Genomic DNA, 55,125 nt, shown 5'->3' on the forward strand with positions numbered 1-55,125 from the left:
CAGCCTTAACATAACCCACTGGGGTAGAGTAATAAACACGAAGATCCTCAACCCTAAGCATACTCATCCTCACTCCCTCCTCAAACGAGGATTAAACACCTCATCCAACCCCGTATTGATGAGGTAAAGCCCAGTGATCAAGATAGCTATGACCAATCCTGGAGGTATCGCCCACCACCAGTAACCGAGGTTTATTGCATTCCAAAGCACGGCCTGTTGTAGCATAATTCCCAAAGACATTCCCCTAGTTGGCCCCAGACCTATGAAGTCAAGGCCAACTGCAGCTAGAATAGCCCCACCGAATTGGAGGATAAAAACCATAAAGATGTATGAGATCATGTTTGGCATTATTTCCTCAAAGATTATCTTAAAGTCAGATAAGCCTGCCAATTTAGCTAGATCAACGAATTCTCTTCTTTTGAGGGAGAGTGTTTGAGCTCTTACAGCTCTCGCGGTCCAGGGCCATGCTGTTAGGCCTATGATTACGCTCTCAATCCCAACTCCTCTGTACGGAAGGTAAGCGGCTATAATTATTAAGAGGGCCATTGTGGGAATTACAAGCATTATGTTGGTTATCATCATCAAGAGCTCATCTATCCATCCTCCCTTGTAACCCGCAATGAAACCCATTAACAGTCCAATTATGGTAGCTAAACCACCCGCGAATAACCCTATAAAAAGGGAGGATCTCAAACCGTAGACCAACTGGGCGAATATATCTCTTCCAAAACTGTCAGTTCCCAGGTAATGTTTAACCTTAACAACGCCGTCCGGTGTGTATATCTCCCCAATCTCCCCAGGCTTTAGGGCAGGCAGTGAGGGCTTTGGAGCTATTTTATTCCCAAACTTCACGGGATAATAGCCAAGGTTATCGAATGGTGTCAAGTAGGGACCAACAATAGCGAAAACTACAAAGAACAAAACTATGAAAATGCCAACCTTAAATTTCCTATTCCTCCACGCGATTCTCAAGGTTTCACCCGTGAACTTCATTCAAGCTCCCTCCATGTAAGCAGATCTTACTCTGGGATCCACAACCGCGTACAGGAGATCAATTAGGAAGTTGGCAACTAGGACGTTCAATATTATCACCAAAAAGCACCCCTGAATCAGGAAGTAGTCTTGGTTAAGTATGCCCTGCATCAGTACGTAACCAATCCCAGGATAAGAGAAGACAACCTGAACTGTAACGTTCCCAGCCACTATAAGGCCCAACTGCAGTGCCAGACCGGTAATTTGGGGCAACATTGCGTTCTTGAATGCGTGCTTCATTATCAGCCTTTCCGAGGCTCCCAAGCTCTCCAAGTATCTAGCGTAGTCAGCCTCTATTTCATATATTATCATGTTTCTCATTCCAATAGCCCAACCTCCAAGCTGAACAAGGAATAGGCTGAGAAACGGGAGGAACCAGTGGTGTAGGTAGTCTTTAATGAAAGTCCAACTAAGGGAGGGAATTATTCCATAGCTGTAAGCACCGGCTATGGGGAACCAACCTAACTTGACGGAGAATAGATATGCCAATAGGATAGCAAACCAGAAGTAGGGAGATGCTTGAAGGAAGTAAAATATGGGCATCAGATAAGAGTCAAGCTTTCTATTTTTACCTGCCAAAGCTCCAAGCCAATTACCAACTATCCAACTCGCTACGATGGATGGAACTAAGAGGGCCAAGTCATAGGGTAACGCTTCCTTAATTATTTGAGCCACAGGCTTTGGATAATAGTAAATGCTTATTCCCAAATCACCATGAAGAACGGCCTTCCAGAAGGTTATGTACTGAACCCATAAGGGCTTATCCAGTCCAAAAGCCTGCATAAAATAGCTGTGTAAGTATTTAGTTACATCAGGTAACGTGGCAAACCTGGAGAGAAGAACTGCTATCGGATCACCGGGCATTAGACGGGGGATTATGAAATCTATCGTTACCGCGAATATGAAAGTTAATATGTATATTATGATTTTCCTTACTAAATATCTCCTGATCCCACTCATCCTTAAGTCCTCCTTGAAGTTAGTAGAATTAAAAGAAAAGAAAATTATTTCCGCCTTCTCAGGAAGAGTGGAATAGCAGCAAGCCCTATTATAGCTGCTGGACCACAGATGCCTCCTTCAGTTGCTGTCGTAGTTGGTGACGATTGTGATTGTGTGGTTGTTGGGGTTTCAGTTATCTTCTCTGTCTCAGTCTTGACCACGGTTTCCGTAACAACTACCGTCTGGGTCTTCTCCTTAACGGTCTCAGTAGACTTCTGCGCTGGCTTGATTCCGAGCAAGGTCTTTAATCCACCCATCTGCCAGTAGCCCTGCCAGGTTATTGGGAATGCATATGGATTGTGCTCGGTTGGCCAGTTGGTCCAGTATTGAGTGCTAGCCTCGAACCATGCACCGTTGTAGACGAGCGGGATATAGGGTAGATCCTTGAGGAATATCTCCTGGAGTTCATGATAGTATTGGAGCTTCTTGTTCTCGTCTTTCTCTATGTTAATCAGGTGTAGTAACTCAGCGACTTTCTCATTCTTGTACCTACCCCAGTTTCCTGAATAAGTTGGCTTTCCAATTGGGGTAACTCCTGGATACAGGAGCCAGTTGAACCATTGCCATGGTGTTGCATAGACTTGGCTTCCGAAGTTGTTTATTGCCATCTCAAACGTTCCCTTAGTTAGATCCTCATAGTACTTGCTAAAGTCCGGGAACTTGGGCTCAACCCTAATTCCAACTAATCCTAGTTGCTCACTTATTATCCTCGCCATCTCCATCCAGTCAGTCCATCCATACGGCACGATGATAGTCAACTTAAGGGGCTTTCCGTCTGGGAACTCCCTGTATCCATCTCCATTCACATCCTTGAATCTCAACTTATCAAGAATCTCATTGGCCTTCTTGGGATCATAAGTGAAACCGTATTTCTCAACTGCTTCCTTGTAGTAGATCTTCTTGAATGCAGGATATTGGATTAACAACCCTGTAGGGTCTGCAGGCGTCACCTGATTTTGGGAAGCTCTGGCCGCTATCTCCTTTGGGTTAATTGCATAAGCTATAGCTCTTCTAAACTCTGGGTTGTTAAGTGGGGGTTTTTGATTATTAAGGAATAGAAACGCTGTATTAGCAGGCAAGTGGTAGGGGGCTTTGTCAAACCATGTCACAATTCCATACTTACTCTTAACATCAGGAACTCCCGGAATGAAGAAGTTGCTCCAGTCCAAATCTCCTTTCACAAGCATTGATAGTGCTAGGTTATTACTGTAAACTATTACATAGACTATATACTTGGGAGCAGGTTTTCCAAAGTACTTTATACCCCACCACTTGTCATTCCTAATGAAAATTGCCCTCATCTGATCTCTCTTGTAAAGCTTATACATTCCCGATCCAACTGGATTATCGGTATTCGCATAGTTTACCGGGTCTTTTATATTCTTCCAGATGTGTTCCGGCACTATAGGAATGTTATATAACCAGTACTTCCACTCTTCATAGTGGGGTTCCTTGAATATAAATTGCACAGTTCTATTGTCAATTACCTTCACTTCGCCAAGCCAGCTCCATATTGGAGAAAAGCTAATTCCTGGATATTTTTTAGCGAGTTCAAAGGTAAATTTAACGTCCTCAGCTGTTAGGGGCTTTCCATCTTGCCAAGTTAGGCCTTCTCTAAGCTTTATCTCGTAAACTGTATCATTTACCCACTTTCCACTCTCAGCTAGCCAAGGTTCAAGTTTGTCCCTTAATGGATCATATATGAACAGCGTTTCATAAATCAATCCTATTGTACCTGTAACTGCGGCCCAACTTACAAGTGGATTGAAGTTATTTGGCTGGCTCCAAAGTCCTCCTCCCACATATAGAGTCTCCGTTCTAGGAAGTTCCTCTTGGGCCATAACAGGCCCCAATAGGCTAATCAAGACGACTAAACCCAGGACTATAGACAGGGTTCTCTTCATGCATTGCCACCTCCACATTCCACACACCCAATAATATAAACAGAGTCACCAATTATAAAATAGCCCCTCCTACTTATAAGCTTTGTCCTAGATTATAAAGTTGGGAAATTAATTATAAATTTCCGGAAGTTTTATAAAATATGGATACGAATTATAAAGTAGAGAAAAACCAAGGAGGGATTTAGAGTTGCTTCCAGAGAACTTTCTCTGGGGAGTTTCACAGTCCGGATTCCAGTTTGAAATGGGGGACAGACTGAGGAGGCACATTGATCCAAACACAGATTGGTGGTACTGGGTAAGAGATGAATATAATATCAAAAAAGGACTAGTAAGTGGGGATCTTCCCGAAGACGGTATAAATTCATATGAATTATATGAGAGAGACCAAGAAATTGCAAAGGATTTAGGGCTCAACACATATAGGATCGGAATTGAATGGAGCAGAGTATTTCCATGGCCAACGACTTTTGTCGACGTGGAGTATGAAATTGATGAGTCTTACGGGTTGGTAAAGGATGTGAAGATTTCTAAAGACGCATTAGAAAAACTTGATGAAATCGCTAACCAAAGGGAAATAATATATTATAGGAACCTAATAAATTCCCTAAGAAAGAGGGGTTTTAAGGTAATACTAAACCTAAATCATTTTACCCTCCCAATATGGCTTCATGATCCTATCGAATCTAGAGAAAAAGCCCTGACCAATAAGAGAAACGGATGGGTAAGCGAAAGGAGTGTTATAGAGTTTGCAAAATTTGCCGCGTATTTAGCATATAAATTCGGAGACATAGTAGACATGTGGAGCACATTTAATGAACCTATGGTGGTCGTCGAGTTGGGGTATTTAGCCCCATACTCAGGATTCCCCCCGGGAGTCATGAATCCAGAAGCAGCAAAGTTAGTTATGCTACATATGATAAACGCCCATGCTTTAGCATATAGGATGATAAAGAAATTTGACAGAAAAAAAGCTGATCCAGAATCAAAAGAACCAGCTGAAATAGGAATTATATACAATAACATCGGCGTCACATATCCGTTTAATCCGAAAGACTCAAAGGATCTACAAGCATCCGATAATGCCAATTTCTTCCACAGTGGGCTATTCTTAACGGCTATCCACAGGGGAAAATTAAATATCGAATTTGACGGAGAGACATTTGTTTACCTTCCATATTTAAAGGGCAATGATTGGCTGGGAGTGAATTATTATACAAGAGAAGTCGTTAAATACCAAGATCCCATGTTTCCAAGTATCCCTCTCATAAGCTTCAAGGGCGTTCCAGATTATGGATACGGATGTAGACCAGGAACGACGTCAAAGGACGGTAATCCTGTTAGTGACATTGGATGGGAGGTATATCCCAAAGGCATGTACGACTCTATAGTAGCTGCCAATGAATATGGAGTTCCTGTATACGTAACAGAAAACGGAATAGCAGATTCAAAAGATGTATTAAGGCCCTATTACATCGCATCTCACATTGAAGCCATGGAAGAGGCTTACGAAAATGGTTATGACGTGAGAGGATACTTACACTGGGCATTAACCGATAATTACGAATGGGCCTTAGGGTTCAGAATGAGGTTTGGCTTGTACGAAGTAAACTTGATAACCAAAGAGAGAAAACCCAGGAAAAAGAGTGTAAGAGTATTCAGAGAGATAGTTATTAATAATGGGCTAACAAGCAACATCAGGAAAGAGATCTTAGAGGAGGGGTAGGGAGGTGTAAATAAGTGAAAACAATTGCCGTTGATGAAGAAACATGGGAAGCAATAAAAAAACTAAAAGCAAAACTCGACGCAAAATCATACAGTGAAGTTTTAAAGAAGCTAATTGAAGTATGGCATTTGGTAGAATTGGATATGAAAGCAGAAAAAGTAGCATTAGACGAAGATGAAGCAGACTTAGTTCTTTCTATCCTCAAAGACAGAGAGAAGTACTATTCGCTCAAAACAAAAGGAGGAACATATAATGAAAAGACTACCTCAAAGAATAGCATTTGACCCTCCTTCCTTTATCCAAATAACAAAAAAGCAAAATAAAGAATTGTTAGAATTCATCTTAGCAGAATTTGATGTTTATATTCCAATCCCCACTCTCCACGCATACTTACTGGCCAAGGCCTTTAAAGAAACGGAACTAAAAAGGGAGATAGAGGAATTAAGGGAAGTCTTTCACATTATAGATATAGATGACAAAATAATTGAACAACTTGCTGAACTTGATGCCGCATTAATTAAAGAAGGCATTTTCATGAAATTTGATGACCTTTTGGTTGGTGTTTCTGCCATAGTCACTAATTCACTCCTAGTTGTAAGTATGGAGCCAGCAAAATTTTATCCATTACGAAAATATGGACTAGATATAATAGGATTTGAAAAATTCCTAGAAGAAGTTAGTACCTTAGCAAGAGAAGAAGCAAAGAAAGAGAAAATTTTGATCTCCTGATTAATCGTGCTAATGACAATGCCAGATTCGAAAACATTTTAAGGCCATTGACATACCCCCGAAGGGGTTTCGCCATGAGGAGGGATCGACTTTGCTAAACTTCCAAGATCTGCTATTCTAGTGTTGCAAGCATTAGAGAAACCTATGTCTTCTAAGGAATTAGCAAAAGCAACTAATCTTTCTGAAAGGACGGTTCGATATGCTCTAAAGGTTTTGAAGGATTCAGGCATTATCAGAGAAATATACCTTCTTGAAGACGCCAGAAAGAGGTTGTACACAGTTAACCCAGGGTTCAAGCTAGAGCAGGGACAAGACGGTATCGAAATTAGTGCACTCTAGCTCTTCCTCAAATTTTATGCCCAGTTTAAGAATCTCTTCAGGAGTTATTATTCCATCCCCATCCTCAACATTTATTCCTGGGCAATTCTCGTCGTAATAGAGCCAGTACTTAACACCGTTGAACTCTATTGGTTTTTCACCTTCAACACCAAGGGGCCTCCTAGACACCATAAATGGATAGATCCTGCAGATGAGAGGTCTGTGTGGGTGAACTTTGCACTTACCCGTCTCGGGATCGTGGAAGATACAGCCAAGATCCCACTCCCTAACCGAAAGGACAAACTTCACCTTCCCGTTCTCTATTGAGAATGTTAAGAATTCCTGGGGATCGTAGCCGGCTTTAACTAGCCTTTCGATGTCTTTGTACGTTAGGTAGACATGCCTACCCCTGCAACATTCAAGGCAGAAAAGACACTTGAACTTAACAGGCTTAAGGAATGGCTTAGGCTTGAACCTCAAGCTCTGTCCTCCTTAGCCTTTTCTTGAGCAACTATTATCAATCCCTGCCCCAGGAGAAACATCGCATAGCCGAACTCATTTCTCTCCTTGTACTTCGAATCTATCATCTCCATTATCCTGCTAACGCTGTCAAGCTTTCCCTCCAAGAGAAGGAGAATCTGCTTTGTTACGAACATCTTTATTTCTTTAGCCTTCCATTCTGGGATTCCAATGGCTTCATTAACCGTTTCACTATCATGCTTGAACTCCATACCGAGCACCACTTGAGGTTCGTTCCTGGGTTTATCACCTTTTCTAGTCAAGTGTTAAGGTGGGCATCAAACTTATCGCTCTTTCCGTAGTCTGCGTAAGCCCTGTCGAGCCTCTTGCTTACGTAAGGCCCATCCTTCCTGTAGCCGAATCTACGGTAGTACTCCCTAACCCCAACTCCGCTTATCACGAGAATCTTCTTCGCATCGAACTCCTCCCTCGCTATCCTTTCAGCCTCAGCCAACAGCTCCCTGCCGTAGCCCCTGTGCTGCCACTCGTACTTAGGCTTCTCCCCGATTGGGACCAAAGGACCATAAACATGGAGCTCCCTTACTATAGCTGAAGGACAGCAGTTTATCTCCTTCCTGTGAGCTTTTTCGCTTGGAATCCTCAAACGGAGGAAGCCAATGAGGATGTCGTTCTTTACGTCCTCAAAGCTGAGGAATATCTCCGTTCCGCCTGCAGCCTCGTAATCTTCCCTCAGCAGCTTGATATGTTCGACTTCAGGAATCTTACCGAACTTCTGCATCTGATGCCCAACCTCCCTGAACCTTATCTCCCTCGGCCTTATTCCCCTCCTGATTAGTTCCTCAAAGACGAGTTGCCCAAGGTTGGAGTGCTTAACCCCCGCAACTATCAGGTGAGCGGGAATGTCCCTCTGGATCCTCATAACCCTGACCCACTTCGGGAAGATCTTATAGGCCTCAACCAATAGCTCAAGGGCTTCCTGGGTTGTGTATGGCCTGTAGAGGCCAGCTTTGTACCAAGCGTATAAGGGGGCATCCCTAGTCACTAGGGTGGGATATATTTTGAGCATATCAGGCCTGAACCTTGGATCCTCAAAGATAGTTTTGAAGGTATACAGATCCCTCTCGAAGTTGCTCCCAGGAAGGCCGGGCATTATGTGGTAGTTAATCTTCAGCCCGGCATCCCTCAACAGCTGCGTGGCCTTAACTATCTCATCGACCCCATGACCCCTCCTCGTCCTCTCGTGAATGAAGTTGAATATAGTCTGCACTCCAAGCTCAACCCTCGTCGTTCCAAAGGACAGCATTCTGTCTATCTGCCTCTCGAAGGCCCAATCCGGCCTAGTTTCAATAGTCAAGCCAACCATCCTAACCTTAGCCTTCTCATTCTTTCTCTGTTCATCTTCAAGATAGTAGTAAGGCTTCCTGTGAGTCCTCTCCCAGGCCTTCTTAAACTTTGGATCCTCCTCAAATACGGACTTATCGTTTTGAAGGATGAGCCTTACAAGCTTCTCCTCAAGGTTCTCTATGTCCTTAAAGTAGGTAAAGTCGTTCATCGCCTTAAAGGCGCACTTAATGAACCATTCCTGATAATCCAAATCAACGGCAGGGAAAGTGCCTCCCTGGATTATCACCTCAACCTTATCAATTGGATGACCAATATCGTGGAGCTGCTTTAGCCTCGCCATCATTATTATGTATGGATGATACCCGTACTGAGCGGCCCTCAAGGCAGAAGGCTCCTTTCCAGTGTAGCTCTGGGGAGAACCAATGGAAGGACCCCCAGGGCAGTAGATACACCGACCATGAGGACATGGGAAAGGCTTCGTCATCATGGCAACTACGGCAACCCCGCTGATAGTTCTAGTGGGCTTCTTCTTTAAAAGATCTCTAAACTCCTCCCTTCTATCTTTAGGAAGCGCTCTCCAGATTTCAGAGTTCCTGGGTAAGCGTGGAAGATGATACTTCCTAGAGACCTCTATCTTGAGCTTGTTCAACTCCTCCCTATCCTTAATCTCGCCATTAAGGAGAGCCCTCACGATCTCCTCTACAGCCTTCTCAAACTCACCCATTGGAACACCTCTCAGCCCAAGTTAAGCATTAGCTTTAAAGTGTTTGTCTTACAACAAAAAGTTTAAAGTAGAATAACTTATCAGACTCTGAGGGATATCAATGAAGATGAAGATACTCGTTATATTATTTATGTTAGTTGTAGGGGTTGGTGGGTGCATCTCAACCGGAACTTTAACTGTAACACATCATTCACCTGAAAACACTACTACACAGCAGCCAACGACTACCAAGCTCGAGAAAGTCTGGGTGTATGTGAATAAATCCGAATATAATGCAACTATTCTGGTTCCGGTAAATATTGCAAAAGAAGTTGAAGAACTACTAGACAATATAACGATTGAACAGATAGACATCTCCGCAAAGGAGGAAGGTAGTGGAGCTGGATTCAGAGTGTATATATTGAAATTCCCCGAGGTTCCCGAGTCTATAAAGTTACGAGTAGATTTCAGCCCAGTACTCAATGGTACAATTGTAACATCAAACACTATCTCTTCGATTAGCATTGTTTACAGCGGAAAAGTTTACTCCGGAAATATTACGATAAAAAAGCCATTAAGGATAACTAAAGCAGATTATCAAATTAAATTTAGCGAAATAAAGAACAGGACAAGGCTAGGGACTATTTTCACGTTAGGGATTACAATTGAAGTCTTCGTTGAGAAAACAGGGGAGAATGAGTGGAAGATATTCGCAGTGTGGAACAACGAAACCGTCGGGGGAATATACTATTCACGTGGATAGGAACCCACCGTCAACTGGAATTATTGCCCCATTGACGTAGCTAGCTAAATCGCTCGCGAGGAACAGGATAACCCTAGCTACCTCATCGGGATCACCAAACCTCCCCATTGGAAGTCTCGCATTGAAGTTGAAGGAGATCGCGATCTTCTCCATGTCAAACTTCATTATCGCCTCTTTCTTCAGTCTTTTTACTCCCTCGGTTTCGATTCCTCCCGGGACAACGACGTTCGCCCTTATCTTCTTTCCATATTCTCGAGCTATTGCCCTTGTTAGTGCCACAACGCCGAGCTTTGAGGCATCGTAGTGAACCAAACCCTTGGCAAACGGGAGGAACGCCTCTATGGAGCTGACGTTTATTATCACTCCTCCGCGCTCCTTCCTCCTTTTCACGAAGTGCTGACACATCCAGAAGACTGAGTCAAGGTTTATTGCCATTACTTTCCTGTAAAAAGCTTCATCAACCTCGAGGAAGTCCTTGAACCAGTAAACTCCCGCGTTATTCACGAGGACATCTGGCTCCCTGCCTTTAAGCTGCTCCCAGAGTAAGTCTATCTCAGGTTTCTTTGAGAGGTCGACCCTGAATGTTTCAACATTGACGTTAAATTTCTCCCGAATTCTCTCCCTGACGAGGTTAAGGCCCTCTTCGTTTATATCAACAAGGTATAGGTCAGCCCCAGCCTCGGCAAACCTGAAGGCAGCTGCTTTACCTATTCCCGAGGCTGCACCTGTTATTAGGGCCGTCTTTCCGGAGAGTGAGATGAGCTCATGCAGTGGCTTCATAGGATCACCTAACCTCAATATATAATAGGGCGTGAATCATCTAAATATTATCGGTTGAGCTAAAGGGTTAGGCATAGGGCCAATTTCACCAAGTTCTCCAAGAACTATATCCTTATGAAGCGTAGCTATTTTGGTGAGGCGAACAAATGATGGAACTTTTAAGCCAGTTAAACTAAATTCAGGGTGAGATCTTGAAATTAAAACATCAGTTTTAGGATTGTACTTTTCTATTCGGGAGGAGATAAACGCAACCATCACATCTCATTTGCATCTTCAAATAACACAAGTGCTGGGCGAAGTTTGGTTCCCTTTAAACTCGTAAACGGGAATCTAACGAGAACTATTTTTCCCTTCATAGTATCTAACCTTCAAATCTTTTTCAGAGTATATGTCCGGCTCATCACTAAAAAACTCTTCTAAGGAGTCCTCCGATAGCTTCATTAGTGAGTAAATTTCCTCTTGCTCTAGTAGCTCTTCAAGCATTTTCTCAACAACTTCTAATCTTCGCTCAATTCTCGCTAAACTTTCTCTAATAACCTTAATCTCTTCGCTTATTCTAATTCCCACTCTGTGTTACTTAAAGTTCAGAAATATAAAAACCTTAGGCTCCAAAGATAAGTAAATAAGTCTTACTATGGATGAGCTAAGAACCGGGAGCTATCGCTACCTAAGTTTTCCTCAGGTAGTATTCTATTACTTCCCTCTGAATCACTGGAATAAAGGATATCTTCACCATGAGGCCTTTCAAGCCTCCCTCCTCATAAACAAGAATCGACTCTTGGGAATCCCTAATAAACAGACCCTTTACTATGTACCTCTCCTTTGTGGAGAACAAAGCCCTTGCAACGGCTTCCATAAAGTCCCTGGGTTCACCTTCGAGGATCTTCGATAGAGGGATGAAGTACACCTTCCCCAGCTCATTTAGATGACTTTCATAACACCTAGTCTTAGTGATGAACAGAATAATCGGGGTTATCCCTCTGCTTTTTGCATTTTCAAAGGCCTTCCTAAACTTCAAAGCCAGCTTTAGATCCATAAACGCCGCCACGAACTCCCTCTCAGCCCTACTTGCAAGCTCCTCAACACGATTTTTAACGCTCCATTCTCCCTGAAGGTACCATACCGGCAACCATTCCTCTTGTCTCTCCCTCTGGTAACTCTTGAGCATTATTATGACCTCTTCCGCCGATCGAATGTATTCATCCCTTAGTGTTGCTATAACTTTCTCGGGATCAACTGCCCTAAAATACGTTGGACTTCCCTCGCTAATTTCAACGAATCCCTTTCTGTGCAACTCCTTAAGGACGTCATAGACCCTAGGCCTCGGAACTCCGCTCTCCTTCGCAATGTCGCTCGCCTTTGCTGGCCCGATGATTACTAAAGTCGCATAAACTCTCGCTTCATACTCCTTAAGCCCAAGCCTAATCAACTTCGCAATTATGTCCTCCATACTCAGCCACCCCATTTTAAAATCTGTAACTCGCTAAGTTACAACATACTTATATTAATTTCCCAGCGAGAATTTCCCAGGTGATCCCAATGACCGCCCTTGCTGTTAAAGGGCTCAGAAAGAGGTACGGAAGCTTTGAAGCCGTCAGAGGGATATCTTTCAAGGTAGAAAAAGGCGAAATATTCGGCCTCATTGGACCCAATGGTGCTGGTAAAACAACAACTATCAAGCTTATTGTGGGCCTGCTAAGGCCGGATGGAGGTGAAGTTAAGTTACTTGGGAGAGAAATGCCCAATAAAGACGTTCTCAGGAGAGTTGGATACATGCCACAGGAGTTGGCCCTCTACATGAACTTGACCGTAGAGGAGAACCTCGAATTCTATTCCCGACTTTATGGCCTTTCAAAAAGGGAGTTTAATCAAAGAAAAGACTGGACGCTAAAGTTTGTTGGTCTCGATAAATTCAAGGATAGAATAGTTAGAGAGCTCAGCGGGGGAATGCAGAGGAGGGTATCTCTAGCGTGTGCCCTGATACATGAGCCAGAATTCCTAATATTAGACGAACCAACGGTGGGAGTTGATCCAAATCTAAGGGCTAATTTCTGGGGGTACTTCCGCCAGCTGACCGAAAGCGGGGCCTCTATCCTCATAACCACACACTACATGGACGAAGCAGTGAACTGCGACCGCATCGCGGTCATGATGAAAGGCAAAATCGTCACAATAGCAAGTCCCCAGGAGATCATGGAAAAAACAGAATCAAGAACACTTGAGGAGGCAATTCTAAAGCTCACTAGGTGGTGATTTTATGGATTGGAGCAGGATTCTTGCTGTATCAAAGAGAAGCCTGCTGGAGTTAAAGCATGACAAGAGAACCCTTATGTACGCATTAGTTACGCCCATGGTGCTCATGATTTTATTTGGCATAGCATTTGGTGGCCATGTGCATGATGTTAAGGTAATAATCGTGAACGAAGATGGTACCTTTGCTTCCAAGGTTATAGCGAACCTAGATAAGGATACGTTCTCAATCTCCCAGGGAACTAGCCTCGAGGAGGCATTAGATAAGCTGAAAAATGGAGAGTGCTGGGCAGTTCTATACTTCCCAAAGGACATGCAAACAGGTATATTTAGACAGAAGTAATACGAACATAGCAGATGCGATAATTTCGGGAATAAACCAGGCTCTCTTGAAAGCCCTCCGGGAAGAAGGGTTTAAAGCTCCAATCCAAGTTAACTACATACCCGTGTACGGTAAAAACGCGAAGTTCATGGATACTTTCCTTCCTGGGGTGATGTCGCTGGCAATATTCCTAATTTCCACTGTACTCTCCCTTCTGTCATTTATAAGCGAAAGAAATGTTGGAACTCTTGACAGGGCTTTAGCCACTCCACTAAGGGAGGAAGAGATTGTCATTGGCTACTCCCTCGCATCTGGAGTCATTGGAATAGTGCAGGCCGTGATAATGCTCGCAATAGCGGTCTTCGGTTTTGAAGTGCACATAGAGGGCAGCCTCGCTTTGGCCTTCATACTAATCTCACTCCTAGCGGTCGTTGGCGTAAACTTGGGGATACTGCTCTCGAACTTAGCCCAGAGTGAAGCACAAGCGATACAATTTGTTCCAATGATAGTCGTTCCTACATTCCTCCTTTCAGGCATATTCTGGCCAATAGAAGCAATTCCAAAGTACATCAGACCGCTTTCCTATCTTCTGCCCCCAACGTATGCAGTAAAAGCTCTGAGGTCGATCATGATCCGCGGTTGGGGCCTGTCCAAGGTGCTTAATGATGTAATCGCCCTGCTTGGTTTTGGTGTCCTCTTCCTCAGCTTAGCTATCCTCAACATGAAGCGTAGGTATTAGCTTCTCTTCCCTCCAAATATTTCAGCAAGCTCAAGGCCCCAGGAATAAGCTTCCTTAATCGTCCTGGGGTTTTCCTTTCTTACCCATCCCCTAAAGATCCTCTCATCAATGACATCGCCCTTAATCCCTCTCTTAACGAGATTGAGGTACCTAAGCTCCGCGTACCTCTTCCCCAAAATTCCAAAGAGATCGGCCATACAAACCACGAACACGGCAATGACTTTTCCCTTCAGCCCATCGTTCCTCCGAACGAACTCTAAGACTTCAGGCAGAGGCTTTTCGTAGTATATTGGAGTTCCAAGGACTATAAAATCCTCTATCTCCTCCGGCCATTCCTCCCTGAGGTTGAAAGCCTCATCCCCCAGGCCTTCGGCAATGGCCTCAGCTATCTTCTTAGTGGATCCCCTTCTAGTTGAATACACTATCATTGACCATAGATGTGCGTGGGAAGTCTTAAAGGTTCCTGAAGATACTTATTGTGGTGGTGGTCATGAAGTTCTACATAGCCAGCGAGGAGGATATAAAGGCTGGGAAAACCACAGATGTGTACTTCATAAGAACCAAAAAAATCCTGGAGGCAAAGAACATCCACAAGAAAGTTTTGGCTGATGTAACAACCACTTCCCTTCCGAAGAACTGGAAGTGGGGAGTTCTCGTTGGAGTTGAGGAGGTTGCAAAGCTCCTTGAAGGGTTGCCCGTAAACGTCTATGCTATGCCCGAAGGGACGATATTCCATCCATATGAGCCCGTTCTCCAGATCGAGGGCTACTATGAGGACTTCGGAATTTACGAGACGGCATTATTGGGGATGCTGAGTCAGGCAAGCGGCATTGCGACTGCTGCTTTAAGGATTAAGATTGCCGCAAAGTTCAAGCCCGTCTACTCCTTCGGGATTAGGCATATGCACCCAGCAATAGCCCCAATGATAGATAGGGCAGCGTTCATAGGCGGTTGCGATGGTGTCTCTGGCGTTTTAGGAGCTGAAATGATTGGGGAAAAGGCAGTTGGAACTATGCCTCATGCCCTCATAATCACGGTAGGAGATCAAGTGAAAGCGTGGAAATACTTTGACGAGGTTATAGAGGAGGAAGTCCCCAGGATAGCCCTAGTCGATACCTTCTACGATGAGAAGGTTGAAGCTGTAATGGCCGCTGAAGCTCTAGGGAAAAGGTTGTTTGCAGTAAGGCTCGACACCCCAAGCTCAAGAAGAGGCAACTTCAGGAAGATAATAGAGGAGGTAAGATGGGAGCTCAATGTTAGGGGCTACGATTGGGTCAAGATATTCATCTCGGGCGGACTCGATGAAGAGAAGATAAAGGAGATAGTTGATGTCGCTGACGCATTTGGGGTTGGAGGGGCAATTGCAAGCGCAAAGCCAATCGACTTTGCCTTGGATATAGTGGAGGTCGAAGGAAAACCAATGACAAAGAGAGGCAAGCTGAGCGGAAGAAAGCAGGTTTACCGCTGTGAGAACGGCCACTATCACGTTGTTCCGGCAAACAAGAAGCTTGAGAAGTGCCCTGTATGTGGGGCAGAAGTTGAACCTTTACTTAAACCGATAATTGAGAACGGTGAAATTGTAGCAGAATTTCCAAAGGCTAGAGAAATTAGGGAATACGTGCTAGAACAGGCCAAAAAGTTCAACCTAACAATAGAATAGAGAAAAGAAAATCAGACCTCCTCAATGCTGATAGCGCTAACTGGACAGGCTTCCATTGCTTCCTTAGCGCAGTTGTAGAGGTTCTCGTCCTCAATAACGTCAACCTTTGGCTGAGCCTTACCCTCGTCGTTCATCTCGAAAACGTCTGGACAGAGGCTTGCACAGATTGCGTCTCCGATACAGGTGTCCTGGTCAACGGTTACCTTCCACGCCATCGGACCATCACCGAACTAACGTAAGCCCAGGTAAATATAAACCTTTCGTAAGCTTTTCGAATTTTCCTGCCAATTTTTATCTAAAACAAAAAGTTAAAATCCGCAAGTTGGAAATTAGGAAAGCCTAAGATAGCTAAATTGAAGAAGAAGAATCAGGAAGACTTAGAAGATAGGTACTCATGTATTGCCTTTGCAGCTTTTCTCCCATCTCCCATGGCCAAGATAACGGTAGCCTCTCCCCTAATGGCATCTCCACCGGCGAAAACCCCAGGGATAGATGTCATGAGGTTTTCATCTACAATTATAGTCCCCTTCTCGCTGACTTTAAGTCCTGGGGTGGTCTTCCATAGAATCTTGTTTGGCACCTGGCCAATTGCAATAACTACGGTGTCTGCTTCAACTGTAATGTACTCTCCCGTTCCAATGATCTTCCTCTTGCCCCTAGAGTCCTTCTCATCCAAAGGCTTCATTTTCTCAAACTTTACAGCTTTAACCCTTCCTTCCTCGTCTCCAATGAACTCCACTGGATTAACGAAGAACATGAACTTAACTCCTTCCTCTTTGGCGTGCTCCACCTCCTCAATTCTAGCAGTCATGTCCTCCTCTCCACGCCTGTACGCGATAGTTACCTCGGCACCTAACCTTAACGCTGACCTAGCAGCATCCATTGCAGTGTTACCGGCCCCAATAACGACAACTTTCTTCCCAACTATTATTGGAGTGTCATATTCGGGGAACTTGTAGGCCTTCATGAGGTTTATCCTAGTTAAGAACTCGTTTGCAGAGTATATCCCGTTAAGGTTTATCCCAGGGATGTTAAGGAGCTTTGGAGTTCCAGCGCCAGTTCCAATGAACACTGCATCGTACTCCTCCAGTAGCTCGGGGATCGTAACTGTTCTCCCGACTACATGGTCAGTTTTTATCTTCACGCCAAGGATACTTAGCTTCTTGAGCTCTTTCCTGAGTATCTCCTTTGGTAACCTAAATTCTGGAATTCCATACGCTAGAACTCCCCCGGGCTCGTGAAGTGCTTCAAATATTGTTACATCATAACCCATCTTTGCTAGCTCAGCCGCACATGTCAAGCCAGCAGGCCCAGCACCAATAACAGCAACCTTCTTACCGTTTTTCTGAATCTTCGGAACTTCTTCCATTAGCAGTTCATCGTCAATTCCGTGTTCTCTTGCGTAGTCTGCGACGAACCTTTCGAGTTTTCCTATGTTAATCGGGTCACCAACCTTTCCAACAACACAGACCCCCTCACACTGCTCCTCCTGAGGACAAACCCTACCCGTAATCGCAGGAAGAGAATTACAAGCCCAAATAACTCTCAAAGCCTCTTTAACTGCCCTGTATGGATTATCTTTATTCTCTCTCAACTTAGCTATAAATCCAGGAATGTCTATGTGGACTGGGCATCCCTTAATACAGGGGGCATAATCCTTTGGACATTGGAGGCAACGCTCAGCCTCCCTTAAAGCCAACTCCCACGTAAGCCAAGATTAACTTCATAAAAGTCTTTAATTCTCTCTTCAACAGGTCTCTCAGGAGTAGAAACCCTCTCCTTAATGAGCCTGGGCAATCACATCACCCCCTTAGCTTTAAGCTCTTCTAGATATCTCTCCAGAGCAATCTGCTCCATTCTAGAGTAGAAACCAACTCTGTGTATCAGCTCATCCCAATCAACCTGGTAGGCATCGAACTCGGGCCCATCAACACAGGCAAACTTAACTTCTCCCCCAACCCTCACCCTACAGGCACCGCACATCCCAGTTCCATCAACCATTATCGGATGCAGATCAACCCTCATTGGAATTCCAAACTCCCTAACGACTCCAAATACGGCTTTTTGATCTCCCGGAGGGCCAACCATAAAGACTAGATCCCAGTCTTCGTTCTCTAATAACTCTCTGACTTTCTCAACTAATCTCTTGGTCAAATATCTCATGTTCACCTTAAAGTCAAACCTTGGATCGAGTTTAACAGGTTCAACTATGTGTCTCGAAACGGCCTTCTCAAGGTAATCCTGGAGCATGACCATAGGCTCAAAGGTTACGTGGAGTGTCGTAACGTCGTTCCCAATTTCCTGCCAAGCCTTTGCGATTGGATACACTTCAACTATCCCTGTATAAGCTCCTATAGCTAAAACTTTCCCAAACTTTTCCATAGGAGCAGGATTGCCAAGGGGTCCAGCGACATTGAGCAGAGAATCACCTTCGCTGAGCTCAAGAGCCATTCTCATAGTGGTTTTTCCTCTCGTGAAAACGACTAAAACTATCCAGCCCTCATCCCTGTCCCACATTACGGGAGTTAGTGGAATTCTCTCACCGTTTTGAAAAGCCCTAACAATAACGAACTGCCCAGGCTGAACTTTCTTAGCAACGTGAGGTGCATATATCTTATACCAAGTATTCCTCATCGCGATCTCTCTCTTTTCAAGGATCTTGTACACCATGAACACCTCCGTTCAGATGAACATTTTTGAACATTACATTAGGTTCTGTACATTTTGTGTTTATAAAATTATTGTGAACCAAAAGTTATATCCCCTTTAAATTTCCCCACAATGCTTAAGGTTTAGTTAACCATGCTAATGAATATTAAGTAAAAATGCTTAACAATAATTGGGCAACAATGATCCAAAAGAGACTTAAATAGTGCATTTAGAGTAAGGGCGATGGCTAGAGTTTATATTGAAAACTATGGGTGCGCGAGGAATAGAGCAGATGGAGAGATGATGGCGGCTTTACTGTACCTAGCGGGTCACGAGTTAGTTAACACTCCTGAAGATGCCGAGATAGTTGTGGTAAATAGCTGCGCCGTTAAGGATCCAACAGAGAGGAAGATAGCAAGGAAAATTAAGGAGCTTATAGATGCAGGAAAAAAAGTCATAGTAACTGGATGCCTTCCCCACGTTAATCCAGATGTAATCGACGAAAGGGTGTCCGCAATTTTAGGGGTAAAAAGCATAGACAGAATTACGCAGGCAGTTGAGTACGCTTTAAGGGGAGAAAAGCTAATAAGTGTGCCCGACTGGAGGAAAAGAAACTTAGACAAGCTCGATTTTCCAAGGCTATCCCCAAGAGGAGTCCACTTCATAGTTCCCATAGCTGAAGGATGCTTGAACGCCTGTACTTACTGCGCCACTAGGCTCGCTAGAGGAGTTCTGAAGAGCTATGCTCCAGAAAAGGTAGTGGAGTGGGTCAAATGGGCCCTCAGACAGGGGTACAAGGAGATTTGGCTTTCGGCAGAGGACACCGGATGTTACGGTTTCGACATAGGAATTAACTTAGCCAAACTTTTGGACGAGATAACGGCAATAGAGGGAGAGTTCAGGATAAGAGTTGGAATGATGAACCCGAACCATGTGATAAAGTTCCTAGACGAACTTATAGATTCCTACAGTGATGAGAAGGTGTACAAGTTCCTTCACCTACCAGTGCAAAGTGGTGATAATGAGATTCTCAGGAGAATGGGAAGAACATATACCGTTGAAGAGTTCGAAGAGATAGTGAAGACCTTCAGAAGAGCATTTCCAGATTTGAACCTCCACACAGACATAATAGTGGGCTTCCCAGGTGAAAGCGATGAGGCCTTTCAGAGAAGCGTTGAGTTAATAAAGAGAATAAGGCCCGACAAGGTTAATGTCTCTAGATACTCCCCCAGGCCCGGCACGATAGCCGCAAGATGGAAGCAACTCCCAGGATGGCTCGTCAAAGAAAGGTCGAGGATTATGCATAGGATAAGGCTACAGATAAGCTATGAAATCAACAGAGAATATATTGGAAAGAGAGTCAAGGTCTTAGTCCACGGGGAGGGGAAGAAAGGCAACGTCGATGCCGTAACCATGAACTATAAGCACATCATCCTTCCCCAGGGAGAAGAAGGCGAATTTGCAGAGGCTAAAGTCAAAGGAGCCACATCAACTTATCTTCTTGGCGAGATAGTAAGCTAAGATTTTTAATAACTTATTCCAAGTTTATTCTGGTGGTGAGAATGGGTAAGAGGCTTCAAGCTCACAACATCAGGATAAGAACGTTTATCCACGCGACTGAGGATCCAGAAAAAGTGCTCGAGGCCCTTGAAACGCTGTTCCCAGAAGATATATCCGCTAAGGATATTGACTTTGAGGTAATTGAGACTGAGGGCTATTTCGGCAATCCGATCTTGGTTGTTGATGCAGAGTTGAGGCACTCGAGGAACATAAGAAAGTTCCTTGAAAACCTAAGGAAAATGCTCAGTGAGGAAGACAGAAGATACCTCTGGGAGCATGCAGAGGAGAAAGTCGACGACACTGGGACATTCTATATAAGGTTCGATAAGCAGAAAGCTTACTTAGGAGAGGCTAAGGTAAGTGAGGGAGAAGATGTTATCCACGTGAGAATTAAGGTCAAGGCATTCCCAATGAAAAAGGAAAGCGTCGTTAAAGCAGTTAGAGAGTGGCTGGAGGGTGAGGAGTGAATTGGATCGAGATGGATGTTAGGAGTGAGGAGGCGTTTAAGCTAGCGAGCGAATGGTTTGATAAAGTTGTGTACTCGTACGAGATCCCACCAGGAAGTCTTGACAAGCATGTATTAAGGGAAAATAGAGAGAGGTATGGGAAAGTCGCAATAGCCTTAATAAACCCAAAGCCAAGCATGGTTAAAGAAGTTCTACAAAGGTTCAGACAGAGCTACTTAATCTACGTTGAATCCAGCGACCTAAGAGTTGTTAGATATTCCATTGAGAGAGGAGTTGACGCCATTATAAGTCCCTGGGCAGGAAGGAAAGATCAGGGTATAGATCATGTGCTCGCAAGATTGATGGCCAGAAAAAATGTTGCCCTGGGGTTCTCGCTAAGACCCCTATTATATGCAGACCCATATACAAGGGCAAACTTACTGAGATTTATGAGAAAAGCTTGGGAGCTTGCTGAAAAATATAAGATTATGAGATTTATAACCTCCTCAGCAAAAACCAAATGGGAAGTTAGAGAACCAAAAGATCTCATGAGTTTGGGGGTTATCCTCGGTATGGAAATGCCCCAAGCGAAAGCATGCCTTTCTGCTTATCCCGAACTTCTTCTAAAAAGGCTTAAATAAGATTAGGGTAATACAATTCAAGCTAAAGTAAGGGAGGGTGGAGGGTTGGACATAGACCTCCTTATGTCAACTCCAGAAGAGCTCGAAAGGGAAGGATATCAAAGGATAAAGGAAGGTAAAATTAAAGACGGCGTTAAAATGCTCGTAAGAGCAGCAAAGGGATATGAAGAGAAAAGAGATATTCAGAAAGCTGCAAGCTTATACAAAGAGGCAGGGGCTTTACTAAGGGACAAATTAGGATTATATGAGCAGGCAAAACCTTTGATGTTAAGGGCAGCTTATTTATACTTAAAAGTTATAGAGGGAGAAATAGATAAGCCTGAAGTAAATTTAGAAAGGTTAACGAATTCTTGTCTAAATGTTATAGAGGCATTTACATTTCTCGGTGATCAGGAACATGTGAGAAAGTATGCTGAAGAATTTGCCAAAATGTACGAAGATTTAGGTTCGAACTACGAAGAAGCAGGTGAGATTGAGTCTGCTATAGTAGCTTATGAGTCCGCTTATAGATACTACGATTTACTCAACAACAAAGAGGGCGTAGAGAGAATAGCTGGCAGATTAGTAGAAATCTACGGAAAAATCGCAGAAGATGCCATAGAAAATGAGATGTATGAAGAGAGCGCAGAAGCTTTTGAGAGAGTTGCAAACTACATAAAGACGATATTTGGATATGATGAGAGATACAGAGAGCTCATGGAAACTGCAGGGAAACACTATGAGAAGGCTAGCAAGTTAGCGTATGCTGAAGGAGACCTAGAAACCATGACAAGGTTACTGCTAAAGGCACAATATGCATACCTTCTCGCGAGAAACTTTAACAGGGCTAATCTAATCGGTGTTAACCTAATAAAAATGCTGAACCAAGTAATCGAGAACTACAGGAGCTCGGGAAGATTTGATGTTGTTGGAGACAAGCTAATAGAGCTCGCCGAAGCCTTAGTAGGATTGGGAAAATTTGAAAATGCTATGAAGATTTACAGAGAAGCCCTAGAGGAGACGGGTGGAAGGATAGATATAAGAGCAAGAATAAGGATAAGCACGATAAAATACATAGCTGCGAAGGAAATGAGCTTAGACTTATTGAGAGTACTAGACGCAATAGACTTCCTGATGAAACATGCAAAATTCCTCGATGCTATGGAATTAGCCGAGGAAGCAATAAGAAAATATGAAGAGGGTGAAAAGATTCTAAAGTTTATGTATCAGGCAGAAGGTGTCAGGTAAACCACTTCTCGATAAGATACTCTTTCTCCTTTAGGAATACCTTAGCCCTCTCTCTAATCAGCCTTTCAGCTTCCATAGTTGTCATATCTCTAGTCCTTATCACGAAGTCAGCTGTCTTCGCAAAGTAAAGCGGTATCAGGGGTTCAGCATTCTTTATAATACCCTTCTTGTAGGCCACAGCCCCATCAAACAGCACCCTCGCCCATAAATCATCGGGGAATTCAAATGTCTCAAGGGCCTTCACCACGGCCTCAAAGGTGTCACGAGCCAGAGCTTTTGAAAGCACCTGCTTTTCCTTTTCAAACAGCTCTCTTGCTCTCTCCTTTAGCAGTTCAAGTGTTACTTTGACTTCCTCAGGCTCCCCTTTAACTTCCTCCCCCCAGGTTTCCACAGGCCTTATTTCTTTAACGTCCTTCCACACATCTTCATACTTCTTCATCAGCATAAATAGCGTGCCAACAACCTGATTAAACATTGGACCAAGAGATGCCGCCGGATCTTTCGGGTTGTGTATCTTCATTCCAAGGCTTACCTGAACGACCTTCCTCTTGTTAGCGATAGCCGTCGTCGTGAGGAAGATGTCAACTCCAAACCTAGCAACATCAGTCATCCATACCTCTTCATCCTCGAGGTACAGATCTATCATCTTGGCACTTATACCGAAGTCCCCACCAATGGGCTGCCTTATGTCATACCCATACAGAGAGGTAGTCATTGGATAAGCGATGTTATTGGTTATTGTACCATCCCATTTGTGCCTCAAATACAGAGGTGCGACGAAGTCGTAGCCCTTTTCAATTGGCTCGGCGAACTTGTATATCCATTCAGGGGTTATGCTCCTCAAGTCACTGTCTACAAACACTACAGCATCAGCGTCCCTTTCCCTGGCAAACTCCATGATCTCTTTCATTGCACTACCCTTCCCTGGGATTGGCCACTTGTACACGAAGCTGTGAACCTCAACCCCCTCCGGAACCTTAGTTGAGAGAACAACATCTCTCGTTCCATCAGTACTACCACCATCGGCATTGACTATAATTCCTCCTCCAAAGTACTTCTTGAGACCTTCGGCAGCCTGTCTTACCACAAATCCTATCGTGTCAGCGTTGTTGTAGCTTGGAATTCCAACGACGACTTTCATGACTTCTCACCTCCATGAGATTTAAAACTCCCCAATTTTTAAAACTTTTAGTAACTAAACCGGCCGTTAGGATAAGCTAAAACTAGTTGAGCTTATTATGACCATTTAAGAGTGAAATACCTCCCTAATTAACATTTAGAAATCACCGTCACTTTTTTAGTCCCAAACTTTCCTAAATAGTTATAGGTGAGTGAACATGCCAGAGAGACTCAAAGTTGGCGTAATAGGCTGTGGAAACATCTTCAATTTAGCCCACAAGCCAGCGCTGAAAGCCATGAGAAAAACGATAAAGGTAGTAGCGGTAATGGATATAAATGAGGAGGCAGCAAAGAAAGCAGGAAAAGAGCTTAACGCTAAAGTCTTCACAAACCTAGATGAGTTCCTAGAGCAGGATATGGATGTCGTCGAAATACTAACCCCAACCTACACTCACGCAGAGCTTACAATAAAAGCTCTGAAGGCGGGCAAACACGTGATAGTTGAGAAGCCAATAGCCCTTACCATCGAAGAGGCAGGAAAGATGATAAAAGAGGCAGAGCAACAGGGACTTAAGCTCTTCGTCGGCCACGTAAGGAGGTTCGACAAGAGATGGAGACAGATTAAAGAAGTAATAAAGTCTAGGAACATTCTCCCGATGCAGATTAGAAAGACAGAGGTACAACATTTACCATTCCCAGCCGACTATTGGTACTGGGACGAGAGCAAGAGCGGCGGAGTTGTTATAGACCTCGGTGTTCACGTGACAGACTTCTTGAGGTGGTTCTTCGAGAGCGAGCCCGTTGAAGTGTTTGCAATAGGAAAAGCGATAAGGGGAGAGGCAAGGGTTAACAAGACTTATGACCACGTTGTCATGTTCATAAAGTTCGAAGGAGACAAAACGGGAATAGCTGAGGTAAGCTGGAGCTATCCACTACCGGCCAAATATGGCGTCTTCTACCACCACCTCGACATAATAGGAAAGAATGGAAGGATAAGGTACACCCCACTGGACACTCCAGTAGTGGGAGTAGTGAAGAGCACCTTTGAGATGCCAAGATTCTCTCCAATGCTGTCTACATTCCCAGAGGCATTTGAAGCCGAACTCAGACACTTCTTTGAGTGCATCAAGAGCGACTGTGAGCCTGTTGTTACCGCTAGAGATGCTTTAATAGCCCTATATATAGCAGAAAAGGCTAGGGAGAGCATTAGAAAGGGAGAGCCCGTCAAGCTGGAGGTGATGTGATATGGTGAGGTTTGGTGTTATAAGCTATGCTCACCCCCACGCTTTGAGGTACGCATCTACGATAAGAGCCAGCAGGAGAGCGAAGCTCGTTGCAATTTCAGGGGATGGAGCTAACGCAAACGTCGCAAAAATTGAGGCCAGAAAGTATGGGGCAAAGTTCTATCCCAGTTATGAGGAACTCCTTAAGGACAAGACTGTGGAGGCTGTTTACATAGCTATAGAGACTTACAGACACAAAGAAGTTGCAATAAGAGCGGCCGAAGAAGGAAAGCACATCCTCCTAGAGAAGCCAATAGCCCTCACAGTAGAGGATGGTAAGGAGATCATAAAAGCTGCGAAGAAGGCCGGAGTAAAGCTGATGGTGCCATTCAACCCAAGATTCACTCACCCGCTGAGAAAGGCCAAGGAGATGGTCGAAAGTGGAGAGATAGGGAAGCTTGAGTACATATATGCCATCTCCGAGTATGTCAAGCCCCCAATGTTCCTTGAGGGCATAGATACGAGCTGGTTCTTCGACCCAAAGAAGAGTGGCGGAGGCGGCTTCATGGATACAGCACCCCATGGAATAGACTCACTGTTCTGGCTGACTGAGAGCGAGCCCGTTAGAGTTTACGCTGACATAGGATCAAAGATCTGGGGGTTCAAGGTTGATGACATAGGGACGGCATTGATAGAGTTCAAGAACAACGTCGTTGCACTGCTAACGGCAGGATGGGCAAATCCAAGAGGATATCCCTATGGATTGGAGATGAAATACTACATAGTCGGGGATGACGGATTCCTCGACATCAGAACCGCCTATCCAGACTTTACCGTTTACCAAGAGAGAACCGAGAAGATATACTGGGAGAGGCCAGACGTTGAGGGAATAATAAACGCCTTCATAGATGCAATCCAGCAGGACAAGGAACCACCGATTACGGGAGAAGACGCCCTTAAGAACCTTGCAGTAGTTTTGGCGGCATATGAATCAACAAAAACAGGGAAAGCGGTAAAGATAGGGCTCTAATCCTTTCCTATTATTCCCGATACTAAATCTCTTATTGCCTTTTCTGGATCTTTTGCCTTTGTAACTCCACTCGCCAAGAGAACTCCGACTGTTCCAAGCTCTATTGCCTTTTTCACATCTTCGCCAGTGCTTATTCCAGCGCCACAGAGAACCTTGACATCGGGGTTAACCTTCTTCACGAGCTCGACGGTGTTAGTTATTACCTCAGGCTTAGCCTTGCTCACCGGAATCCCGGTTCCTATAAGCTCTGGAGGCTCAACTGCGACGTAATCTGGGTTTAATGCTGCCACGGCAGCACTTACAGCTGGATTGTTTGAACAGACCATTGTTATTAGGCCAACTTCCTCAGCCCTCCTTATTGCGGCCTCTAAGTCAGCTAAAATCATCCTGTTCTCTGAGTGGTTGAGTAAAGTACCAACTGCCCCAGCTTCCTTAACCGCCTCGGGAAGAACGTGACCGGTGTGGCTTCCAGGTTTTATAGGGTCTATATGCTGGGCAAAAACCGGAATTTCTACTGCCTCAGCAATCATTCTTAGATCGGCAAGCTGAGGAGCAACCACTATCGTTACACCAGTCTCCTTGTAAACCTTCTCAGCAGCCTTAGCTATTTCCAAAGCCCTCTTCCCAGTAGCCTCAATGTACGTCTTGAAGTTAATTGCGATAATAGGCTCCTTAAGCTTCGCCATGGTTATCACCAAGGGTGGATATAGATTGTGCCCATTAAACTTTTCGCCTCAACCTTTTTGTCCACGAAGAATTTTCTCAATAATATCCTTGACCTCCCTAAGATCCCTCGCCCTGTAAGTTGCCCCATCCCCCTTAAGGGAAATGCTTATATCAGCCTCCCTGAACATTGGTATGTCATTCTCCCAGTCGCCAACCGCTATTGTAAGTTCTGGTTTGAGTTTTTCTTTCAGAGACCTAAGGATCTCACCCTTATTGTCAAATGTAACCCTAACTATAACATCCCCCGTTATCCTACCCTCCTCATCAAACACGAGCTCGTTTGCGAACACGTAATCAACGCCCAGAATTTCAGCGACCCTCCTAGCTAAGCACATCAGCCCACCGCTGATTATGGCCGTTTTGAAGTCGTTCCGCTTGAGCCAAGAAAGAAGTTCCTGGGCGTAGTCTTTAAGGGTGATCTTCTTAAAGGCATCTTCAACTTCCTCTCTACTCTTGCCCTTCCAAAGGGAGGCATCAAGCCTTGCCCACTCGTAATAGTCTATCTTTCCAGAGAAGAAGAGTTCCATGTGTTCTTTGGCTTTGTCACATGTCTTGAACTTCCTGTGAAGAAGTTCCCAGCTTATCATATCGGTTAAAGTCCCTTCGAGGTCAAAGGCTATCAACTTCATTCTTTCCACCCGTATTCGCCTATTAGCGGAACAAAAGCCACTCCACCGTGGCTCTTTATTTCTACACTTCCATCCTTTTTCTTAATGACTTCAAGGAGCTCCTGCCACATGTGATAGCTCCCTACGGGGATTATGAGCCTGCCCCCAGGTTTTAGCTGTTCAACGAGGGGATCTGGCACTCTGGGAGCTCCAGCCGTGACTATTATGACGTCATAAGGAGCCTTTGGAGGGAACCCCTTGGTTCCATCCCCCAGGATTACGTGGACGTTTTTAACGCCAGCCCTCTCGAGGTTCCTCTTTGCGAACTCCACCAGCTCTGGAATTCTTTCGATGGTGTATACGTCCCTCTTTACGAGGTATGAGATTAGGGCAGCATTCCATCCACTCCCAGTCCCTATTTCAAGGACGTTCATCCCAGGCTTTAGCTTGGCTAACTCCAACATAATTGCAACCATGTGAGGGGCACTAATGGTCTGACCCGCGGGTATTGGAAGGGGCTCATCAAGGTGAGCGTACTTTTTATACCTGTCCTCAACGAAAAGGTACCTTGGGTACCTGAGAAAAGCCTCCCTAACCTCTTTGCTCTTTATAATCCCTTCCCACTCGAGCATTTCGACGGTTCTTTTCCACTTCTCGTAAAGCTCGTCCATCGAAAAATTGTTCTTGTGAAGGGTTTATAGTATTATGCCTCGGTTGGGAGAAGTAGTCATGAAAACACTCGGCGAGTTCGTTCAATGAAGCTCTAACCTCCCAAAGAAGGCCTTCTGGGGCCGGGGCCGGGATTTGAACCCGGGCTAGGGGATCCACAGTCCCCTGTGCTAACCAGGCTACACCACCCCGGCCACTCAATCGAGAGCTTTTGGAATAGATTTATAAAGTTTTCGCCAGAATTAATTAAAGAAGGGTGATTATTCTATGAAAGCCAAACGCGAGGCGTTAATAAGCCTATTTCAGGCAATGGAGAAAAGAGAAGTTGATGGAGACATTATTGACTTACTTCTTCTAATTAATTCAATAAAGGGGATTTACACAACATCCTCCTGTTCGGGAAGAATCGGCATATTAGAGGAGCCAGCGCTCGGAGCGAAACCCCTTTCTAGATGGCTTATAAAAGTTCACAGGCCCTTGAAGTTTGAAGAGGCCAAAGAAGCTTTAAAGAAGGCCAAAAGTGGGATAATATTCCTGAAGAGCCAGCCTCCAATATTTCATGTGGTTGCGGAAGATGAAGAGAAAGCTAAACTAGTCCACGAGGTCGGCCTTTCGAGCGGTTTTAAGTACACAACTTTCAAGGCCATATCCTCTAGGTACCTCGTTGAAATTAATGGGACTGAATACCTTACCGTTCCCCTGGGGAAGGATGGAAAGGTTCTCGTTACTGATGAATACTTGAAGTTTGCAATAGACATTGGAAATCAAATGTTGGAAAGGAGTAAGTCAAGGCTCCCCAGGCTTTACAAGAACTTTGAAAGGTTGAAAGAGGAGCTGGGAGAGGATCCACTCTTCAAAAATCTGAGTATTGGGAAGTCTTAGCCTTAACCAGTTGCCAGTCAAGTATTCCTTCATTTACTATGTACCTCCATTTTTCCAGACAATCGGTGGGAAGGTCTTCTAGGTGTTTAAGGTCTTGAGTCGCCGAAAACTTCCTTATCGCCCTGTCAAAGGTTCTATCGTTACCACAACCGTTATGAGGACCTCTAGTTGATCCAGCCCCTACAGGGTCCGACAAGAATCTCTTCCTGGGGAATCTCTTTTTTGCCCACTTGAGAACTTCAACAACGCTCCAAAGCCAGGGAGGCCTGTATTCCCCTTTTTCCCATATCAGTTCATAAAGCGTTCCCCGTTGAATGTTCGTTATGTTTATCGAGAACGTGTCCGTGTAAGGCTCGGCCCTCTCTATGCTGTACTTTGCATCCTCAATTGCATCCCTCTCAGAAAGGAAGATGGGCTTCAAAAGTAGGTATGTCTTAACCCTAGCTCCGGCATCGTGGATTATCTCACTAGCCCTCACGAACTGCTCAAATGTGTTCCCCTTGTTTATCGATACCTCCGCTATATCATCGTTAGCAGTTTCAAGCCCCAGGGCAACTTCAAACCATTTCCCCTTAACAATCTCTGCAAGCTCTTCAACCCATTCCTTTTTTATTATCTCGCTCCTTGTTTCGACAACTACTTCGTAAACGTTCTCAAGCTTTGCTATCTCCTCGAATATCCTACGCCTGGTTTCCCTCCTAACCTCAGCTGAATCAAAGAATGAGCCTGAAGTGAAAATCCTAACAGCAAACCTTCCCTCCCTACCCTTTATCTTAGAGAGAGCCTCAAGGAAATAGTTCAAAATTTTTTCTTGAGACGTGTTCCTGGGGGATTGAGCAGGGTAGGAGCACATGTAACATGCTTTCCCAATTCTGTATCTGTAACACCCAATTGTGGGAAGTATAACGTAGAGCACCTTCCCAGGTTCTCCTGCAACGTTGTCTTCTCCAATCCAGTACATGAACCTGTCATAAACACCCGATCTTAAAAGCATTATTGACATGCTAAGTGTAAGCAAAGGTTTTAAACAAAAGCGCTGAAGAACTTTTTTGATGATTGACGTACGAGTAAGAACTTTTACTGGAACAGTAAAAGCAACGATGTCTTTACATTTTTTAACAACTGGAGGAGGGATCCCAGGAAAAGAACCCGAAGTTAAAATACCTTGCCGAAAATTTTTAGGAGGTGGCATTGATGGGTGACTTTGGGATTTTATCTCTATTGCCCCCATTAGTTGCTATAGGACTGGCAATATGGACGAAGAGAGTCGTGTTTGCTCTGTTTGCAGGTGTTTGGACAGGGGGATGGATGGTATCTAATTGGAATCCCATAGGAGGTCTCGTACAAACATTTGATTGGATTGTTAAGAACGCAACTGATAGCTGGAATGCTACAATACTGATATTTGATTTCCTAATTGGTGCGGGCGTTGGATTAATATACAAGTCGGGCGGAGTCCATGCAGTAGCAAATGCCCTAACTAAGAGAATAAAGACTAGCAGAGATGCAACACTCCTTGGATGGCTCCTTGGAGTACTAGTGTTCTTTGATGACTACACAAACACAATAATAGTCGGAAACACTATGAGACCAATAACTGACAAGATGAGAGTTTCAAGAGAAATGCTCGCTTACATCGACGATTCAACTGCAGCACCAGTTGCAGGAATAGCCATTGTCTCAACATGGATTGGATATGAACTTGGACTGATAGGAGACGCATTCAAGAAGCTTAACATTGATATGGGACCATATTATGCATGGCTCCACAGTGTCCCATATAGATTCTATTCAATCTTCGCAATAATCCTTGTGTTTATCGTAGCTTACACCCAGAGACACTATGGAGCAATGTTAAAGGCCGAAATGAGAGCTAGAACAACAGGAAAAGTAGTTAGGGATGGAGCAAAACCTCTAATGGCCACTGAAACTGATCTTGGTCAGCCCATAACGGAGAGAGGAAGTGTTCACTTCTTCGTATGGCCTATTTTGAGCCTTGTGTTTGTAACGCTATTTGGCCTTTACTACACGGGCAAATCTGCATGTGAAGGCACCTGTGGAGTGATGGACATACTGGGAAACGCTGATTCAGCAACCTCCCTGCTATGGGGTTCTGCAGCGATGGTTCTCGTCGCACTGGCATTAGTTCTCTTCACAAAGACCATGACAGTTGAACAAGCTGAGAGTGCAATAATACAGGGAATGAAGCAAATGATGATGGCTAATGTCATCCTGATTCTTGCATGGAGCATCAAGAGCGCAACTGACGCTGTCGGTACTGCAGATTATGTTGTTGGTCTAGCAGAAAGTGCAAAAGTTCCCGCAGGGTTAATTCCAATGATAATATTCTTGACAGCGATGTTCATCTCATTTACAACAGGAACTAGTTGGGGAACCTTTGGAATACTAATGCCTATTGCGAGACCACTGCTCACCGATAAGCGATACGACAATCATGAGCTCAATGTTCTCGGGCTCGGATCATATTGACCACGTCACAACGCAAATACCATATGCAGTGACGGCCTCTTCAGTTGGTCTAGTACTCTACATTCTCTTTGCTGCAGGCATTAGAAGTCCAGTAATACTCCTTCCAATAGGCTTTGTCCTCCTTGTCCTAGCCTGGTACTTCCTCAGCGAGTGGTACGGCAAGAAGTACGGCATTCCCCACGGAAGGGTTCCAATATATCCAACGGAAATTTCGGAGTGAACTTTTAAGTTTCCCTTTTCTATTTATCCTTAGGTGCAAATCATGGGATTGCTTGAGGATAAGGCACTAGTCGAAGCTGCACTTTTCGTTGCCGGGAGGCCTCTAAGCGTTAAGGAGCTATCAAAAGCCCTCGGCATTAAATCCCTAGACTACCTTGAAAAGCTCATTGAACTTATAGCGAGTGAATACGCGGAAAGAAAGAGCGCAATAGAAGTCGTTAAGGTTGCAGGAGATAAGTGGGTCATGCAGGTAAAGCAGGAGTATTCGCAGAGGGTCATACACTTAATGCCCAAGCCAGAACTCAGGGCTGGAGAGCTGAAAACCCTCGCACTAATTGCATATCTTCAACCAGTAGAGCAGAGCAAGATAATCAAGCTGAGGGGAAGTCAGGCTTATGAACACATAAGAAAGCTCCTCGAAATGGGCCTAATATACGCCGAACCCTACGAGAGGACAAAGCTTCTTGGGACTACAGAAAAATTCGCCGAACTCTATGGATTCCCAGAAAACGACCCCAAAATAATCCGAGAAGCCTTCAAGAAGGTTATTCACGCGGAATACGAGGATCTCGTTAAGAAGCTGGAAGAAACTGAGGGCCGAGAGAAGGATTCTACTACCAATTCTAGTACCACAGGCGAAAGTATTAAAAACCCCACTTAATTAAATTATTGGAAAGGTGGTTATTATGGTGGTGCTGACGAAAGAGAAGATCGTCGAGATCATCGAGAGGAAAACCGGAATGAGTAGAGAGGAAATTGAAGAAGAGATCAGGAAGATCATGGAAGAGGATCCTCTATTAAGCGAACAGGGAGCTGCAGCACTGCTAGCGGAAAGATTGGGGGTTGAGCTAATAGAAAAAGAAGAGGAGAGCCTCATGAAGATATCAGATCTTTACCCAGGAATGGATCCCAGGGAGGTAAACGTAGTAGGGAGAGTCCTAAAGAAGTATCCCCCCAGGGAGTACACCAAGAAGGACGGCTCAGTTGGAAGGGTTGCCAGTTTGATAATATACGACGACAGCGGAAGAGCAAGAGTAGTCCTGTGGGATTCAAAAGTCCTAGAGTACTACAACAAGATAGAGGTCGGAGACATAATAAAGGTTCTCGATGCTCAGGTAAGAGAAAGCCTCTCTGGACTTCCAGAGCTACACATAAACTTTAGGGCAAGGGTTATCCTCAATCCAGAGGACCCCAGAGTTGATTCAATCCCGCCACTCGAGGAAGTGAGAATTGCCACGTACACGAGAAAGAAGATCAAAGATGTGGAAGCAGGAGACAGGTTCATAGAGCTTAGAGGGACAATAGCCAAAGTCTACAGGGTTCTAGTTTATGATGCATGCCCCGAGTGCAAGAGAAAAGTCGACTACGATCCAGGAACAGAAACGTGGATATGCCCAGAGCACGGAGAAGTTGAGCCAATAAAGATCACGATTCTTGACTTTGGTCTCGATGATGGAACTGGCTACATAAGGGTCACTCTCTTCGGTGACGATGCCGAAGAGCTACTGGGTGTCAGCCCAGAGGAAATTAGCGAGAAGATAAGGGAAATGGAAAGCATGGGAATGACGATAAAAGAGGCAGCGAGAAAGTTAGCTGAGGAAGAGTTCTACAGGATAATAGGAAAGGAGATAGTGGTCAGAGGGAATGTGATAGAGGACAGGTTTCTGGGCTTAATTCTGAGGGCATCCTCCTGGGAGGACGTTGACTACAGGAGGGAAATAGAGAGGGTTAAGAGAGAGCTTGAAGAGCTGGGGGTGATGTAAAATGGAGCAGCCAGTGAGAAGGAGAAAACCTGCTGTAGAGAGAAGGATAAGCGAGATTCGAGAAGATGACACTAGAGTTTCGCTCATCGGCAGGGTAATTAAGGTCGACAAGATGGAGTACATGTTCTGGCTTGACGATGGGACTGGGGTTGCTATAATTGAGAGCGAAGGAGAGCTGCCAAGGGTAGGCCAAGTTGTCAGAGTTATAGGGAGGATAATAAGGAACGAAGAGGGCATGCACATCTACGGTGAGATAATTCAAGACTTTAGCGATGCAGACTTAGAGGCCTTAGAAGAGATTATGGAGTTAGAGAGGAAAGTTCTGCCGAAGTTAGAAAGAGAGCTTATGTGGTGGTCAGAATGAAGAAGAGAATGCCTGCTACTCGCGTTTATATTAAGGACATCCTGGAGGGATACTTCGTTAAGAGCGAGGGTGACTTTGAACCAAACTACCTGATAACCAAGGATGCAAGAAAAATATACAGGGCAAAAATCGTGGGAACAGTGGTTAGGGAGCCCCTTATAGCTGAAGACGAGACCTACGGCAAGTTCCAGATAGATGACGGAACTGGGGTAATCTGGGTTCTTGGATTCAGAGATGATACAAAGTTCGCCAAGCTCGTGAAGAAGGGTGACCTAGTGCAGGTGATAGGAAAGATAGCGGAGTGGAGAGATGACAAGCAGATACTTGTCGAGGGGGTGGCCAAAGTCCACCCGAACATGTGGATACTTCACCGCTACGAAACGCTCAAGGAAAAGGTCGAGCACATAAAGAAGGCCAAGATAGCCCTAGAGATATACAACCAGTATGGGATCACTGCAAAGTCAAAGGTAATAGCCAAGAACAAGGGAATAGATGAGGAGCTACTTGAGACAATAGACGAGCTTTACGGCATAATGATGGAGCAGAGAGCAATGGAGGAGCCAGTTGAAGAGCTACTCGAGGAGGAAGTTACCGAAGAGGAGATAAAAGAGGACAATGAGCTCTTAGAAGAAGTCAAGGAAGAGATACTCAAGATACTAAGACAGAAGAAAATTGCAGTATCACGGAAGTATTTGATGAAGAAACTTGGAAGCAAGTACGACGAGGAGGTCATAGAGGACGCGATAGCGGAATTGCTGATCGATGGAGAGATATACGAACCAGAAACAGGGTACTACAAGTTGCTTTAGAAAACGTTAAGTAGAAGGAAGCACGAAAGATAAAGGGTGAATGTAATGGAGGAGAGCCAAGGAATGCAACTTGTCAATAAGTTCGTTATCTCCCTTCCCGAGGGGAAAATCCTCGGGTACGTCACCGATATAAACGTTGAAGTAACTGGGGATCAATACGTCTTCATATTTAAGATGAAAGCCCTCGAAAATATATCGAGGGGAGAGTTCCATTCAGGGATGTTCTCATCAGAGAAGAAGATAAAGGTCAAGCCTTCCGATATAGTCAATGTTGGCCCTGACGTGATAATCCTTGGAGATGGCAAGGTTCCTCCCTTAAGGGAAATAGAGAGATTGGCCCAGATAGCCGAAGAATATAATAATATTGTCAAGGAGCTTGAAAAGAAGGAAGAGGAAATTAGGAAACTAAAATCAGAAAAAGAACAACTTGAGAGAGAACTAGAGGAGCTTAAGAGGAAGCTCAGAAGACTTGAAGTTCTCGAAGATGACTTTGATCACCTTAAAGAGCAATTACTCAAGCAGGAAGGACAACTAGAGATGGCTAGGGAGTATATCAAACTACTTGAGGGAATAAGGCATGACATAGACAATATAAAGGCCAACGTTGAAACTTTGATCTCAGGATATCTAGAGGATGTAATGAGGAGAATAGTCAATGATGAGTTGAATGCAAGAGGGTTAAAGAAGACGCCAATCTAACCGAATATCCTGGGACCAACCACGTGAAGAAGGATTTCGATCATGATGAACACTAGCACTAGAACTATTGCGCCCTTTGGACTTATTTTTACTGCCCTTGTGTCCTCGTCAAAGAACCTCATTAAACCTGCTCCCGTTGGTGGCAGAGTTGTCTTCTCCTTGGCCATGCTCTCACCTAGCCTCAAGCTAGTCAAAGTTATATAAAAATCTTGCTAATTTTATTCCGCCCGGGGCAACCGCGGGGGAGGAGCTGAAGGATTAACCGAGCGATGACTCCCCTTCGCTCCCCCCGGGCACATGAAATCACTTTTCTTTTTTCAAAAATTTTTCTTTCCAAATTAGTAAGAAACAGTGTATCAATTATCAACATGATTGGGCCACTCTCAAGGACATTTATTTAACTTTAACTTTTAAAATATTTTATCATACTAGAACTACATATGTAGAAAATAAAAAGTTATAAGTAGTTAGGTTGTATAATATTAAGGTGACTAAAAAATGAATACTAAAACCAAATTACTACTCATAATAATACTTGTGTTTGGAAGTATAGTCCCAATGAATTTCGTCATGGGATATGCACCTGTATCAGTTGCCATTCTAGGAAAATGGATCGATACGGCAGATGGTGTAACCTCTGCCAATATAGAGCTTACAGCCAGGTACGGGAGTGCGTACCTTACTTTCAAGGTGGTCATATCTGGAAAATATGGAGTCACCGCTGGAGCAGCATCAGGGTACAGTATAGCTCACCTTTCCAATGGAAAAGTAGCCGTTAGTCCAAAGTATCTCCTCCAAGTAAAAGCCAAAGAACTTGATGGACTTGAAAAGGATGTCAGATACTACAAGACATACTACTGGAAGAAAAAGGTCATGGAAAAAACTGACTATGGATACAGAGTCAATGCTGTAGCATATGTAAAAGTCGTCAGAAAAATTATACACAGCATCTGGAAAGACTACACAGAAGTGGTAATCTACAACCCCAATGTGGATGTTGGTGGCAGAGTTTATATTCATGAATAGGGGGGATATTATTGAAAAGAGCTGCGCTCGTCTTATTATTCTTTTTCTCAATCCTGATCATGGATAGTGTAATCGCTAATGAGGACTGCAGAATAACTGGATCTGTTTCAATAATTCCATTACGCCAAGTTGACTTGGATACCTATGAGACTGTTCCATATATAACTCCCAGAGGAGCTGGAAACACGAGATATGTAGGAGATATTAAAATATTAAACTGCCAAGACCTAGGAAAGTCCGTAAACGTTTCTGTAGAGCTCTTCATAAGGGATTTTTCTGGATTTAACTTAACACAGAAAAAGTTTATAATTAACTTTATTGTGGACAGGGAGACTAATACCTTCAAGCTTAACAATACAAGGGTCCTATTTCCATTCTATATATTTGGGAATGGAAAGTTAGAATTCAGGCCCTTCCACATTTTTGAGTTCCTTAAGGTTGAGAGAATGGAAAGAGCAGATGTATACCTAACAAATACCACCAAGATAGCAATTCCCAAACCAATTGACATTATGTCAACTAGAGAGTTTACATATATTTTCTGTTACGGAACTCTCCTCCCATCAAGTAACACAACCTGTGATAGTCCAGTCAAGATAAAATATGCAAACCTTCTAACAAAGCCACCATATGTCGTGGGTAGTGAGTTGCTTTATCCTAAAGACCCGTTTGGGATATATGAAGGGCCAGTTTTACTTGGGTTCGAAATCCAGCCTTCAGATGAAATCTTGAAATTTCTGGAAAGTGATACTTCGGAAAATGAAAGTGTGTTGTTAGGTCTTATTGTGTTACTTGGGGTAGGGCTCTTTATAGTAGCCAAGTCGAGGTGATAAATATGAAGCATGTAAGTCTAGAAATTAGTTCAAGCACTGGAATAATTGTCCTAATAATTTTAGCTCCTTCCTTACTCCTGTATCTCTCTTGGACTGCGTTTATTGACCTTAATCTTTCAGGAACAGGAATTGGTGGAGCTAAACTTTTGAAAACTGTCCCTCTAGCTGACGTTGAAGAAACCCTTGCTCAATTCGAGACTTCTCTAGCTCCATTTATTCAGGATGTCTCCACAGAGCAAGTGAAAGCATTTAACAGAGGAGTTAGAACGTCTCTCATAGGAGCTTTCCTTGTAACATCTGTTTTGACTGCACTAACTTTCGGGAAAGCATTGTCAACGGGCACAATAATTTACGATATAGGGCTAGTAAGAGACAAGAAGAAGGTGTTCTTTCATAGGATAGCTCCACTTATATTGTACTCTTTCTTTCTATCCTCTATACTGACCATAGGGCTCGCAGCGATATTTCCCCTTACGGGAGTTAAAGCCCTGAAGTCTAATCTTGTGCTCTTGCTTTTGGTAATGGCCCTCTCCTCTCTTTGGGGAGTTTTCCTTTCTGCAACATTGAGTGCTACATCTAGGGAGTATGCGTATTCGATTCTAGTGTCTTTTTTAGTAGCTAGTATCTTCCTTACGTCAGAGAACGTTGGTGACCTTGTTTTCCCCTTCTTCAGACTACTCGCTTGGTCATCAACCTCAGGACAAATACCCCTCGGAAAATGGGGATTAATTGGGACGACTTTGTTTGCAGTGTCTCCAGCTTTGTCCTTAAAAGCATTTGAAAGGGGGGATTACTATTGAAAATGAGCATTAAAAAAGCTTTCTTGATATCAACTATACTCTTCATACTGGCGCTATCAAGTCTCTTTTACCATGCATCTAACAAAATCGTGGAAGTACAATTTCTTACTTTTAACGACGAAAATCAAAATCTTTACTCCGTTTGCATGGAAGAAGTTATTCTTCCTTTCGCCGGAAAGTACAGAATAGAGGGGACTAATGTTACAGTCTTTACCGCAGAAGGCAGATTTAATAAGAATTTCAGCACAAGTATTCGTGCCGTCGGAGTAGTAGCAGTCATAAAGAATAAGGGAAAAACCGCCATCATGCTGAAACCTGAAATAGAGTTTCCGCTGTTCTACGTGATATTAGTATTAATTGCAGGAGGGGGGACGACATATGCTCTTAGAGTGTTCAAACTTGAGTAAATCATATGGAAAAATCAAAGCCCTTGACAACGTCAGTTTTACCCTCGAGAAAGGCCTTTCATATATACTTGGCCCCAACGGAAGTGGAAAAACAACTTTTATCAAGATAGTCAGCAATATAGTACCTCCTGACTCAGGAGAGATAAAGATACTTAAAAAACACTATCTTAATCTCAAGCCCAACGATATATCTTTTTCTTATGAAAAAACTGTGTTCCCATCTTCAGTCAGGATCATTGACTACCTCCGCACGATTGGAGAATTTCGGGGAAATGATAACACAGATGAAATTCTCTCACTATTTGACTTAGAAGGCGTCAAAACAAAGAAATTTAGAGAACTTTCTCAAGGATACAAAAGGAGATTTCTAGTAGCTAGTGCCTTTGTTGGCTTTCCGAAAGTGGTTTTTCTTGACGAACCTTTCAGCAATATAGATATAATCGCAAAGAAGAAAATGATGGAAACATTTCTCGAACTAAAGAAGAAAATTAACATAATCATTGTATCTCACGTTTTCACTAGCATAGACAAAGTCGACAGCATTGTAGTTTTACACAATGGCAAAGTGATAAAAAACTTGATGAAAAAAGAATTGAAAAACATAAGTGGGTTTAGAGTAGTATTTGAAGATGGAACAGTTGTCATAAATAACATAGGAGAGATAAACAGGCTTATCTCCCAAGGTAAAAGAATATTGTCAATTGAGCCATTATCACTTGAAAAATGGTTAGCTGAGCAGTTTTAAATAAAATGCTAGCCCTCTTCCCTGTATGGTGCCGTAATAACTTTTCTAATTTCCCTCGCTATCTTTTCTCCTATTCCATCGACTTTCATCAATTCAGCCTCACTCGCAGTAAAAACTCTCTCAACGGTACCAAAATGCCTAAGCAACCTTTTCGCTAGTGTGGCTGAAACATGGGGTAGCCCTTCAACTATGAGCCTCTGCCTCTCGGCCAACGTTAATGCCTTTTTCTCGCTCCTTATCCTTACCTCCTTCTCTTTCTCCTCCTGCTCTCTCTTTGCTATCAGGAATATGTATTGAGCTGTTTCCTCCGGATTAGAGGAGAATATTACCGGAACCCCAAAGTCAACTGTTACAGCAGCAATTGCACCCCTTATCGCATTTGGATGAACGTTCCTTATCCCATAGAGCTGGCCCTCAACAATCACTATGGGTCTGGGGTAGGCCTCTTTAAGCCTCTTAACTTGATCGAATAGCCTGCCGTCTATGATAGACTGAATAAAATCATTAGCCGACTTCCTCTCTATCGCGACGTCCTCACTAACTATATAATCCCCAACATCCAGAGTTTTGAACTCAAGCTTCACCCCTAAAGTTTTCAGCCTCTTCACTACCTCACTCCTCAACTCTCTACTATCAACCACGACCTTAATCCCTCTCCTCTCTTCCTTAACTTTCTCCCCTCTGGTCTCTCCGCGAGAGAGCCATGCTTCAAGCCCTTTCTTTTCGCTCCTCTGGACGAACGTTTCGAGGGAGGTTTGCTTCTGCCTCTTTATCATCTGGCTTACCTTCTTTATAGTCTCCTGCATAACCTTCTCCTTCTGCCTTGAGCTCCAGTAGTAGGCTTCATCCCTCGTCCCTTTGGCCATTAAGATTACTACCCTACCTGGCCTGTGCCTTCCAGTCCTTCCTCTTCTCTGTATGCTCCTTATTGCAGAAGGAACGGGCTCGTAAAACACCACAAGGTCAACCTCAGGAACATCAAGTCCTTCCTCACCCACGCTCGTTGCAACTAAAACGTTGAACTCCCCCCTTGCAAAGGCGTCAAGAACTAGCTTTTGCTCCCTCTGGCTCATTCCCCTATCGTTTTCCTTGCTTGCTTGGCCCACAAACCTCTTCACTTTAAGGCCTTCCCTGCTTAACTCCTCCACAAGCTTCTTTGCTGTCTCCCTGTAGTTCGTGAAGACTATTATCTTTGAATTTAACTTTTTCTCAATCTGCTCATTTATTAGCTCTTTAAGCTTGTCAATTTTTGGATGATCGAGTCCAAGCTCCCTAGCTTGGACGAGCAGGCTTATTGCTTTCTTCATTCTTTTATCGGAAAACAGCTCTTTGCTAGCTTTCGTCGATCCCGACCTCGCCTCTTCATAGAGCTTCTTAAGGTAAGCCCTTAGTGCCGATAAACCCTGGGTTTCCAACAGCTCTATGGCATGATGGAGCTTTAAGGCCATTGCATGGAACAGAAGGTACTTCCTTAAATCGTGATTGCCCTTGGCCATTTCCTCGTTTATTATCTGCCCAGCCCTCAGAATCTCCTTTTTAGGTATATCGGGAGAGGATGAATCTATAAGGGCAGCCTCAGCCAAGGGTTTTAGAGCATCCTTAAGCATTTCTCTTAACAGCTTCCTAACTTCCTTATATAGCTCAGGGAGATCAACCCTAATCCACTCAAACTTTATCCCCTGGACGTAAGGCTTAACATCGGGAGAGCTTTCCGAACGGTACTCAACATGCTCTATTCCTAGATTGTTCAGGACTTCCATAATTTTCTCAGGAGTGCTCCCAGGGGAAGCAGTTAACCCTATAACAAGAGGATTTCTAGCCTGCTCCCTGTATTCCTTGGCTATATAAACATAGGCATAGTTGCCCACTGCCCTGTGGGCTTCATCGAATACCAACAGAACTACATCCTCCAGACTTATCCTTCCAACGAGGAGGTCGTTTTCAATAGTTTGCGGAGTTGCCACTATTACTTTGGCCCTAGCCCAAGCCCTCTGCCTCTCGCTTGGACTTATCTCACCCGTAAGGGCAACTATCTTATCATGGGGCAGGTTGAAGAACTTCCTGAACGTTTCAGCATGCTGAAGGACGAGTGGCTTAGTTGGAGCCAGCATTAGAACCTTGCCACCGTACTTGCTTAGCCTGTAGTCGGCGATCATCATCGCTATTATGGTCTTACCTAAACCCGTGGGAAGGACTATTAGGCAGTTCCGCTCCTTACATTTTGCGTATATGACCTCCTGATAGAGCCTCGGTTGGAGTAGTTCCTTTTTCAGGTACATCCTATCACTTCTTCAGTACTGTAAGAACGGTGTTTAATAAGTCCTCACTATTGACCGCTATCACCTCAAGCTTTTCCGTTGCGCTGAAAGAAACCTCTATGTCCCTACCCTCAGAGTCCTTAACTAACGCTCCAGCTTCCCTTGCTATTATGGCCCCAGCAGCTATATCGGTTGGCCTGACGTATTTCCTTATGTCTATAACCCCATCTAAAGCCCCCATCGCTAAGTATGCTAGCTCAAGGGCTATAGCCCCTAAAGTTCTCGTTCTCTTCACCTTGTTCACGAGTTCTATTCCTCTACCTCTAGTGTAGAAGCTTATTGCGGGCTTTTCCTTTGGTTCCCTAACCCTAATTTTTCTGCCGTTTAGATATGCACCTTCCCCAGGGATGCCCTCAAATAACCTGTCCATTACGGGCTCATATATGAAGGCATATATTGGTTCTTTTCCCTTGAATATCGCAACGCTTACTGCAAAGAAGGGTATCCCTGCTATAAAGTTATAAGATCCATCAAGTGGATCAACTAAAACAGTATATTCACTTCCTTGATCAATAACGCCTATCTCTTCACTAACTATATTAACTCCTAACTTTCTGAGCTTCGCGAGTATTGAGTCTTCAGCAACCTTGTCTATCAACTTAGTCTCATCCCCACTAGGACTTATTGCAATGGTCTTAGATGCCCTAGGATCTCCAAACAGGGGCATTACATTAGCTTCAACTTCATGAATTATATCAATAGCAACTTTTCTCCACCACTTCACGTTCATAACTAAGCCCCCAAGAGCATTCTCAACAGATTCCTAGTTCCTGGAGCAAAGCCCAGGATGAATATCACCATCCTAATGAAATCTAACAGTTCTCTATCTTCTCCTTCCTCTTCAAGTTTTTTCATTATCCAAAGGGCAAGATATAGGACTGTGAATTTAAGCAGGTACATCACGGCGGCCGTTCCGGTTAGGCCTATCAAAAGCCTAGGCAAAACATGCTGCTCCCAATAACCCATGAAGTCTACTCCAACGAAGGTTGTCGTTGCATCGTAGAAGTGAACGTAAAAGAGGTAAGAGTTCTCCCTGACTATCGACAGTTTCTTTGTCATCAGGTAAATTGCAAGCTCGGCCAGTATCAAGAAGGGAATGAAATACTTCAAAACGGTAAAGTTGAAGTGCATCTTTTCAAGATTCGCCCCCATAGCCGCAAAATCTACCATAACGAGGCCCCAGCCAAACCAAAGAAACACGCCTCTCCAGTCCTTAAAGAACTTCTTGGATATTATCAGGGCAGGGAATGCTATGGAGAACACCAAAAAGTATATCCCTGGGGAGACCGTTATGTAAGTCCTGGGATAAACGCCAGCATCAGTTAAAGCCCTCGTGAATGCCCCAAACACCATGTAGGGGATTAAAGCCCTAAAGAAAGCCTTGTCTATTTTTATTTTCATCTTTTTGAGAACCTTGTACACAATGAGCGTTGCTATTCCCAGGATTATTGCATAAACGAGAGTGTTAACAGGGTTATAACCGGTATTATATTTTATCGGATTTACGAAGTATTTTTCAAAGAACTCTTTTAGCATTCGACCACCAATAGGAAGGAGATAAGAGAATTAAAAAGATTTATGAAGGAATCAGAACATTGGACAGACATCCTTCTCTGTTGGAGGCTCTGGATTGAGGCCCTTCCTCTGCCTGATCTGTCTTATGATCTGCTGGGCAAGCTCGTTAGGCACCTTCTTGAATCCAGCATGCTCAGTGCTCCATAATGCTCTACCGCTCGTTGCGCTCCTTATTGCGCCAGCAAATCCAAACATCTCAGCTACTGGGGCCTCTGCGATGATCGTCATGACCTCTCCTTCCTGCCTCATGTCAACGAGCTGACCTCTCCTCTGGCTGATCTCCCTGCTAACGGCACCCATGTACTCATATGGAATGTTTATGATGACTTTCTGGTAGGGCTCGTAGAGGACTGGACCGGCCTTCATCATTGCACAGTGAATTGCTGTCCTTATAGCCGGGTAGATCTGGGCCGGACCTCTGTGGACGTTGTCCTCGTGAACCTGGGCATCGAGCAGCCTAACGATGACCTTCATTACTGGCTCCCTAGCGAGTGGGCCCTCATCCATGGCCTGGTGGAATCCATCTATTAGGAGATCCATAACCTCGTTAAGGTACTGGATACCCTTGGTGTTGTCGAGGAACATGTTACCGTTGTAAACGTCAACGATACCCCTCGCGATCTCATAGTCCATACCGAGCTCAGCCAACTTCTTGGCAACTTCCTTCGGGTTCTTGATCCTGCCCTCCGGGATGATTCCCTCCTTGATTGCATTGTAGATCTCATCGGGCATTGGTTCAACCACGATGTAGAACCTGTTGTGCTTGTTTGGTGACTTACCTTCAACCATTGGACTTGGCTTAGTTATGCTCTCCCTGTAAACTACAATTGGCTCTGAGACCTCTATGTCAATTCCCCAGTCCCTCTTGAGCTTGTGGAGCTTGACCTCGAGGTGGAGCTCACCCATACCGCTGAGGAGGTGCTGGCCAGTCTCCTCGTCGATCTTAACGTGGAGCGTTGGGTCTTCCTTAGCCAACTGCCTCAAAGCTTCAATGAGCCTTGGAAGATCCTTAACGTTCTTAGCCTCAATTGCAACGGTAACTACAGGTTCGCTGACGTAGTGAAGTGCCTCGAATGGTTCAATTGGCTCCTGAGCTACAGTCTCACCGGCCATTGCATCCCTCAAACCTGTAACCGCAACGATGTTCCCTGCAGGAACTGCATCCATGTTGATCCTCTCTGGACCCATGTAGATACCGACCTGCTGGATCCTAGCCTTCCTCTTGCTGTTGATTAGGTAAACCTCCATACCGCTCTTCACGGTTCCGCTCCAGACTCTACCCGTTGCAACCTCTCCAGCATGCTTGTCAATGATAATCTTGGTAACAACCATGACCATCTTACCCTTCGGATCACAGTTGAGCATCGCTTGACCAATTTCGCTGTTAATGTCTCCCTGCCAGAGGTGCGGAATTCTGTACTTCTGGGCCTCAATTGGGTTTGGCAAGTGCCTAACGACCATATCGAGAACCACAACGTGGAGCGGGGCCTTCTGCCTCAGGGTCTTGTTATCTCCCTTTAGCGTGAGGTCAATTATCTCGTTGAACTTAACCCCAGTCCTCTGCATGAATGGAACGCTCAGAGCCCAGTTATAGTATGCTGAACCAAAGGCAACGCTACCATCCTCAACCTTAACCATCCACTTCTTCTTGTATTCTTCAGGAGCGTATCTCTGGATAAGCCTGTTAACGTCCATGATTATCTTTGAAAACCTCTCCATCATCTGCTGTGGAGTGAGCTTAAGCTCCTTGATCAACCTGTCAACCTTGTTAATGAATAGAACTGGCTTGACGTACTCCCTCAATGCTTGCCTTACAACGGTTTCAGTCTGAGGCATGACCCCTTCAACCGCATCAACTACAATGATAACTCCGTCGATTGCTCTCATTGCTCTCGTAACGTCACCACCGAAGTCAACGTGTCCTGGGGTATCAATGAGGTTAATCAGATAATCCTTGCCCTCATAGTTGTGAACCATTGAGACGTTTGCCGCGTTAATGGTAATACCCCTAGCCTGCTCCTGCTCGTCGAAGTCGAGAACGAGCTGCTTTCCTGCGAGCTCCTCACTGATCATTCCAGCTCCAGCCAGGAGGTTATCGCTCAGTGTGGTTTTACCATGGTCAATGTGAGCGGCTATACCAATATTTCTAATCCTTTCAGGCTGGAGCATGAGCTCCTTAATCTTTGCGATCATTTCCTCTCTCCTACCCATTTCCACCACCCTCGATGAGCTTGCTCGGGTTTACTTAAAAGGTAGGGTTATAAAGCTTTTCCCAACTGTTAAAAGCTTTTTAGTTTTATGCCGACGCCATGCCATAGGCTGGATCAAATGTCTATGGCATCCATCGCAACTTTAATCCACCGCAAGTAAGAGTTTACGGTTCCGCGCATGGCAGAAGAGTCAGTTGCTTTTATGTCAATAACGATCTTTTTTCCCTCAAGCTCAAACTTTATCTCGCTTCTCCTGTAGGGGACGCTCAAATGCTCGTAAAGAACGGCTTCATAAACAACCTTTGCAACCTCTTCAGAAGAAAACTCAATCACGATCCTTCCTCTTACCCTCTTTGCCTTCACTTTCCCTCCTCCTAGGAACTTTAATCCCAAGAGCCTCCTTATAATCCCATCTTCTCCCGTCCTCCATTATCCATATCTTAACGTTGATTAATGGGCCGACCGGCCTGTCCTTCGTAACGTCAAGCCTGTAGAAGTTTATCGACATTCCCCTTGGATGCCTCTCTATAACGGCGAGAACATCCGTGTTGTAGCGGTCGGCTATCGAGATTAAACTTTTATCTCCTCTAGGGACGAACTTTCCAGTTGTGAGCTCAGCAAAAACTTGGGCAAAGGCCAAATGATCTAAACCAACTCTCTTAGCCGTTGTAACGATGAGTGGCATGTCCTCCCTTATCGGATTCAAACCCTTAAACCCCATCTCCCTCTGAAGCTTTATGCCATGGAGGTATAGATAGCCAAGATAACCCCAGTCTTCAGGATCAACCTTAATGAACGTCATCTTCAATGGATTGCCCTTCCAAACGTTGAGAATTAGCAACCTCTCATAACCCCTATCGTAAGCCTCCATTAAAAGCTCCTGGATTGTCTTTTTCCCTCTAGTTATGTATAGAGAATTAGGGAAAACTCTCTCCAGGTCATGACCAAAGCTCCTGGTTCTCCTCGTAGGTCTGTGTGATGTGGTGATAAGCATCATAGCTAATCCCTTCGAAGTTAAAGAGAAGAGGTTAAAAAGCTTAGCTAGATAGCCTTTACCCTTCTCGGAACCTTGGGCCTTGGCTTGTAAAGTATCTTGCTACCGCAGTAAGGGCAACGAAGGTCCCTAGTGATGGATAGATCGAGCTTTACCTCCTTTCCACACTTAGCACACCTGTATATAGCCTCAACCATGAGGCATCACTCTGTTACTCTCTTCGCAACCTTACCAGCTGGGGTAACCGGAAGGTAAGCTCCTCCGGCAAAGATAGCTCCACACTTCTTGCACTGCCATATTCCAGTGCTAATTCTCTTCACTGCCCTTCTTCCACAGACTGGACAGACATGTTTCTGCCTCATCTTTGCCTCTACTGCCGCAACCCTTCTCCTGATCTTGAGACCATACCTAGGCCCGAACCTTCCAGCTGAACCTACCTTTTTGGTGCCGCTCATGAGCATCACCCCATTATCGTGAGCTGAAGGGTGTAGGGGGAGTAGGCTTTATAAAGTTTAAGCATCCCTCGTGACCACTATCTTCACTCCTTCGAATTCTGCAATCACGTCACCAACCCTAACCGGTGCCTTCACCTTAATCCCTGCCAAGAATTTCATGAGCTCAGGAATCTTGTCCTTTGGTACTGGCTTCTCTGTTTTAACGCTGACCGTAGGCAGTCTTCCTCCTTCCACAGGAATAACGCTCATCACAATCCTTTTGGGGTTAGTAACTTCTTCAATGGCCCATTCTTTTCCCCTGGGGCAGGTATAGCCTTTTACATTCTTGACCTCACCATTTTCAACTTCAACCTCAATCGTACAACTTAAGGGACAGACTATACACGTGAAACGGTAAACCTTACTCATGCTTTACCACCTTCATAGTTATCTTATCCTCAGCCTTCGATATTTCTTTAGCCCTTAGCTTAATTCTAAGCATCTCCGCAGGTTTTACTACTGGAAGCTTGATCTTTTTGCCTATTTCAACAAATTCAACTACTACATCCTCCATCGGCCTTGCAACCCTAGCGTATATCCATACATCCCTCTCACCGCTTAGATAGTGGGGGGCAAGTAGCCTAATGTTCTCTCCTTTCACAAGCCTTATCCACCTTTTACTTGGGATTCCCCCGTTTTCTATGAACTCCTTAGCACCTTCAGCGGCCAACTCTCCTTGCTCCGCAACGTAATCCACTAGATCGTTTATGAGGAGAGCATTTCCAGCCACGAAGATCCCAGGAACTGAAGTCTCCAGCCTGTCATTGACGATAGGCCCGCCAGTCGAGGGATCAATTACAACACCAATTTCAGTTAGAAGCTTGACGTTCGGTATTAACCCGGCAGAAATTACCAGTGTGTCGGCCTCTATCCAAAATTCCGTTCCTGAGATTTCCCTTAAGTTTTCATCGACCTTAACAACCTTGATCTTTTCAACCCTACCCCTTCCCCTGACTTCAACGACCTTGTGACTTAAATAGAGAGGTATGTTGAAGTCTTTTAGGATCATTATGTTTCTGGCCAAACCCCCAGGATAAGGCATCAGCTCTATAACGGCCTTTACCTTCGCCCCTTCTAGCGAAAACCTCCTCGCCATTATCAATCCGACATCGCCAGACCCAACTATCACTATCTCCTTACCCGGCATTATGCCGTAGATGTCCATTAAAGTCTGAGCCTCTCCGGCCGTGTAAATCCCAGCAACCCTGTCCCCAACGATTCCTATCTCAAAAGCGTGCCTCTCTCTAGCTCCTGCAGTGTATATTATCGTTTTCGTTGAAACTTTTTGAACTCCTTCCGGGGATGTAAAGACGACAAACTTCTCTAAGTCAGAGTAGTTTATTATCTCAAGAACCCTCGCAGATGTCTTTACTTCAACTCCATCCAGCTTATTCATTAACCTGTAAGCGAATTCAGGCCCTGTAAGTTCCTCTTTGAAGTAGTGAATTCCAAAGCCAGGATGAATACACTGCAGAAGTATTCCACCAAGGTAATCATTGTCATCGAGTAGGAGAACCTTCAACCCGAGTTCCTTCGCCCTTATTGTAGCGGCCATTCCAGCGGGGCCTCCACCGATAACAACTACATCATACACTTCACTCACCCCTTACGAGAACCTTAACATCCCCAATTCCTATCTCACTCCCCTTACCTTTCAGAGTGACTTCCCATGGGGAAACCCCATACTCTCTGGCAAGTATCTGAATTATCCTAGGCCTACAGAACGAACCCTGGCAGGTTCCAGTCGTTGCTTTGGTTCTAAACTTTACTGAATCTATGCTTGGAGTTTTGACCCCTATGAACTTCATCCTCTCTACGGCCTCAAGGATGTCTCCCTCACTGACCTTGTTACACCTACACACGATCTTTCCGTAAGCAGGATTCCTCTTCACGAGCTCGTTCACTTTCTCATAGCTTAAGGCAAAGAAGTGGGTAATCTCCCTTCTGTAGGGGTTCCACTTTTTCTTCTCAACTAGCTCAATCCCAAGATCTCTCTGAATTATCTCAGCAACTTCGTAAGCTATTGCAGGGGCGCTCGTTAGGCCAGGAGAGCGAATTCCAGCGACGTTTATGAAGCCCCAGACTTCCCCTTCAGCCTTTATTATGAAATCTCCACCCGTAGGCTCTGGTCTTAGACCTGCGAAGGTTCTTATTACCTTGCTCCTAGGAGGTAGCTGAGGCCAGAGCTTCTTCGCTCCCTTCCAGACCTCTTCAAGGCCTTCTCTCGTCGTTGCGGTATTCTCCTTCTCTTCGGGGGGCAAATCCTGGGCATTCGGCCCTATCATTAGATGTCCAGAAATTTCTGTCGTGACAACGATCCCCTTGCTTATTGGGGTCGGCGTCGGAAAGAGAACTCTTTTCGGCCCAGGAATTCCTTCGTCAAATATCCAGTATTCACCCTTCCTGGGGTGAATTTCAAAGTAGTCTACGCCAGCCATCCTCGCGATTTCATCGGCATAAAGGCCGGCAGCATTGATTATTATATCAGCCTCTACGAAGCCATTATTGGTCTCTACACCCCTAACCTCTCCGTTCTCAACCTTTATTCCCCTAACTTCAGTTTCTAAATGAGTCTTAACACCGTTAGCTACAGCATTCTCCACGATCGCTATTACAGCAGGAATTGGACCTATCTGTCCAACTATCGGAACCCACAAGGCGCCAAGGGCCTCCCTAGTTAACCCAGGCTCAAGTTTAAAGAGCTCATCCTTGTCAACAATTCTCATTTCCGGAACTCCATTTCTGATTCCCCTCTCCAAGAGAACTTCGAGCTCCTTGAAATCTTCATCCTTTAAGGCAACTATCAATGCCCCATTCCAGACATGAGGGATCTCAAGTTCTTTAACCCACTGATGCCAAAGCCTATTCCCCCTAATGCAAAGCTTGGCTCTCATTGGGTATTTGTCGGGATCATCATCGTAGCCTCCATGGATTATTGCAGTGTTGGCCTTGCTAACTCCCCAACCCACATCTGGGTTCTTGTCTATTAGATGAACCTCGAGGTTCTCGTACTTGCTCAGAACTCTAGCAATGCTCGCTCCGGTAATTCCGGCCCCAATAATTGCGACCTTTACCTTGTCCATTCACAACACCTCATCAACTATCTTTGCCCATCCTAAAGCCCTCTTTACGGCCTCTTTCCATCCTCTATAGAGCTTTTCCCTAGTTTTTTCGTCTAGTTTGGGCTCAAAAACCCTCTCAACTTTCCAAAGTTCAGCTATCTCCTTCAAATCGTTCCAGAAGTCCACAGCCAAACCGGCAAGGTACGCTGCACCTAAGGCGGTAGTTTCCTTAACTACCGGCCTCACAACCCTCCTCCCTAGAATATCTGCCTGGAACTGCATCAAGAAGTTGTTAGCCGTAGCTCCTCCATCTACTCTTAACTCCCTAACTTCAACAAGCTTTTCCATTTCCTCTATGACGTCCCTCGTTAAGTAGGCTATAGCTTCAAGTGTTGCCCTCGCAAGGTGTTCCCTTCCAGTCCCTCTCGTTATCCCAATTATCAGGCCTCTAGCAAACTGATCCCAGTAGGGGGCACCAAGCCCTACAAAGGCTGGAACGAAGTAAACTCCCTCATTGCTATCAAGCTTTTTAGCTAACTCCTCAGTCTCCGAGGCATGCTCAATTATTTTTATTCCATCTCTCAGCCACTGAACGGCTGCCCCTGTTATGAATATGCTTCCCTCCAAGGCGTAGGTTACCTCCCCCTTAAGGCCCCAGGCTATAGTCGTTAGAAGGTTTTTAGAGTAGAGTAACTTTTTCCCAGTGTTTACGAGTATGAAATTCCCAGTTCCGTAAGTTGCTTTCACCATTCCTTCTTCGAATGCAGCCTGCCCAAATAAAGCAGCCTGCTGATCCCCAGCATCCCCGCTAACCGGAATTTCACGCCCCAGGAGCTTGGTGTAGCCATAAACTTCACTAGAATCTTTAACTTTGGGCAGAATATCCTGGGGAATTTTAAATATCTCAAGCAACTCCTCGTCCCACTCCAGCTTCTTAATATTGAAGAGCATGGTTCTTGAAGCGTTGGAGTAATCCGTTACATGCTCACCAGTCAGCTTGTATATGAGGAACGTATCGACGGTTCCAAAGTACACCTCTCCCCTTTCAGCCTTCTCTCTAAGACCAGGAACGTTATCAAGCAACCACCTTATTTTACTCGCGGAAAAGTATGCATCGGGAACTAAACCTGTCTTTTCTTTTATCAGATCTCCGTACTCCCTCTTTATTTCTTCAATCATTTCAGCTGTTCTTCTGCACTGCCAAACTATGGCGTTATAAACGGGTTTTCCATTCTTATCCCAGATTATTGTGGTTTCCCTTTGATTTGTGATTCCTATTGCAACGATATCCTGAGGGGAAAGCTTGGCCTTTTCTATCGCAACCTTAATGGCCCTAACCTGAGCTTCCCATATCTCTTCTGGATTATGTTCGACCCAACCAGGCTTTGGGTAATATTGGGAAAACTCAAACTGACCTAAGCCCAGAATATTACTCTCCCTATCGAACAGAATAGCCCTAGCTGATGTTGTTCCCTCGTCTAAGGCGAGAACCGCCTTCATGACACCACCTATTTTATTCCGGTATAACTCCTTTATAACTTTCTCTTAATTAACAGCGTCAGCGAGAGAACTACAGCTCCAAGTATGAACGAATCTTTAGCTGTATCCCTCCACATCTCAGGCCAATAGTACACCTTAGGGCTGACAAATAGCCGCACATAGGTGTAGTTTTCGCACAATCTCTCGCAAGCTTCTTTCTTAGCTTGAAGCGACTTAAGGGAATTGAGATCCCTCTCGTAATAATACCTACAGCACCCAGGAACCTCTGAAAGGTGCTCTTCTAGGAGCTTAATCTCCTTAGTGTAGTTGATCTCCTCACACCCAAGTCTATCAAACTCAAAGCCTACATTGAGATCTTTCAACTTACTTATATCCTCATCATTATTAATTATCCCCTCAACAACTACTGGCCCAGGAGGTCCCCCAGATATTGTAAAGTTCACTAAGGAGGAATTTATGACAGATATTAGTGCCCTGTAGTTTTCTTTTGTTATGGCAATATCAGCAGGTAAAGCATTGCAAGTCCTGTGAACATTCCCCTTCCCTCCAAGAGAAACAAGATTATTTATCAGTTCTTTACCCTCCCTATATTCACTCCTAGCCTTCCAGTAGGGATAGAGGAAGTGCACCGATATCAGGAGGAGTACCACAAAAACTATTACCATCTTTTTCTCATACTTTATAGACAAGGCAATTAACGCCAAGGAGAGACTCCAGAATACCGTATAGGCAGATTTAGGTCTTTAACTGGGACTTCCCTGGGGATTGCATATAACCAAAATACGTACGTTGGGTTTTCGACAAGATTAGAACAATTCTTACAGCCTCTAATCTCCATCAAAAACTTTCTATATTCTTCAATTCCAGGCTTAGTGAAGTAGACCATACATCCTCTAAGCTGTTCTAAATCTTCTGGATATCTTGTATATACGATTCCAAAAAAGAAAGTTACCCTGAGAACTAACGTCATAGCTTTCAAGCTTGTTTAGTTCCTTAACAAAGTATTCAAAATCGGAGAAAAGGCATACCCCCGCCCCACCATCTATTGAGGTGCTTGGCCTTGTTCCTTTGCTTTCAATGTACTCCGGAAGGCGAGAGGGAGCTGTAGCCGGGAAGAAGATTCCAAAGATAAGGAGCAACAATGCAAACCAAACTAATACATCTTCAAACTTCATGAAATTAAATTGCAGAGGAACTTTATAAAATTATCTTAATCCCAATTTCTTGAGGTAATTAATCATATTCTCAACATCGTTAGCTATGACGACCTCAAAGAGGCCTTTCATCTTGGCAAGGTTATCGTTCTGGTAGAATAGCTCATCGTTTTCAGTCCACAAGACAACTTTAAGGCCTAACGAGCGGGCCCACTTTATTGCTTCTACCGTTCTCTTGAAGCCTATTATTGGAATCGCCTCCATAGGAACGTTTACAGACCATAGATTGAGCTCCTCTTTTAGCTGAGGTATCTTTGGGACTATCTCCTCATTGTCTATGAGTAACCCCATTGTAGTTTCACTATCCAGCTCTCTGTACCTCTTTAGGGCCTCTACCTCAAATGAGGACACCATAAACCTTTCAGGATTGTTTTTTCGTATTACCTCATAAACCTTCTCAACGGCATCAACATCCTTAATTTCCACGTTAATTAAGGCATCTTTTGGCAGGGCTTTAACGGCCTCTTCCAGCGTTGGAATTCTCTGCCCCATCCCCAAATCTGCCTTCTTCAGCTCTTCAATCGTCATGTCCTTCTGTCTTCCCCTCATATTGCTCGTCCTGTCTATGGTTTCATCATGCATGATTATTGCTTCACCGTCCTTGGTTAGCCACACGTCAAATTCTACACCATCCGCCCCACTCTCTATTGCCTTCTGGAAGGCTAGTAGGGTGTTCTCTGGGTACTTACCAATCCAGCCCCTATGGCCTAGGACTATAACCTTCTCCCTCTCCCACATAATACTTCCCTAATATAACGACTGCACCCAAAGGTTAAACCTATTTCTTTGAAAGAGCTTAGATGTTGACGATTGTCCAACAATTTTCGAGACAATTTTTATAAACATTGATGAACATATTTAGTCACCCTGACAAATTCTCTGGAGGTGGAGAGATGAGTCAAGGAAAGTTCAAGTACTCAATGATATTTCTCCTCGGCTTCGGATTCTTCGGAATAAGCATAATATGGGCCTTATACAACGCGTATGTTCCAATATTCCTTCAGGACACGTTCCACCTTAGCAAAACTGTTACAGGCTTTATAATGACCATAGACAACCTCTTCGCAGTCCTACTCCTGCCGTTCCTTGGAGCCTTAAGTGACATGACGCGAACGAGACTTGGAAGGAGAAAACCCTACATTCTCTTGGGAGCTCCCTCAGCTGCCTTAATGTTCGCCCTAATACCCGTCGCTAGAAGATACGAGAACTTAGCTCTCTTCATGGGAACGATAATCTTCATGAACTTCTTCATGGCCCTCTTCAGGTCACCAGTAATTGCCTTCATGCCAGACATAACGCCCAGCGAGAAGAGAAGTCAGGCAAATGGAATAATAAACTTCATGGGCGGTTTAGGGGCACTTCTCGCGTATTTTGGTGGTAAAGTCTTGTATGATATGAATTACGCCTATCCCTTCTATTTCGGAGCATTGATAATGCTGATAGCAAATCTTTTGGTTGTGATATTCGTCCCCGAGCCGGAACAATACAGAGTTCCTGGGGCAAAGCTTGATATCAGGAAGATACTAAGAGAAACGACAAAGAAGAGCTTCGGGGAGCTCAAGGAGAACCTAAAGGATGTCTTCGCGAGTAAAGAGAAGAGCCTCCTAGCGATACTGCTTGCGATATTTTTCTGGTTCATAGCCTTTAACTCCCTAGAAACTTTCTTCACAAGCTACGCTAAGTACCATCTAGGCATAGAGGAGAGCACTGGAGCGTTCATGCTCGGAGTGTTCAGCCTGAGCTTTATGCTCTTCGCGATTCCGGCAGGATTCATTGGAGCAAGGTTGGGGAGGAGGAGAACAATAAGCCTGGGCCTCCTGATAACCACCGCAATAGTCTTGGTGGCCTTTTACATAGGAGAAACTTCAAAGCCTGCAAGTAGCTCCCTGAGCGATCCAGTAGTTATGAGCTTCATGGGCCTCTTCTTTGTTGGGGGGATTGGATGGGCTATGATAAACGTCAACTCCCTCCCCATGGTCGTTGACATGACAACGGAAGAGAAGCTCGGTGGTTATACTGGGTTATACTACTTCTTCAGCCAAGCTGCAAACTTAGTTGCTCCCCCGCTTTCAGGAGCATTCATAGACATCGCAGGCTACAAGACTTTACTACCATTTGCCGCGGTATTCTTCTTGCTGGCCTTGATAACGATGAGGTTCGTGAGAAGGGGTGACATCGTGAAGACCAAGCTTGAGGCTCACGAATACATTCCCGATTTAGACTGAGGTGGTAAGAATGAAGAAGTTCAGCTGGAAGGTAGTCTTGGGATTGGCTCTATTGGGGTTCAGCAGGAGCGTTGGATGGGCCCTCAACAAAGGACTTTCATTCCCGCTCCTCACAAGCTACTCAAGATCTGCATTCATCAAAGGAACGATACTCGCAAGCGAGGGAATAATCGGCTTAATTATTCCGCCACTCCTTGGGTACTATAGCGACACTCTGAAATCAAGATACGGAAGGAGAAGGCCATTCATCATGGCAGGAGGCCTATTGGCGGGCATAGCTGCCTTGATGATCTACACAGCGTACTCTTTTGGTGTCCCACTTGCAGGATTCGCCCTAACCCTCGCCTTCTTCTACCTCTCAATGCACCTCTACACGGCACAGTTCAGGGCATTAATGCCCGATACAATTGAAAGCGGGCAGAGAGGAAAGGCAAGTGGTGTAATAACGCTCTTTGAGTGGGCAGGGAATTTATTCCTCTTCGGCCTCGCGGGTTACCTAATTGCCAAAGCAGTAGCAGTAACAGGAGGAGAAGGGATAAAGGCGCTAGCCCAAACCCCATACCTCAAGATACCGTTCATAATAACCGCGATATTCTTAATAGGCGCCGCGTTATTCGTGTACTTCATCATTAGAGAACCAAAAGCCCCTGAAATTGAAGAAAACGAGGGATTATTCGAGTATCTCAAAAGCATAGTTGAGAACAGGGACTTCCTTAAGTTCTACGCGGCCCAAACGCTGTGGTGGATGAGCTTCGAGTTCATAGCTATATTCCTCTACGGAATACTTGCGTACATCCTCTACGGCTCAGCGAGCGAGGCAAACGTCAAGGCGGTAACGTCCCTTGGGTTAAT

61 protein-coding genes, 1 tRNA gene and 3 pseudogenes (1 of these 65 only partly in view) are annotated in these 55,125 nt (G+C 44.5%); 29 read left to right on the forward strand and 36 right to left on the reverse strand.

All coding sequences use genetic code 11. The annotated features are described in order from the left end of the window. Positions 1-69: 69 nt before the first annotated feature. From A3L04_RS00005 to A3L04_RS00015, 3 genes are read right to left on the reverse strand one after another with little or no spacing between them, the layout of a single operon-like run. The gene (locus tag A3L04_RS00005) at positions 70-993 is read right to left on the reverse strand and encodes an ABC transporter permease (protein ID WP_068579375.1); all 924 of its coding nucleotides are present in this window, start codon (positions 991-993) and stop codon (positions 70-72) included. Next, positions 994-1,992: an ABC transporter permease gene (locus A3L04_RS00010; RefSeq protein WP_197658818.1), complete on the reverse strand. Its 999-nt coding sequence runs from the start codon at positions 1,990-1,992 to the stop codon at positions 994-996. A 44-nt stretch (positions 1,993-2,036) separates the two neighbouring features. Further along, the gene (locus A3L04_RS00015; RefSeq protein ID WP_068579378.1) at positions 2,037-3,935 is read right to left on the reverse strand and encodes an ABC transporter substrate-binding protein; all 1,899 of its coding nucleotides are present in this window, start codon (positions 3,933-3,935) and stop codon (positions 2,037-2,039) included. A 187-nt stretch (positions 3,936-4,122) separates the two neighbouring features. Between A3L04_RS00015 and bgaS the strand changes: the two genes are divergently transcribed. The 4 genes from bgaS (at position 4,123) to A3L04_RS00035 (ending at position 6,726) form a co-directional block, all read left to right on the forward strand. Further along, positions 4,123-5,658: a beta-galactosidase BgaS gene (gene bgaS, locus A3L04_RS00020; RefSeq protein ID WP_084448904.1), complete on the forward strand. Its 1,536-nt coding sequence runs from the start codon at positions 4,123-4,125 to the stop codon at positions 5,656-5,658. Between the two features lie 14 nt (positions 5,659-5,672). Next, positions 5,673-5,942, forward strand: coding sequence for a hypothetical protein (locus A3L04_RS00025; RefSeq protein WP_068579382.1), 270 nt, complete (start codon positions 5,673-5,675; stop codon positions 5,940-5,942). Next, positions 5,911-6,387 (forward strand): PIN domain-containing protein, encoded by a 477-nt coding sequence (locus tag A3L04_RS00030; protein WP_068579383.1) that lies wholly within the window; start codon positions 5,911-5,913, stop codon positions 6,385-6,387. The genes A3L04_RS00025 and A3L04_RS00030 overlap by 32 nt, the downstream gene beginning before the upstream one ends. Before the next feature lie 120 nt (positions 6,388-6,507). Continuing rightward, positions 6,508-6,726 carry a winged helix-turn-helix domain-containing protein gene (locus A3L04_RS00035; RefSeq protein WP_269451350.1) on the forward strand — a complete coding sequence of 73 codons (219 nt, stop codon included), beginning with the start codon at positions 6,508-6,510 and terminating at the stop codon, positions 6,724-6,726. Here A3L04_RS00035 and A3L04_RS00040 read toward each other — a convergent pair. From A3L04_RS00040 to A3L04_RS00050, 3 genes are read right to left on the reverse strand one after another with little or no spacing between them, the layout of a single operon-like run. Beyond that, complete coding sequence (locus tag A3L04_RS00040; RefSeq protein ID WP_068575542.1) at positions 6,685-7,185, reverse strand: YkgJ family cysteine cluster protein; 501 nt, start codon at positions 7,183-7,185, stop codon at positions 6,685-6,687. The genes A3L04_RS00035 and A3L04_RS00040 overlap by 42 nt on opposite strands. Then, a complete protein-coding gene (locus tag A3L04_RS00045) occupies positions 7,182-7,436 on the reverse strand; it encodes a hypothetical protein (RefSeq protein WP_068575545.1) in 255 nt (84 codons plus the stop codon). The genes A3L04_RS00040 and A3L04_RS00045 overlap by 4 nt, the downstream gene beginning before the upstream one ends. Positions 7,437-7,483: 47 nt before the next feature. Next, positions 7,484-9,253, reverse strand: coding sequence for a tRNA uridine(34) 5-carboxymethylaminomethyl modification radical SAM/GNAT enzyme Elp3 (locus tag A3L04_RS00050; protein ID WP_068575546.1), 1,770 nt, complete (start codon positions 9,251-9,253; stop codon positions 7,484-7,486). Positions 9,254-9,353: 100 nt separating this feature from the next. Between A3L04_RS00050 and A3L04_RS00055 the strand changes: the two genes are divergently transcribed. Continuing rightward, complete coding sequence (locus tag A3L04_RS00055) at positions 9,354-9,995, forward strand: hypothetical protein (RefSeq protein WP_068575548.1); 642 nt, start codon at positions 9,354-9,356, stop codon at positions 9,993-9,995. Here A3L04_RS00055 and A3L04_RS00060 read toward each other — a convergent pair. The 4 genes from A3L04_RS00060 to A3L04_RS00075 form a co-directional block, all read right to left on the reverse strand. Further along, a complete protein-coding gene (locus tag A3L04_RS00060) occupies positions 9,984-10,775 on the reverse strand; it encodes an SDR family NAD(P)-dependent oxidoreductase (protein WP_068575550.1) in 792 nt (263 codons plus the stop codon). The genes A3L04_RS00055 and A3L04_RS00060 overlap by 12 nt on opposite strands. Before the next feature lie 36 nt (positions 10,776-10,811). Further along, positions 10,812-11,030 carry a hypothetical protein gene (locus A3L04_RS00065; protein ID WP_231963801.1) on the reverse strand — a complete coding sequence of 73 codons (219 nt, stop codon included), beginning with the start codon at positions 11,028-11,030 and terminating at the stop codon, positions 10,812-10,814. Positions 11,031-11,105: 75 nt separating this feature from the next. Beyond that, positions 11,106-11,342, reverse strand: coding sequence for a hypothetical protein (locus A3L04_RS00070; RefSeq protein ID WP_231963802.1), 237 nt, complete (start codon positions 11,340-11,342; stop codon positions 11,106-11,108). Positions 11,343-11,442: 100 nt separating this feature from the next. Beyond that, the gene (locus tag A3L04_RS00075; protein ID WP_068575552.1) at positions 11,443-12,225 is read right to left on the reverse strand and encodes a TrmB family transcriptional regulator; all 783 of its coding nucleotides are present in this window, start codon (positions 12,223-12,225) and stop codon (positions 11,443-11,445) included. An 89-nt stretch (positions 12,226-12,314) separates the two neighbouring features. Between A3L04_RS00075 and A3L04_RS00080 the strand changes: the two genes are divergently transcribed. Both A3L04_RS00080 and A3L04_RS00090 read left to right on the forward strand, forming a co-directional pair. Next, positions 12,315-13,028 (forward strand): ABC transporter ATP-binding protein, encoded by a 714-nt coding sequence (locus tag A3L04_RS00080; protein WP_068575554.1) that lies wholly within the window; start codon positions 12,315-12,317, stop codon positions 13,026-13,028. Between the two features lie 106 nt (positions 13,029-13,134). Next, a pseudogene (locus A3L04_RS00090) lies at positions 13,135-14,086 on the forward strand (ABC transporter permease). Here the strand turns inward: A3L04_RS00090 and A3L04_RS00095 are convergent. Beyond that, positions 14,083-14,514, reverse strand: coding sequence for a flavodoxin family protein (locus A3L04_RS00095; RefSeq protein WP_068575561.1), 432 nt, complete (start codon positions 14,512-14,514; stop codon positions 14,083-14,085). The pseudogene A3L04_RS00090 and the gene A3L04_RS00095 overlap by 4 nt on opposite strands. Positions 14,515-14,576: 62 nt before the next feature. Between A3L04_RS00095 and A3L04_RS00100 the strand changes: the two genes are divergently transcribed. Continuing rightward, positions 14,577-15,746, forward strand: a complete 1,170-nt coding sequence (locus A3L04_RS00100; protein WP_068575563.1) for a nicotinate phosphoribosyltransferase — start codon at positions 14,577-14,579, stop codon at positions 15,744-15,746. An 11-nt stretch (positions 15,747-15,757) separates the two neighbouring features. Here A3L04_RS00100 and A3L04_RS00105 read toward each other — a convergent pair whose 3' ends face one another. The 3 genes and pseudogenes from A3L04_RS00105 to A3L04_RS00115 form a co-directional block, all read right to left on the reverse strand. Beyond that, positions 15,758-15,961 (reverse strand): ferredoxin, encoded by a 204-nt coding sequence (locus tag A3L04_RS00105; RefSeq protein WP_068575565.1) that lies wholly within the window; start codon positions 15,959-15,961, stop codon positions 15,758-15,760. 152 nt (positions 15,962-16,113) lie between these two features. After that, positions 16,114-17,543 (reverse strand): annotated as a pseudogene (gltA, locus tag A3L04_RS00110) (NADPH-dependent glutamate synthase). Next, positions 17,544-18,413 carry a sulfide/dihydroorotate dehydrogenase-like FAD/NAD-binding protein gene (locus tag A3L04_RS00115; RefSeq protein ID WP_084448905.1) on the reverse strand — a complete coding sequence of 290 codons (870 nt, stop codon included), beginning with the start codon at positions 18,411-18,413 and terminating at the stop codon, positions 17,544-17,546. It abuts the pseudogene before it with no gap. 225 nt (positions 18,414-18,638) lie between these two features. Here A3L04_RS00115 and A3L04_RS00120 point away from each other — a divergent pair, with 225 nt between their 5' ends. The 4 genes from A3L04_RS00120 to A3L04_RS00135 are packed head-to-tail and all read left to right on the forward strand — an operon-like array spanning position 18,639 to position 22,269. Further along, positions 18,639-19,916 carry a tRNA (N(6)-L-threonylcarbamoyladenosine(37)-C(2))-methylthiotransferase gene (locus A3L04_RS00120; protein ID WP_068575572.1) on the forward strand — a complete coding sequence of 426 codons (1,278 nt, stop codon included), beginning with the start codon at positions 18,639-18,641 and terminating at the stop codon, positions 19,914-19,916. 41 nt (positions 19,917-19,957) lie between these two features. Beyond that, on the forward strand, positions 19,958-20,422 hold the full coding sequence (locus A3L04_RS00125; protein ID WP_068575574.1) for an RNA-binding protein: 465 nt from the start codon (positions 19,958-19,960) through the stop codon (positions 20,420-20,422). Positions 20,423-20,433: 11 nt separating this feature from the next. Further along, entirely contained in the window at positions 20,434-21,042 is a 609-nt protein-coding gene (locus A3L04_RS00130) for a Ribonuclease P protein component 3 (protein WP_068579388.1), read from the forward strand. Positions 21,043-21,087: 45 nt separating this feature from the next. Then, complete coding sequence (locus tag A3L04_RS00135; RefSeq protein ID WP_068575576.1) at positions 21,088-22,269, forward strand: soluble NSF attachment family protein; 1,182 nt, start codon at positions 21,088-21,090, stop codon at positions 22,267-22,269. Here A3L04_RS00135 and A3L04_RS00140 read toward each other — a convergent pair. Then, positions 22,262-23,410 (reverse strand): glycosyltransferase, encoded by a 1,149-nt coding sequence (locus A3L04_RS00140; RefSeq protein WP_068575578.1) that lies wholly within the window; start codon positions 23,408-23,410, stop codon positions 22,262-22,264. The genes A3L04_RS00135 and A3L04_RS00140 overlap by 8 nt on opposite strands. A gap of 196 nt (positions 23,411-23,606) precedes the next feature. On the opposite strand from A3L04_RS00140, the gene A3L04_RS00145 reads away from it, so the two are divergent. Next, positions 23,607-24,632 (forward strand): Gfo/Idh/MocA family protein, encoded by a 1,026-nt coding sequence (locus tag A3L04_RS00145; RefSeq protein WP_068575580.1) that lies wholly within the window; start codon positions 23,607-23,609, stop codon positions 24,630-24,632. A gap of 1 nt (position 24,633) precedes the next feature. Beyond that, a complete protein-coding gene (locus A3L04_RS00150; protein ID WP_068575582.1) occupies positions 24,634-25,641 on the forward strand; it encodes a Gfo/Idh/MocA family protein in 1,008 nt (335 codons plus the stop codon). Here the strand turns inward: A3L04_RS00150 and tpiA are convergent. The 4 genes from tpiA to A3L04_RS00170 all read right to left on the reverse strand — a co-directional run bounded on the left by tpiA (position 25,638) and on the right by A3L04_RS00170 (position 27,838). Further along, positions 25,638-26,327: a triose-phosphate isomerase gene (gene tpiA, locus A3L04_RS00155; RefSeq protein WP_068575584.1), complete on the reverse strand. Its 690-nt coding sequence runs from the start codon at positions 26,325-26,327 to the stop codon at positions 25,638-25,640. The two genes, A3L04_RS00150 and tpiA, sit on opposite strands and share 4 nt — an antisense overlap. A 48-nt stretch (positions 26,328-26,375) precedes the next feature. Beyond that, complete coding sequence (locus tag A3L04_RS00160) at positions 26,376-26,996, reverse strand: HAD-IB family phosphatase (protein ID WP_068575586.1); 621 nt, start codon at positions 26,994-26,996, stop codon at positions 26,376-26,378. Next, positions 26,993-27,646 carry a protein-L-isoaspartate(D-aspartate) O-methyltransferase gene (locus A3L04_RS00165; protein WP_068575588.1) on the reverse strand — a complete coding sequence of 218 codons (654 nt, stop codon included), beginning with the start codon at positions 27,644-27,646 and terminating at the stop codon, positions 26,993-26,995. The genes A3L04_RS00160 and A3L04_RS00165 overlap by 4 nt, the downstream gene beginning before the upstream one ends. Before the next feature lie 115 nt (positions 27,647-27,761). Then, a tRNA-His gene (locus A3L04_RS00170) sits at positions 27,762-27,838 on the reverse strand. A 73-nt stretch (positions 27,839-27,911) separates the two neighbouring features. Between A3L04_RS00170 and taw3 the strand changes: the two genes are divergently transcribed. Further along, the gene (gene taw3 / locus A3L04_RS00175) at positions 27,912-28,526 is read left to right on the forward strand and encodes a tRNA(Phe) 7-((3-amino-3-carboxypropyl)-4-demethylwyosine(37)-N(4))-methyltransferase Taw3 (protein WP_068575590.1); all 615 of its coding nucleotides are present in this window, start codon (positions 27,912-27,914) and stop codon (positions 28,524-28,526) included. Here taw3 and A3L04_RS00180 read toward each other — a convergent pair. Beyond that, the gene (locus A3L04_RS00180) at positions 28,498-29,487 is read right to left on the reverse strand and encodes an archaeosine biosynthesis radical SAM protein RaSEA (RefSeq protein ID WP_068575593.1); all 990 of its coding nucleotides are present in this window, start codon (positions 29,485-29,487) and stop codon (positions 28,498-28,500) included. The genes taw3 and A3L04_RS00180 overlap by 29 nt on opposite strands. Positions 29,488-29,578: 91 nt before the next feature. Between A3L04_RS00180 and A3L04_RS10905 the strand changes: the two genes are divergently transcribed. The 7 genes and pseudogenes from A3L04_RS10905 (at position 29,579) to A3L04_RS00210 (ending at position 34,870) form a co-directional block, all read left to right on the forward strand. After that, entirely contained in the window at positions 29,579-29,728 is a 150-nt protein-coding gene (locus tag A3L04_RS10905; RefSeq protein ID WP_157092381.1) for a hypothetical protein, read from the forward strand. Then, positions 29,721-31,236 (forward strand): annotated as a pseudogene (locus A3L04_RS00185) (Na+/H+ antiporter NhaC family protein). The gene A3L04_RS10905 and the pseudogene A3L04_RS00185 overlap by 8 nt, the downstream one beginning before the upstream one ends. 42 nt (positions 31,237-31,278) lie before the next feature. Then, positions 31,279-31,896, forward strand: coding sequence for an SMC-Scp complex subunit ScpB (gene scpB, locus A3L04_RS00190; protein WP_068575600.1), 618 nt, complete (start codon positions 31,279-31,281; stop codon positions 31,894-31,896). A gap of 25 nt (positions 31,897-31,921) precedes the next feature. Next, positions 31,922-32,998 carry an OB-fold nucleic acid binding domain-containing protein gene (locus A3L04_RS00195; protein ID WP_068575602.1) on the forward strand — a complete coding sequence of 359 codons (1,077 nt, stop codon included), beginning with the start codon at positions 31,922-31,924 and terminating at the stop codon, positions 32,996-32,998. A 1-nt stretch (position 32,999) separates the two neighbouring features. Next, positions 33,000-33,362, forward strand: a complete 363-nt coding sequence (locus A3L04_RS00200) for a replication protein RepA (protein ID WP_068575604.1) — start codon at positions 33,000-33,002, stop codon at positions 33,360-33,362. Then, entirely contained in the window at positions 33,359-34,171 is an 813-nt protein-coding gene (locus tag A3L04_RS00205) for an OB-fold nucleic acid binding domain-containing protein (RefSeq protein WP_068575606.1), read from the forward strand. Before A3L04_RS00200 ends, A3L04_RS00205 begins: the two co-directional genes overlap by 4 nt. Before the next feature lie 45 nt (positions 34,172-34,216). Further along, on the forward strand, positions 34,217-34,870 hold the full coding sequence (locus A3L04_RS00210) for a hypothetical protein (protein ID WP_068575608.1): 654 nt from the start codon (positions 34,217-34,219) through the stop codon (positions 34,868-34,870). Here A3L04_RS00210 and A3L04_RS00215 read toward each other — a convergent pair. Then, positions 34,867-35,037, reverse strand: coding sequence for a preprotein translocase subunit Sec61beta (locus A3L04_RS00215; protein WP_068575610.1), 171 nt, complete (start codon positions 35,035-35,037; stop codon positions 34,867-34,869). The genes A3L04_RS00210 and A3L04_RS00215 overlap by 4 nt on opposite strands. A 331-nt stretch (positions 35,038-35,368) precedes the next feature. Here A3L04_RS00215 and A3L04_RS00220 point away from each other — a divergent pair, with 331 nt between their 5' ends. The 5 genes from A3L04_RS00220 to A3L04_RS00240 all read left to right on the forward strand — a co-directional run bounded on the left by A3L04_RS00220 (position 35,369) and on the right by A3L04_RS00240 (position 38,681). Beyond that, positions 35,369-35,896, forward strand: a complete 528-nt coding sequence (locus A3L04_RS00220) for a hypothetical protein (protein WP_068575612.1) — start codon at positions 35,369-35,371, stop codon at positions 35,894-35,896. An 11-nt stretch (positions 35,897-35,907) separates the two neighbouring features. After that, positions 35,908-36,726 carry a hypothetical protein gene (locus tag A3L04_RS00225; protein WP_068575614.1) on the forward strand — a complete coding sequence of 273 codons (819 nt, stop codon included), beginning with the start codon at positions 35,908-35,910 and terminating at the stop codon, positions 36,724-36,726. 5 nt (positions 36,727-36,731) lie between these two features. Then, positions 36,732-37,529 carry a hypothetical protein gene (locus A3L04_RS00230; RefSeq protein ID WP_068575616.1) on the forward strand — a complete coding sequence of 266 codons (798 nt, stop codon included), beginning with the start codon at positions 36,732-36,734 and terminating at the stop codon, positions 37,527-37,529. A 146-nt stretch (positions 37,530-37,675) separates the two neighbouring features. Further along, positions 37,676-37,936 carry a hypothetical protein gene (locus A3L04_RS10910; protein ID WP_157092382.1) on the forward strand — a complete coding sequence of 87 codons (261 nt, stop codon included), beginning with the start codon at positions 37,676-37,678 and terminating at the stop codon, positions 37,934-37,936. Then, complete coding sequence (locus A3L04_RS00240) at positions 37,908-38,681, forward strand: ABC transporter ATP-binding protein (RefSeq protein ID WP_068575620.1); 774 nt, start codon at positions 37,908-37,910, stop codon at positions 38,679-38,681. Before A3L04_RS10910 ends, A3L04_RS00240 begins: the two co-directional genes overlap by 29 nt. 8 nt (positions 38,682-38,689) lie before the next feature. Here A3L04_RS00240 and A3L04_RS00245 read toward each other — a convergent pair whose 3' ends face one another. From A3L04_RS00245 to A3L04_RS00315, 15 genes are all read right to left on the reverse strand, one after another. After that, positions 38,690-40,960, reverse strand: coding sequence for a DEAD/DEAH box helicase (locus A3L04_RS00245; RefSeq protein ID WP_068575622.1), 2,271 nt, complete (start codon positions 40,958-40,960; stop codon positions 38,690-38,692). 4 nt (positions 40,961-40,964) lie between these two features. Continuing rightward, positions 40,965-41,729: a bifunctional fructose-bisphosphatase/inositol-phosphate phosphatase gene (locus A3L04_RS00250; RefSeq protein WP_068575624.1), complete on the reverse strand. Its 765-nt coding sequence runs from the start codon at positions 41,727-41,729 to the stop codon at positions 40,965-40,967. Between the two features lie 2 nt (positions 41,730-41,731). Then, a complete protein-coding gene (locus tag A3L04_RS00255; protein WP_068575625.1) occupies positions 41,732-42,535 on the reverse strand; it encodes a DUF63 family protein in 804 nt (267 codons plus the stop codon). A gap of 51 nt (positions 42,536-42,586) precedes the next feature. Further along, a complete protein-coding gene (locus A3L04_RS00260) occupies positions 42,587-44,785 on the reverse strand; it encodes an elongation factor EF-2 (RefSeq protein ID WP_068575627.1) in 2,199 nt (732 codons plus the stop codon). Positions 44,786-44,898: 113 nt separating this feature from the next. Beyond that, a complete protein-coding gene (pcc1, locus tag A3L04_RS00265) occupies positions 44,899-45,147 on the reverse strand; it encodes a KEOPS complex subunit Pcc1 (protein WP_068575629.1) in 249 nt (82 codons plus the stop codon). Then, the gene (locus tag A3L04_RS00270) at positions 45,110-45,781 is read right to left on the reverse strand and encodes a ribosomal biogenesis protein (protein ID WP_068575630.1); all 672 of its coding nucleotides are present in this window, start codon (positions 45,779-45,781) and stop codon (positions 45,110-45,112) included. Before A3L04_RS00270 ends, pcc1 begins: the two co-directional genes overlap by 38 nt. Before the next feature lie 44 nt (positions 45,782-45,825). Next, positions 45,826-45,975: a DNA-directed RNA polymerase subunit P gene (locus A3L04_RS00275; RefSeq protein ID WP_068575631.1), complete on the reverse strand. Its 150-nt coding sequence runs from the start codon at positions 45,973-45,975 to the stop codon at positions 45,826-45,828. A gap of 6 nt (positions 45,976-45,981) precedes the next feature. Beyond that, positions 45,982-46,233, reverse strand: coding sequence for a 50S ribosomal protein L37ae (locus A3L04_RS00280; protein WP_068575633.1), 252 nt, complete (start codon positions 46,231-46,233; stop codon positions 45,982-45,984). Between the two features lie 57 nt (positions 46,234-46,290). Continuing rightward, the gene (locus A3L04_RS00285; protein WP_068575635.1) at positions 46,291-46,641 is read right to left on the reverse strand and encodes a DUF1667 domain-containing protein; all 351 of its coding nucleotides are present in this window, start codon (positions 46,639-46,641) and stop codon (positions 46,291-46,293) included. After that, a complete protein-coding gene (locus tag A3L04_RS00290; protein WP_394326722.1) occupies positions 46,634-47,866 on the reverse strand; it encodes an NAD(P)/FAD-dependent oxidoreductase in 1,233 nt (410 codons plus the stop codon). The genes A3L04_RS00285 and A3L04_RS00290 overlap by 8 nt, the downstream gene beginning before the upstream one ends. Position 47,867: 1 nt before the next feature. Beyond that, positions 47,868-49,355, reverse strand: coding sequence for an NAD(P)/FAD-dependent oxidoreductase (locus A3L04_RS00295; protein ID WP_068575640.1), 1,488 nt, complete (start codon positions 49,353-49,355; stop codon positions 47,868-47,870). Next, positions 49,356-50,834 carry a glycerol kinase GlpK gene (gene glpK, locus A3L04_RS00300; protein ID WP_068575642.1) on the reverse strand — a complete coding sequence of 493 codons (1,479 nt, stop codon included), beginning with the start codon at positions 50,832-50,834 and terminating at the stop codon, positions 49,356-49,358. It lies immediately after the preceding gene. 32 nt (positions 50,835-50,866) lie between these two features. Continuing rightward, the gene (locus A3L04_RS00305; RefSeq protein ID WP_068575643.1) at positions 50,867-51,538 is read right to left on the reverse strand and encodes a hypothetical protein; all 672 of its coding nucleotides are present in this window, start codon (positions 51,536-51,538) and stop codon (positions 50,867-50,869) included. After that, positions 51,529-51,804 carry a hypothetical protein gene (locus A3L04_RS10915; RefSeq protein ID WP_157092383.1) on the reverse strand — a complete coding sequence of 92 codons (276 nt, stop codon included), beginning with the start codon at positions 51,802-51,804 and terminating at the stop codon, positions 51,529-51,531. The genes A3L04_RS00305 and A3L04_RS10915 overlap by 10 nt, the downstream gene beginning before the upstream one ends. Positions 51,805-52,039: 235 nt before the next feature. Next, a complete protein-coding gene (locus tag A3L04_RS00315; RefSeq protein WP_068575647.1) occupies positions 52,040-52,786 on the reverse strand; it encodes a glycerophosphodiester phosphodiesterase family protein in 747 nt (248 codons plus the stop codon). Positions 52,787-52,941: 155 nt separating this feature from the next. On the opposite strand from A3L04_RS00315, the gene A3L04_RS00320 reads away from it, so the two are divergent. Continuing rightward, the gene (locus A3L04_RS00320) at positions 52,942-54,273 is read left to right on the forward strand and encodes an SLC45 family MFS transporter (protein ID WP_068575650.1); all 1,332 of its coding nucleotides are present in this window, start codon (positions 52,942-52,944) and stop codon (positions 54,271-54,273) included. A 10-nt stretch (positions 54,274-54,283) separates the two neighbouring features. Further along, a protein-coding gene (locus A3L04_RS00325; protein ID WP_068575652.1) for an MFS transporter crosses the window boundary here: on the forward strand, positions 54,284-55,125 show its 5' portion. 448 nt of this gene lie beyond the right edge of the window; the window shows 842 of its 1,290 coding nt (coding positions 1-842); it begins with the start codon at positions 54,284-54,286; its stop codon lies off the right edge, out of view.

Source organism: Thermococcus chitonophagus, from assembly GCF_002214605.1.
GTDB lineage: Archaea > Methanobacteriota_B > Thermococci > Thermococcales > Thermococcaceae > Pyrococcus > Pyrococcus chitonophagus.

What these genes read in the sequence shown, in the direction of transcription:
- A3L04_RS00005 (WP_068579375.1), bottom strand. Translation starts at nt 993, where the DNA reads ATGAAGTTCACGGGTGAAACCTTGAGAATCGCGTGGAGGAATAGGAAA.
- A3L04_RS00010 (WP_197658818.1), bottom strand. Translation starts at nt 1,992, where the DNA reads ATGAGTGGGATCAGGAGATATTTAGTAAGGAAAATCATAATATACATA.
- A3L04_RS00015 (WP_068579378.1), bottom strand. Translation starts at nt 3,935, where the DNA reads ATGAAGAGAACCCTGTCTATAGTCCTGGGTTTAGTCGTCTTGATTAGC.
- A3L04_RS00030 (WP_068579383.1), top strand. Translation starts at nt 5,911, where the DNA reads ATGAAAAGACTACCTCAAAGAATAGCATTTGACCCTCCTTCCTTTATC.
- A3L04_RS00045 (WP_068575545.1), bottom strand. Translation starts at nt 7,436, where the DNA reads ATGGAGTTCAAGCATGATAGTGAAACGGTTAATGAAGCCATTGGAATC.
- A3L04_RS00050 (WP_068575546.1), bottom strand. Translation starts at nt 9,253, where the DNA reads ATGGGTGAGTTTGAGAAGGCTGTAGAGGAGATCGTGAGGGCTCTCCTT.
- A3L04_RS00055 (WP_068575548.1), top strand. Translation starts at nt 9,354, where the DNA reads ATGAAGATGAAGATACTCGTTATATTATTTATGTTAGTTGTAGGGGTT.
- A3L04_RS00060 (WP_068575550.1), bottom strand. Translation starts at nt 10,775, where the DNA reads ATGAAGCCACTGCATGAGCTCATCTCACTCTCCGGAAAGACGGCCCTA.
- A3L04_RS00065 (WP_231963801.1), bottom strand. Translation starts at nt 11,030, where the DNA reads ATGGTTGCGTTTATCTCCTCCCGAATAGAAAAGTACAATCCTAAAACT.
- A3L04_RS00075 (WP_068575552.1), bottom strand. Translation starts at nt 12,225, where the DNA reads ATGGAGGACATAATTGCGAAGTTGATTAGGCTTGGGCTTAAGGAGTAT.
- A3L04_RS00080 (WP_068575554.1), top strand. Translation starts at nt 12,315, where the DNA reads ATGACCGCCCTTGCTGTTAAAGGGCTCAGAAAGAGGTACGGAAGCTTT.
- A3L04_RS00095 (WP_068575561.1), bottom strand. Translation starts at nt 14,514, where the DNA reads ATGATAGTGTATTCAACTAGAAGGGGATCCACTAAGAAGATAGCTGAG.
- A3L04_RS00100 (WP_068575563.1), top strand. Translation starts at nt 14,577, where the DNA reads ATGAAGTTCTACATAGCCAGCGAGGAGGATATAAAGGCTGGGAAAACC.
- A3L04_RS00105 (WP_068575565.1), bottom strand. Translation starts at nt 15,961, where the DNA reads ATGGCGTGGAAGGTAACCGTTGACCAGGACACCTGTATCGGAGACGCA.
- A3L04_RS00120 (WP_068575572.1), top strand. Translation starts at nt 18,639, where the DNA reads ATGGCTAGAGTTTATATTGAAAACTATGGGTGCGCGAGGAATAGAGCA.
- A3L04_RS00125 (WP_068575574.1), top strand. Translation starts at nt 19,958, where the DNA reads ATGGGTAAGAGGCTTCAAGCTCACAACATCAGGATAAGAACGTTTATC.
- A3L04_RS00130 (WP_068579388.1), top strand. Translation starts at nt 20,434, where the DNA reads ATGGATGTTAGGAGTGAGGAGGCGTTTAAGCTAGCGAGCGAATGGTTT.
- A3L04_RS00140 (WP_068575578.1), bottom strand. Translation starts at nt 23,410, where the DNA reads ATGAAAGTCGTCGTTGGAATTCCAAGCTACAACAACGCTGACACGATA.
- A3L04_RS00145 (WP_068575580.1), top strand. Translation starts at nt 23,607, where the DNA reads ATGCCAGAGAGACTCAAAGTTGGCGTAATAGGCTGTGGAAACATCTTC.
- A3L04_RS00150 (WP_068575582.1), top strand. Translation starts at nt 24,634, where the DNA reads ATGGTGAGGTTTGGTGTTATAAGCTATGCTCACCCCCACGCTTTGAGG.
- tpiA (WP_068575584.1), bottom strand. Translation starts at nt 26,327, where the DNA reads ATGGCGAAGCTTAAGGAGCCTATTATCGCAATTAACTTCAAGACGTAC.
- A3L04_RS00160 (WP_068575586.1), bottom strand. Translation starts at nt 26,996, where the DNA reads ATGAAGTTGATAGCCTTTGACCTCGAAGGGACTTTAACCGATATGATA.
- A3L04_RS00165 (WP_068575588.1), bottom strand. Translation starts at nt 27,646, where the DNA reads ATGGACGAGCTTTACGAGAAGTGGAAAAGAACCGTCGAAATGCTCGAG.
- taw3 (WP_068575590.1), top strand. Translation starts at nt 27,912, where the DNA reads ATGAAAGCCAAACGCGAGGCGTTAATAAGCCTATTTCAGGCAATGGAG.
- A3L04_RS00180 (WP_068575593.1), bottom strand. Translation starts at nt 29,487, where the DNA reads ATGTACTGGATTGGAGAAGACAACGTTGCAGGAGAACCTGGGAAGGTG.
- A3L04_RS10905 (WP_157092381.1), top strand. Translation starts at nt 29,579, where the DNA reads ATGATTGACGTACGAGTAAGAACTTTTACTGGAACAGTAAAAGCAACG.
- scpB (WP_068575600.1), top strand. Translation starts at nt 31,279, where the DNA reads ATGGGATTGCTTGAGGATAAGGCACTAGTCGAAGCTGCACTTTTCGTT.
- A3L04_RS00195 (WP_068575602.1), top strand. Translation starts at nt 31,922, where the DNA reads ATGGTGGTGCTGACGAAAGAGAAGATCGTCGAGATCATCGAGAGGAAA.
- A3L04_RS00200 (WP_068575604.1), top strand. Translation starts at nt 33,000, where the DNA reads ATGGAGCAGCCAGTGAGAAGGAGAAAACCTGCTGTAGAGAGAAGGATA.
- A3L04_RS00205 (WP_068575606.1), top strand. Translation starts at nt 33,359, where the DNA reads ATGAAGAAGAGAATGCCTGCTACTCGCGTTTATATTAAGGACATCCTG.
- A3L04_RS00210 (WP_068575608.1), top strand. Translation starts at nt 34,217, where the DNA reads ATGGAGGAGAGCCAAGGAATGCAACTTGTCAATAAGTTCGTTATCTCC.
- A3L04_RS00215 (WP_068575610.1), bottom strand. Translation starts at nt 35,037, where the DNA reads ATGGCCAAGGAGAAGACAACTCTGCCACCAACGGGAGCAGGTTTAATG.
- A3L04_RS00220 (WP_068575612.1), top strand. Translation starts at nt 35,369, where the DNA reads ATGAATACTAAAACCAAATTACTACTCATAATAATACTTGTGTTTGGA.
- A3L04_RS00230 (WP_068575616.1), top strand. Translation starts at nt 36,732, where the DNA reads ATGAAGCATGTAAGTCTAGAAATTAGTTCAAGCACTGGAATAATTGTC.
- A3L04_RS10910 (WP_157092382.1), top strand. Translation starts at nt 37,676, where the DNA reads ATGGAAGAAGTTATTCTTCCTTTCGCCGGAAAGTACAGAATAGAGGGG.
- A3L04_RS00240 (WP_068575620.1), top strand. Translation starts at nt 37,908, where the DNA reads ATGCTCTTAGAGTGTTCAAACTTGAGTAAATCATATGGAAAAATCAAA.
- A3L04_RS00245 (WP_068575622.1), bottom strand. Translation starts at nt 40,960, where the DNA reads ATGTACCTGAAAAAGGAACTACTCCAACCGAGGCTCTATCAGGAGGTC.
- A3L04_RS00250 (WP_068575624.1), bottom strand. Translation starts at nt 41,729, where the DNA reads ATGAACGTGAAGTGGTGGAGAAAAGTTGCTATTGATATAATTCATGAA.
- A3L04_RS00255 (WP_068575625.1), bottom strand. Translation starts at nt 42,535, where the DNA reads ATGCTAAAAGAGTTCTTTGAAAAATACTTCGTAAATCCGATAAAATAT.
- A3L04_RS00260 (WP_068575627.1), bottom strand. Translation starts at nt 44,785, where the DNA reads ATGGGTAGGAGAGAGGAAATGATCGCAAAGATTAAGGAGCTCATGCTC.
- A3L04_RS00270 (WP_068575630.1), bottom strand. Translation starts at nt 45,781, where the DNA reads ATGATGCTTATCACCACATCACACAGACCTACGAGGAGAACCAGGAGC.
- A3L04_RS00275 (WP_068575631.1), bottom strand. Translation starts at nt 45,975, where the DNA reads ATGGTTGAGGCTATATACAGGTGTGCTAAGTGTGGAAAGGAGGTAAAG.
- A3L04_RS00280 (WP_068575633.1), bottom strand. Translation starts at nt 46,233, where the DNA reads ATGAGCGGCACCAAAAAGGTAGGTTCAGCTGGAAGGTTCGGGCCTAGG.
- A3L04_RS00285 (WP_068575635.1), bottom strand. Translation starts at nt 46,641, where the DNA reads ATGAGTAAGGTTTACCGTTTCACGTGTATAGTCTGTCCCTTAAGTTGT.
- A3L04_RS00295 (WP_068575640.1), bottom strand. Translation starts at nt 49,355, where the DNA reads ATGGACAAGGTAAAGGTCGCAATTATTGGGGCCGGAATTACCGGAGCG.
- glpK (WP_068575642.1), bottom strand. Translation starts at nt 50,834, where the DNA reads ATGAAGGCGGTTCTCGCCTTAGACGAGGGAACAACATCAGCTAGGGCT.
- A3L04_RS10915 (WP_157092383.1), bottom strand. Translation starts at nt 51,804, where the DNA reads ATGACGTTAGTTCTCAGGGTAACTTTCTTTTTTGGAATCGTATATACA.
- A3L04_RS00315 (WP_068575647.1), bottom strand. Translation starts at nt 52,786, where the DNA reads ATGTGGGAGAGGGAGAAGGTTATAGTCCTAGGCCATAGGGGCTGGATT.
- A3L04_RS00320 (WP_068575650.1), top strand. Translation starts at nt 52,942, where the DNA reads ATGAGTCAAGGAAAGTTCAAGTACTCAATGATATTTCTCCTCGGCTTC.